60 protein-coding genes and 1 pseudogene (1 of these 61 cut by a window edge) are annotated in these 54,673 nt (G+C 62.5%); 25 read left to right on the top strand and 36 right to left on the bottom strand.

Translation table 11 applies throughout. The features are described 5' to 3' along the window. From ACEW8Q_RS06525 to ACEW8Q_RS06505, 5 genes and pseudogenes are all read right to left on the bottom strand, one after another. Positions 1 to 2,585 carry the 5' portion of a DEAD/DEAH box helicase gene (locus ACEW8Q_RS06525; protein WP_373503244.1) on the bottom strand. The gene continues 757 nt to the left of window position 1, outside the view, so only the first 2,585 of its 3,342 coding nucleotides appear in the window; it begins with the start codon at positions 2,583 to 2,585; the stop codon falls past the left edge of the window. A gap of 23 nt (positions 2,586 to 2,608) precedes the next feature. Further along, positions 2,609 to 4,966, bottom strand: a pseudogene (locus ACEW8Q_RS06520) (UvrD-helicase domain-containing protein); the annotation flags it as partial. 78 nt (positions 4,967 to 5,044) lie between these two features. Next, positions 5,045 to 5,914: a 3'-5' exonuclease gene (locus ACEW8Q_RS06515; RefSeq protein ID WP_373503243.1), complete on the bottom strand. Its 870-nt coding sequence runs from the start codon at positions 5,912 to 5,914 to the stop codon at positions 5,045 to 5,047. 41 nt (positions 5,915 to 5,955) lie between these two features. Next, entirely contained in the window at positions 5,956 to 6,399 is a 444-nt protein-coding gene (locus ACEW8Q_RS06510; protein ID WP_373503242.1) for a type II toxin-antitoxin system VapC family toxin, read from the bottom strand. After that, positions 6,399 to 6,698 (bottom strand): hypothetical protein, encoded by a 300-nt coding sequence (locus ACEW8Q_RS06505; protein WP_373503246.1) that lies wholly within the window; start codon positions 6,696 to 6,698, stop codon positions 6,399 to 6,401. Before ACEW8Q_RS06505 ends, ACEW8Q_RS06510 begins: the two co-directional genes overlap by 1 nt. A gap of 356 nt (positions 6,699 to 7,054) precedes the next feature. Between ACEW8Q_RS06505 and ACEW8Q_RS06500 the strand changes: the two genes are divergently transcribed. Then, positions 7,055 to 7,276, top strand: a complete 222-nt coding sequence (locus tag ACEW8Q_RS06500; protein ID WP_373503241.1) for a SlyX family protein — start codon at positions 7,055 to 7,057, stop codon at positions 7,274 to 7,276. A 166-nt stretch (positions 7,277 to 7,442) separates the two neighbouring features. After that, positions 7,443 to 8,012 (top strand): HD domain-containing protein, encoded by a 570-nt coding sequence (locus ACEW8Q_RS06495; RefSeq protein ID WP_373503240.1) that lies wholly within the window; start codon positions 7,443 to 7,445, stop codon positions 8,010 to 8,012. A gap of 39 nt (positions 8,013 to 8,051) precedes the next feature. Here the strand turns inward: ACEW8Q_RS06495 and ACEW8Q_RS06490 are convergent, their stop codons facing one another. The 3 genes from ACEW8Q_RS06490 to ACEW8Q_RS06480 are packed head-to-tail and all read right to left on the bottom strand — an operon-like array spanning position 8,052 to position 10,563. Continuing rightward, a complete protein-coding gene (locus ACEW8Q_RS06490) occupies positions 8,052 to 8,171 on the bottom strand; it encodes a DUF2474 family protein (protein WP_373503239.1) in 120 nt (39 codons plus the stop codon). After that, positions 8,171 to 9,175: a cytochrome d ubiquinol oxidase subunit II gene (gene cydB, locus ACEW8Q_RS06485; protein ID WP_373503238.1), complete on the bottom strand. Its 1,005-nt coding sequence runs from the start codon at positions 9,173 to 9,175 to the stop codon at positions 8,171 to 8,173. The genes ACEW8Q_RS06490 and cydB overlap by 1 nt, the downstream gene beginning before the upstream one ends. After that, entirely contained in the window at positions 9,172 to 10,563 is a 1,392-nt protein-coding gene (locus ACEW8Q_RS06480) for a cytochrome ubiquinol oxidase subunit I (RefSeq protein WP_373503237.1), read from the bottom strand. The genes cydB and ACEW8Q_RS06480 overlap by 4 nt, the downstream gene beginning before the upstream one ends. Positions 10,564 to 10,691: 128 nt before the next feature. Here ACEW8Q_RS06480 and ACEW8Q_RS06475 point away from each other — a divergent pair, with 128 nt between their 5' ends. The 5 genes from ACEW8Q_RS06475 to ACEW8Q_RS06455 are packed head-to-tail and all read left to right on the top strand — an operon-like array spanning position 10,692 to position 13,108. Continuing rightward, the gene (locus tag ACEW8Q_RS06475; protein ID WP_373503236.1) at positions 10,692 to 11,318 is read left to right on the top strand and encodes a TetR/AcrR family transcriptional regulator; all 627 of its coding nucleotides are present in this window, start codon (positions 10,692 to 10,694) and stop codon (positions 11,316 to 11,318) included. Then, entirely contained in the window at positions 11,315 to 11,776 is a 462-nt protein-coding gene (locus tag ACEW8Q_RS06470; protein WP_373503235.1) for an SRPBCC family protein, read from the top strand. Before ACEW8Q_RS06475 ends, ACEW8Q_RS06470 begins: the two co-directional genes overlap by 4 nt. Before the next feature lie 26 nt (positions 11,777 to 11,802). Continuing rightward, positions 11,803 to 12,258: a VOC family protein gene (locus tag ACEW8Q_RS06465; protein ID WP_373503234.1), complete on the top strand. Its 456-nt coding sequence runs from the start codon at positions 11,803 to 11,805 to the stop codon at positions 12,256 to 12,258. Further along, complete coding sequence (locus ACEW8Q_RS06460; protein WP_373503233.1) at positions 12,255 to 12,740, top strand: VOC family protein; 486 nt, start codon at positions 12,255 to 12,257, stop codon at positions 12,738 to 12,740. The genes ACEW8Q_RS06465 and ACEW8Q_RS06460 overlap by 4 nt, the downstream gene beginning before the upstream one ends. Before the next feature lie 14 nt (positions 12,741 to 12,754). Beyond that, positions 12,755 to 13,108 (top strand): DUF1428 domain-containing protein, encoded by a 354-nt coding sequence (locus ACEW8Q_RS06455; protein ID WP_373503232.1) that lies wholly within the window; start codon positions 12,755 to 12,757, stop codon positions 13,106 to 13,108. A gap of 4 nt (positions 13,109 to 13,112) precedes the next feature. On the opposite strand, the gene ACEW8Q_RS06450 is transcribed toward ACEW8Q_RS06455, so the two are convergent. From ACEW8Q_RS06450 to ACEW8Q_RS06430, 5 genes are all read right to left on the bottom strand, one after another. Continuing rightward, on the bottom strand, positions 13,113 to 13,523 hold the full coding sequence (locus tag ACEW8Q_RS06450; RefSeq protein WP_373503231.1) for a hypothetical protein: 411 nt from the start codon (positions 13,521 to 13,523) through the stop codon (positions 13,113 to 13,115). A gap of 44 nt (positions 13,524 to 13,567) precedes the next feature. Next, on the bottom strand, positions 13,568 to 14,254 hold the full coding sequence (locus ACEW8Q_RS06445) for a hypothetical protein (RefSeq protein WP_373503230.1): 687 nt from the start codon (positions 14,252 to 14,254) through the stop codon (positions 13,568 to 13,570). Positions 14,255 to 14,272: 18 nt separating this feature from the next. Beyond that, on the bottom strand, positions 14,273 to 15,040 hold the full coding sequence (locus ACEW8Q_RS06440) for a hypothetical protein (RefSeq protein WP_373503229.1): 768 nt from the start codon (positions 15,038 to 15,040) through the stop codon (positions 14,273 to 14,275). 78 nt (positions 15,041 to 15,118) lie between these two features. Then, entirely contained in the window at positions 15,119 to 15,919 is an 801-nt protein-coding gene (locus ACEW8Q_RS06435; protein ID WP_373503228.1) for a hypothetical protein, read from the bottom strand. Then, on the bottom strand, positions 15,916 to 16,344 hold the full coding sequence (locus tag ACEW8Q_RS06430) for an ABA4-like family protein (protein ID WP_373503227.1): 429 nt from the start codon (positions 16,342 to 16,344) through the stop codon (positions 15,916 to 15,918). The genes ACEW8Q_RS06435 and ACEW8Q_RS06430 overlap by 4 nt, the downstream gene beginning before the upstream one ends. 102 nt (positions 16,345 to 16,446) lie before the next feature. Here ACEW8Q_RS06430 and ACEW8Q_RS06425 point away from each other — a divergent pair, with 102 nt between their 5' ends. The 5 genes from ACEW8Q_RS06425 to panB are packed head-to-tail and all read left to right on the top strand — an operon-like array spanning position 16,447 to position 19,567. After that, complete coding sequence (locus tag ACEW8Q_RS06425; protein ID WP_373503226.1) at positions 16,447 to 17,058, top strand: TetR/AcrR family transcriptional regulator; 612 nt, start codon at positions 16,447 to 16,449, stop codon at positions 17,056 to 17,058. 37 nt (positions 17,059 to 17,095) lie between these two features. Then, positions 17,096 to 17,689 carry an NnrU family protein gene (locus ACEW8Q_RS06420; protein ID WP_373503225.1) on the top strand — a complete coding sequence of 198 codons (594 nt, stop codon included), beginning with the start codon at positions 17,096 to 17,098 and terminating at the stop codon, positions 17,687 to 17,689. Next, positions 17,686 to 18,246 (top strand): NnrU family protein, encoded by a 561-nt coding sequence (locus tag ACEW8Q_RS06415; protein ID WP_373503224.1) that lies wholly within the window; start codon positions 17,686 to 17,688, stop codon positions 18,244 to 18,246. The genes ACEW8Q_RS06420 and ACEW8Q_RS06415 overlap by 4 nt, the downstream gene beginning before the upstream one ends. Further along, positions 18,246 to 18,725 (top strand): MOSC domain-containing protein, encoded by a 480-nt coding sequence (locus tag ACEW8Q_RS06410; protein WP_373503223.1) that lies wholly within the window; start codon positions 18,246 to 18,248, stop codon positions 18,723 to 18,725. The genes ACEW8Q_RS06415 and ACEW8Q_RS06410 overlap by 1 nt, the downstream gene beginning before the upstream one ends. A gap of 23 nt (positions 18,726 to 18,748) precedes the next feature. After that, complete coding sequence (gene panB / locus ACEW8Q_RS06405; RefSeq protein ID WP_373503222.1) at positions 18,749 to 19,567, top strand: 3-methyl-2-oxobutanoate hydroxymethyltransferase; 819 nt, start codon at positions 18,749 to 18,751, stop codon at positions 19,565 to 19,567. On the opposite strand, the gene ACEW8Q_RS06400 is transcribed toward panB, so the two are convergent. Beyond that, positions 19,564 to 19,941, bottom strand: a complete 378-nt coding sequence (locus tag ACEW8Q_RS06400) for a nuclear transport factor 2 family protein (protein WP_373503221.1) — start codon at positions 19,939 to 19,941, stop codon at positions 19,564 to 19,566. The two genes, panB and ACEW8Q_RS06400, sit on opposite strands and share 4 nt — an antisense overlap. A 134-nt stretch (positions 19,942 to 20,075) precedes the next feature. Between ACEW8Q_RS06400 and ACEW8Q_RS06395 the strand changes: the two genes are divergently transcribed. From ACEW8Q_RS06395 to der, 5 genes are all read left to right on the top strand, one after another. Continuing rightward, a complete protein-coding gene (locus ACEW8Q_RS06395) occupies positions 20,076 to 21,458 on the top strand; it encodes a multicopper oxidase family protein (RefSeq protein WP_373503220.1) in 1,383 nt (460 codons plus the stop codon). A gap of 80 nt (positions 21,459 to 21,538) precedes the next feature. Continuing rightward, complete coding sequence (locus ACEW8Q_RS06390) at positions 21,539 to 21,697, top strand: hypothetical protein (protein WP_373503219.1); 159 nt, start codon at positions 21,539 to 21,541, stop codon at positions 21,695 to 21,697. A gap of 48 nt (positions 21,698 to 21,745) precedes the next feature. After that, complete coding sequence (locus tag ACEW8Q_RS06385) at positions 21,746 to 22,402, top strand: tetratricopeptide repeat protein (RefSeq protein ID WP_373503218.1); 657 nt, start codon at positions 21,746 to 21,748, stop codon at positions 22,400 to 22,402. A 5-nt stretch (positions 22,403 to 22,407) separates the two neighbouring features. Further along, on the top strand, positions 22,408 to 22,683 hold the full coding sequence (locus ACEW8Q_RS06380; RefSeq protein ID WP_373503217.1) for a hypothetical protein: 276 nt from the start codon (positions 22,408 to 22,410) through the stop codon (positions 22,681 to 22,683). Continuing rightward, positions 22,680 to 24,020 carry a ribosome biogenesis GTPase Der gene (gene der, locus ACEW8Q_RS06375; protein WP_373503216.1) on the top strand — a complete coding sequence of 447 codons (1,341 nt, stop codon included), beginning with the start codon at positions 22,680 to 22,682 and terminating at the stop codon, positions 24,018 to 24,020. The genes ACEW8Q_RS06380 and der overlap by 4 nt, the downstream gene beginning before the upstream one ends. A gap of 40 nt (positions 24,021 to 24,060) precedes the next feature. Here the strand turns inward: der and ACEW8Q_RS06370 are convergent, their stop codons facing one another. From ACEW8Q_RS06370 to ACEW8Q_RS06345, 6 genes are all read right to left on the bottom strand, one after another. Next, positions 24,061 to 24,828, bottom strand: a complete 768-nt coding sequence (locus tag ACEW8Q_RS06370; RefSeq protein WP_373503215.1) for a 2-keto-4-pentenoate hydratase — start codon at positions 24,826 to 24,828, stop codon at positions 24,061 to 24,063. Between the two features lie 14 nt (positions 24,829 to 24,842). Then, on the bottom strand, positions 24,843 to 25,574 hold the full coding sequence (locus tag ACEW8Q_RS06365; protein ID WP_373503214.1) for an SDR family NAD(P)-dependent oxidoreductase: 732 nt from the start codon (positions 25,572 to 25,574) through the stop codon (positions 24,843 to 24,845). A 5-nt stretch (positions 25,575 to 25,579) separates the two neighbouring features. Beyond that, on the bottom strand, positions 25,580 to 27,040 hold the full coding sequence (purF, locus tag ACEW8Q_RS06360; protein WP_373503213.1) for an amidophosphoribosyltransferase: 1,461 nt from the start codon (positions 27,038 to 27,040) through the stop codon (positions 25,580 to 25,582). After that, positions 27,037 to 27,714, bottom strand: coding sequence for a CvpA family protein (locus tag ACEW8Q_RS06355; RefSeq protein ID WP_373503212.1), 678 nt, complete (start codon positions 27,712 to 27,714; stop codon positions 27,037 to 27,039). Before ACEW8Q_RS06355 ends, purF begins: the two co-directional genes overlap by 4 nt. 64 nt (positions 27,715 to 27,778) lie before the next feature. Further along, positions 27,779 to 29,167, bottom strand: coding sequence for a DNA repair protein RadA (gene radA, locus ACEW8Q_RS06350; protein WP_373503211.1), 1,389 nt, complete (start codon positions 29,165 to 29,167; stop codon positions 27,779 to 27,781). A 39-nt stretch (positions 29,168 to 29,206) separates the two neighbouring features. After that, entirely contained in the window at positions 29,207 to 30,094 is an 888-nt protein-coding gene (locus ACEW8Q_RS06345; protein ID WP_373503210.1) for a DMT family transporter, read from the bottom strand. 132 nt (positions 30,095 to 30,226) lie between these two features. Here ACEW8Q_RS06345 and ACEW8Q_RS06340 point away from each other — a divergent pair, with 132 nt between their 5' ends. After that, positions 30,227 to 30,703 (top strand): Hsp20/alpha crystallin family protein, encoded by a 477-nt coding sequence (locus ACEW8Q_RS06340; protein WP_373503209.1) that lies wholly within the window; start codon positions 30,227 to 30,229, stop codon positions 30,701 to 30,703. A gap of 53 nt (positions 30,704 to 30,756) precedes the next feature. Here ACEW8Q_RS06340 and ACEW8Q_RS06335 read toward each other — a convergent pair whose 3' ends face one another. Continuing rightward, entirely contained in the window at positions 30,757 to 31,626 is an 870-nt protein-coding gene (locus ACEW8Q_RS06335) for a calcium-binding protein (RefSeq protein WP_373503208.1), read from the bottom strand. Positions 31,627 to 31,783: 157 nt separating this feature from the next. On the opposite strand from ACEW8Q_RS06335, the gene ACEW8Q_RS06330 reads away from it, so the two are divergent. Continuing rightward, on the top strand, positions 31,784 to 32,689 hold the full coding sequence (locus ACEW8Q_RS06330) for an endonuclease/exonuclease/phosphatase family protein (RefSeq protein ID WP_373503207.1): 906 nt from the start codon (positions 31,784 to 31,786) through the stop codon (positions 32,687 to 32,689). Here the strand turns inward: ACEW8Q_RS06330 and ACEW8Q_RS06325 are convergent. From ACEW8Q_RS06325 to alr, 4 genes are all read right to left on the bottom strand, one after another. After that, the gene (locus ACEW8Q_RS06325) at positions 32,686 to 34,344 is read right to left on the bottom strand and encodes an amidohydrolase (RefSeq protein ID WP_373503206.1); all 1,659 of its coding nucleotides are present in this window, start codon (positions 34,342 to 34,344) and stop codon (positions 32,686 to 32,688) included. The genes ACEW8Q_RS06330 and ACEW8Q_RS06325 overlap by 4 nt on opposite strands. A 246-nt stretch (positions 34,345 to 34,590) precedes the next feature. Beyond that, on the bottom strand, positions 34,591 to 35,364 hold the full coding sequence (locus tag ACEW8Q_RS06320; RefSeq protein WP_373503205.1) for an ABC transporter ATP-binding protein: 774 nt from the start codon (positions 35,362 to 35,364) through the stop codon (positions 34,591 to 34,593). Positions 35,365 to 35,368: 4 nt separating this feature from the next. Then, a complete protein-coding gene (locus ACEW8Q_RS06315) occupies positions 35,369 to 36,142 on the bottom strand; it encodes an MlaE family ABC transporter permease (RefSeq protein WP_373503204.1) in 774 nt (257 codons plus the stop codon). Further along, the gene (gene alr, locus ACEW8Q_RS06310) at positions 36,139 to 37,278 is read right to left on the bottom strand and encodes an alanine racemase (RefSeq protein ID WP_373503203.1); all 1,140 of its coding nucleotides are present in this window, start codon (positions 37,276 to 37,278) and stop codon (positions 36,139 to 36,141) included. Before alr ends, ACEW8Q_RS06315 begins: the two co-directional genes overlap by 4 nt. A gap of 265 nt (positions 37,279 to 37,543) precedes the next feature. Between alr and ACEW8Q_RS06305 the strand changes: the two genes are divergently transcribed. Beyond that, positions 37,544 to 37,921: a hypothetical protein gene (locus ACEW8Q_RS06305; RefSeq protein WP_373503202.1), complete on the top strand. Its 378-nt coding sequence runs from the start codon at positions 37,544 to 37,546 to the stop codon at positions 37,919 to 37,921. A gap of 74 nt (positions 37,922 to 37,995) precedes the next feature. Here ACEW8Q_RS06305 and ACEW8Q_RS06300 read toward each other — a convergent pair whose 3' ends face one another. The 6 genes from ACEW8Q_RS06300 to rpsF form a co-directional block, all read right to left on the bottom strand. Further along, on the bottom strand, positions 37,996 to 38,859 hold the full coding sequence (locus ACEW8Q_RS06300) for a helix-turn-helix domain-containing protein (RefSeq protein WP_373503201.1): 864 nt from the start codon (positions 38,857 to 38,859) through the stop codon (positions 37,996 to 37,998). Between the two features lie 251 nt (positions 38,860 to 39,110). Next, positions 39,111 to 40,610 (bottom strand): replicative DNA helicase, encoded by a 1,500-nt coding sequence (locus tag ACEW8Q_RS06295; RefSeq protein ID WP_373503200.1) that lies wholly within the window; start codon positions 40,608 to 40,610, stop codon positions 39,111 to 39,113. A gap of 87 nt (positions 40,611 to 40,697) precedes the next feature. Further along, positions 40,698 to 41,954, bottom strand: coding sequence for a class I SAM-dependent methyltransferase (locus ACEW8Q_RS06290; RefSeq protein WP_373503199.1), 1,257 nt, complete (start codon positions 41,952 to 41,954; stop codon positions 40,698 to 40,700). Positions 41,955 to 42,202: 248 nt separating this feature from the next. After that, positions 42,203 to 42,772 carry a 50S ribosomal protein L9 gene (gene rplI, locus ACEW8Q_RS06285; protein WP_373503198.1) on the bottom strand — a complete coding sequence of 190 codons (570 nt, stop codon included), beginning with the start codon at positions 42,770 to 42,772 and terminating at the stop codon, positions 42,203 to 42,205. A 13-nt stretch (positions 42,773 to 42,785) separates the two neighbouring features. Further along, positions 42,786 to 43,025 carry a 30S ribosomal protein S18 gene (rpsR, locus tag ACEW8Q_RS06280; RefSeq protein ID WP_373503197.1) on the bottom strand — a complete coding sequence of 80 codons (240 nt, stop codon included), beginning with the start codon at positions 43,023 to 43,025 and terminating at the stop codon, positions 42,786 to 42,788. Next, complete coding sequence (rpsF, locus tag ACEW8Q_RS06275; RefSeq protein ID WP_373503196.1) at positions 43,025 to 43,399, bottom strand: 30S ribosomal protein S6; 375 nt, start codon at positions 43,397 to 43,399, stop codon at positions 43,025 to 43,027. Before rpsF ends, rpsR begins: the two co-directional genes overlap by 1 nt. A 192-nt stretch (positions 43,400 to 43,591) precedes the next feature. On the opposite strand from rpsF, the gene ACEW8Q_RS06270 reads away from it, so the two are divergent. The 5 genes from ACEW8Q_RS06270 (at position 43,592) to ACEW8Q_RS06250 (ending at position 48,477) form a co-directional block, all read left to right on the top strand. Next, positions 43,592 to 44,155, top strand: a complete 564-nt coding sequence (locus ACEW8Q_RS06270) for a hypothetical protein (protein WP_373503195.1) — start codon at positions 43,592 to 43,594, stop codon at positions 44,153 to 44,155. 337 nt (positions 44,156 to 44,492) lie between these two features. Further along, entirely contained in the window at positions 44,493 to 45,518 is a 1,026-nt protein-coding gene (locus ACEW8Q_RS06265; protein ID WP_373503194.1) for an ABC transporter ATP-binding protein, read from the top strand. A gap of 30 nt (positions 45,519 to 45,548) precedes the next feature. After that, positions 45,549 to 46,700: a PotD/PotF family extracellular solute-binding protein gene (locus ACEW8Q_RS06260; protein ID WP_373503193.1), complete on the top strand. Its 1,152-nt coding sequence runs from the start codon at positions 45,549 to 45,551 to the stop codon at positions 46,698 to 46,700. A gap of 108 nt (positions 46,701 to 46,808) precedes the next feature. After that, a complete protein-coding gene (locus tag ACEW8Q_RS06255; protein WP_373503192.1) occupies positions 46,809 to 47,669 on the top strand; it encodes an ABC transporter permease in 861 nt (286 codons plus the stop codon). Between the two features lies 1 nt (position 47,670). Next, on the top strand, positions 47,671 to 48,477 hold the full coding sequence (locus tag ACEW8Q_RS06250; protein WP_373503191.1) for an ABC transporter permease: 807 nt from the start codon (positions 47,671 to 47,673) through the stop codon (positions 48,475 to 48,477). Here ACEW8Q_RS06250 and ACEW8Q_RS06245 read toward each other — a convergent pair. From ACEW8Q_RS06245 to ACEW8Q_RS06225, 5 genes are all read right to left on the bottom strand, one after another. Next, positions 48,474 to 49,970: a carboxypeptidase M32 gene (locus ACEW8Q_RS06245; RefSeq protein ID WP_373503190.1), complete on the bottom strand. Its 1,497-nt coding sequence runs from the start codon at positions 49,968 to 49,970 to the stop codon at positions 48,474 to 48,476. The genes ACEW8Q_RS06250 and ACEW8Q_RS06245 overlap by 4 nt on opposite strands. Before the next feature lie 53 nt (positions 49,971 to 50,023). After that, complete coding sequence (locus ACEW8Q_RS06240; protein ID WP_373503189.1) at positions 50,024 to 51,310, bottom strand: FGGY family carbohydrate kinase; 1,287 nt, start codon at positions 51,308 to 51,310, stop codon at positions 50,024 to 50,026. A 7-nt stretch (positions 51,311 to 51,317) separates the two neighbouring features. Next, complete coding sequence (locus ACEW8Q_RS06235) at positions 51,318 to 52,109, bottom strand: class I fructose-bisphosphate aldolase (protein WP_373503188.1); 792 nt, start codon at positions 52,107 to 52,109, stop codon at positions 51,318 to 51,320. 254 nt (positions 52,110 to 52,363) lie between these two features. Next, entirely contained in the window at positions 52,364 to 53,584 is a 1,221-nt protein-coding gene (carA, locus tag ACEW8Q_RS06230) for a glutamine-hydrolyzing carbamoyl-phosphate synthase small subunit (protein WP_373503187.1), read from the bottom strand. A gap of 49 nt (positions 53,585 to 53,633) precedes the next feature. Further along, the coding region (locus ACEW8Q_RS06225) for an RNA polymerase sigma factor (RefSeq protein ID WP_373503186.1) at positions 53,634 to 54,673 on the bottom strand (1,040 nt) is incomplete at its 5' end.

Below are 54,673 nucleotides of genomic sequence, written 5' to 3'. Positions count from 1 at the left end.
TAGCGCGCGCCCCCGTCCGTGAAGACAATCTCAAATTCGGCGGACTGGTCGTCGCTGCGCACTGCAAAGCGCAGCGGACCTGTCCGCGCATTGCCGAGCAGTTCGATGTCGCATTCCGTGAAGATGACGGGCTTGTCGCCGAAGGTGATCTCGATCCGGTCTTCGATCTGGGTCAGGAGTGATTCAGGCCAATGAATCGCCACGGGCGGGACGGCGGGGCGGTCACTGATCTGGCGCGGTCGCATCGCGCTCTTGAATACCCCGTCCGTGGTGATGCCCGGATCATTCACGGCGCGGCCGACATCCTGACACCAGTCGACCCAGTCGGTGAGATCCCGCACTTTGGAGATCGACCAGAACTTGCCCTTGGCCGAACAGCCTCGCGATGCCGGCGCGCCGTCGAGGAACCCTGTGGCGAAGACGTTGTTCTTGATCCGTGATTGCGATTTGGCGCTATCGAGTCCGTCGGCGACGTCGACGCCCATGTACATGGAGTAGCGAACACCGCGACCCTGATGGTGCGTGAGCCCGAGGTTGCGCAGGATCAGGCGCTTGAAACCGTGGAGGCTACGAAATACCTCCTCACCCTCGACCCGGCGGGCCGTTTCGCCGCAAACGGCCCTGGCCAGCCGATCGAAGGGCCCCTTGGCCGAGCTGCTGATGTAGAGCAGGCCGCTTGTCTGGTCCCAATGCAGCATGTGCAGGTCCCAGGTCACATTGACGGCCTGCTGCGCCGTCGTCCAGCGTGCCTGCTCCTCTGCCCGGGTCACGAAGATCGCCACGCGCTGATGCGGATTGAACTTCATACCGAGGTAGAAGCCCGGATCGTAAAGCTCCTCGGCCTGAAAGGGGTCCCAGCTCTCGCATGACGTCCGGTACACGACTGCGTTCATCTTCGGTTCGAGCGTCTGCAGCGGGATGTCGTTGAGGTCTCCGGTGAAACCCTTGAAGATCTCGGCGCGCCTGACCTGACGCTCGATCTTGGCCGAACTCAGCGCCTCGACCAGCGCGTTCCAATCGGCGTCTTCGGCATAGAGCTTGGCGAGCGAACGATCGATGTCGTCAATGCCGGTGTTGGCGATGACGGTCGCATCCCCCAAAGTCGGATCTTGGCGGGTGAAGCGGCCAACAAACTGGATCGTCACGGCGACACTCTTGTGGTGGTCGTGCAGCGCCGCGATTTTCAACTCGGGAAGGTCGAACCCTTCACCGAGCATATCGACACAGATGATGATCCGGCTTTCGAACCTTCGCAGCGTCGAAAGGTTTTCGCGCCGCTCCCTGAGCGCCTGCTGGCTATGGACGATGACCGGGCGATATTGCGGATAGGCTGTGGTGTAGAGACCATGCAGGTGTTTTGCGCGCTCGATCGTGCTGCAGCGGGCCATGGCCAAATGGTTGAGGCCGGCATCGAGATCGGCGGCGAGGACTTCTCCGAGCTTGTCGATGATCGCCAAGTCGGCATCCGGACGATCGAGGCCGAAGACCGCTTCGAACCGGATCGGTTTGAAATAGCCTTCTTCCTGCGCCTTCTTCAGCGGATAGGTGTAGATGAATTCACCATCCACGCGCCGCCCGTCCTCGCGAAAGGTGGTGGCGGTGAACTGGACGATGGGGATCGGCGGATTGCGATCAACGAAGAGGCTGCGAAATTCCGACCATGTCCGGGCGCCGATATGGTGGGCCTCGTCGATGAACAGCGCTGCGGCTCGCGCGGCCATCTGCTCCTGAACCTGCGGATCCGCGCGCCCGGCGATGTGCATGGTCGTGACGATGACGTTGGCCGTATCGAAGATCTGATCGACCTCGGCAACAGACGAGGGGATGTGCGCGAGACGGGTCACCACGGGATAGTCGGCTGATGCGTCGAGGCACGCTTGGCTCTTGAGGACGCCAAAGGTCTCGAATTTCCCGGCGATCTGTTCGCGAAGGGCGTCGGTTGGCACCACGACCAGCAATCGGTCAAACTGCTGGCGAGCGTTCAAGGCCAGCATCGTCTCTGTCTTGCCCGTTCCGGTCGGCATCACGATGGTCGCCGGCTCAGTGGAGCGCGTCGCGTGTGCGAGGGCCGCGTGGAGCGCGCCGATCTGGGGGCGCCTCAGCCCGGGAACGGCCGGCTTGCCGTCAGCGGCCGGTCGGCCTTCACGCAGGTGAAAGGCGTCTTCCCAGGACGCGGTAACGTTGGAGAGCCGGGTCGCCATCTCCGGTGCGCTCAACGCAGCGGGATTGAGTGGTATGGGCCGGATCCAGCGGCCCTCACCGCGCTCCAGAGCGTCCCTAATCTCGTTGGAGTGCTGGGCGTTGGGAACGAGCAGGACGAGGTCAGCGTCCAACTTCGTCGCCGTCTTCGCACTTAGGATTTTCAGCGTCTCGCCGCTTTTCAGTATTGTCTCAAATCCGCCGACACGCCGAACCGTAAAAGGCCTTAGCCGACAAAGAGTTTGAGCTGCCGGCACAGCCTGCTGCCGCGTCGCGCTGCCCAAGACCTTGCCTTCGACGGCCAGTCGGGCCGGGAGGACCAAGGATACCTCTTCGGTGAACAGGTCATCCTGTCCCGGTGCCTTGGTGGTTGTGCGTATCAGCATCGTCTTCCCCCCGGCGCCCGCGATTAGGCCGCGCCCGCAACGATCGGCGACGGCGTCACCGCGATGATCTCGCCTGTCGACACCAGCACGATCAGCCCTCGTTCTGTGCCGGTCATGTCCAGGTAGTTCCGCACCTGCGCGCGGTAGTGGTCGATGGTCTCCGGGGTCGGCTGGACGTCACTTTTCCAGTCGATGACAACCTGCGGCTTGCCATCGGGACCGAAGCTGGTGGCGTCCGTGATCCCGGCGGTCGCCTGTTCGACATCTTCCACTTCCGTCGAGGCATAGACCGGGAATTCGGGCGCCAGCGTTGGGCGCAGTTCGACGATTTCGGGCAAGACGAGGGTGCGGGTCACGCACCCCGCAAGTTCGCTCGGCGTAAGCCCCTTGGCAGGATCATCGGCCACGGGCTTGCCGATCGCGACGATCAGCATTCGCGCCCGATCGGTCAGAGAGGCAAGATCATCCGGTGTCTCACCGGTCAACACTTCCTCGAGTAGCTTGTGCAGGATCAGACCGCGTTCACGGCCGCCTTGAATGCTGGGCCGAGCCACCTCGTCATCGGGCTGGCTCCCATCGGTCGCGGCCCAGATCTCCACCGCCTCGGGGGTCAGGACGGGACCGCTGGTGCTTTCGTCGCGGCTCGGCGCCAGCCAGATCAGCCGGCGATGACGGTCGGCGATGGCAGCGGCCTCCGCCGCAAAGCTATCGCGGGTCTGGCTGTTGCCTTCTGTAGGCTCGGCGGCCCCCATCTCCGGCGGGAGATGCGAGAGGTCCAGCGCCGGAAGATCGGCGAGCGACAAGTCGAGAAGCGCGATCCAGGCGGCCTTCGAGGGCGCAGCGTCGAGTCGGGGCAGAACAAGAAGCTCGCGGGCGCGCGTCGCGGCGACATACCAGAGCCGAATGCGTTCGCGGTCGAGCTCCTCCTTTTCCGCATCGCGCGCCTCGTCGTAGCCCGCAGGTTTCACCCCGAAGACGGGACAATAGAAGGTGTCGCTGTCTCTATCGGTCACGGCGCTTTCGGGCGCCATGATCCCCGTCATCGTATTGACCGGCACGACGATTGGCCATTCGAGGCCCTTAGCGGCGTGCATCGTGTAAAGGGCGATGGCTTCTTCCTGGGCGTCGGGGCGGCCTTCGACGGCGCGCGCCTCATCCGTCCAGGCCGCGGTCATGGTTTCGGCAAACGCCCGAAGGCCTCGGACGGCGAACGCAGCCGTCAGGCTGAGATACAGGTCGACATTGGCCAGAGCTCGTTCGGCCTGCCCCCGATGGCGTTCAAGCAGGATCGGACGAACCCGCATCACATCAACCGCCTGGGAAAGGAGGTCGTGCGGCGTGGTGCTGTTGGTCCGGCGATATAGGGCCTGGAGCTTCTCGATCGTCGATCGCGCCAGCGGGTGGGTAATACCGCTGGCATCCACGCCGAGGTCGAGGCGCGGCAGCTTTTCGGGATCATCCTCGGCGCGCGGTAGCGCCCAGATGATGTCCAGCAAGTCTTCTTCCGTGAGCCCGACCAGCGGGCCGCGCAGGAGCGCGCCCAGGGCGAGCGTGTCGCGGCGATCGGCGAGCACGCGCGTCAGGGCGATCAGGTCTTGAATCTCCTGTCGGCGAAACAGACCTTTGCCGGCCTGAGTGGCCACAGGAATGCCGTGCCGCTCAAGCGCTTCTTCATAGCGCCACAGGTCGCTTCCCGTCGGAGCAAGCAAGGCGATGTCCCCCGGCCGACAGGCGCGACTGGCGCCCGAGCGGCGATCAAGGATCATCTCGCTGCCGATCAGGCGCGCGCACATCCCGGCGACGGCCTCCGCTTCGGCGTCGCGTTGTTGTTCGGCCGACGCCTTGCCGTTCTCGTCGGCGACCGCGACGTCCAGGGCCGCGACGCAGAGCGCCTCGCCACGATCGGGATGGAAGGCGTCAAGCGCGGTGAACCCGGGCTGCCCTTCGCTCGAGAGCAACGCCTCGAAGCGCTCATTCACATAGGTGAGAATCGGCGCGCAGGAGCGGAAGTTGGTCGAAATCGACAGGACGCTGTCGGCATCCTGGGCGATGAAAGCATCGCGCGCCCGAACGTAGGCGCTGACATCCGCGCCGCGAAAGCGATAGATCGCCTGCTTGGGATCACCGACCAGAAACAGCGCACCGGGTCGAATGTGGAAGGTGGACCAATCCTGCGTTGCGCCCTCGGCGGGCGGCTCTCCACAAAGGCGCCAGAAGATCTCGGTCTGTAGCGGATCGGTGTCCTGGAACTCGTCGACCAGAACTTGCGAAAAACGCGCCGCCAGAGCACGGCGAACATCGTCGTGATCGCGCAGCAGATCGCGCGCGGCAAAGATAAGATCGTCGAAATCGAGCAGCGCCGCCGAGCGCTTATCGGCCCGCGAAAAGTTGCGGTAGTTGACTATCTGGACCCTTGAAATGTGCATTATTGTCCCGCCCCCCGCGGTCGCCCACGGCGTCTAGTCGCGCCTGTCAGTAAATCGGTTGTAAGCTGTTAGCCGGTGGACGCGGAGATCAAGCTCTCGCTGATAAATTTCCGCCTTCAGGAAGGCCAGTTCGGGTTCGAGCTTGTCGTCTTCAAGCTCGATGTACCAGGCTTTCGGGCTGGGTTTCCCATCAGCGTTCCAGCGATAGCCGCGCGCTTTCAGCACTTCCTTCATATCGAACGGTGAGTTCTCAGCCCATACTCGCCAACTTGGCCGACGAGCACGTTCGAGCAATTGGGCCATAGCCGGAGCGCCGGAACGGGGGAGTGGAGCAGCGAGGAGTTCGATCGCCGCCACGCAATCGTTCGTTGCGCGATGACGGTCGTAAAAGAAACCTGCCGCTCCTGCGAGGTAGGCTAGCTTTGTTCCTTCATAGCCCTCAGCGGCCCAATCAATCTGGGTCATCGAGCAAGCCCAGGGCAGCGCTAAAAATGTGTCGCTCAGCCTTTCCAGGAAGCGGCGGTCAAACCCGGCATTGTGCGCAACGACCAGGGCAGAGTCTGTTGCGAATGCCGCGACCTCGGCGGGGTTGATCGACTTGCCCGCCAGCATTTCATTGGTGATCCCAGTTAGGGCCGTGATCTCCGCTGGGACGGGGACGGCTGGCTCTCGAAACCCGTGGAAGGGCGGTTGGATCTCGAAGATCCGTCCGTCGAGCCCATAAGTGAACGGCACCATGGCAAGTTCGATGATCTCGTCGCGCGCGGCATCAAGGCCGGTGGTCTCGACGTCGACAAATAAGCCCCTTCGAGTCGGGGACCCATCGGGCGGTCGAATGGTTGCTCGTGGTCTTAGCTTTCGCAGAACTTTGTATTCCCCACTGGCCTCAAGGGCGACCGCCATCGCGTGGAGCTCGGCCGGCGTTCGGATGGGTTGCAAGGCGCCTATCGAGGCCATGACGCACTGGATGTTCGCAAGGGGTTGATGGTTTTGACGTCTTCGAAATCCGTGTCGTTGTCAGTGACGATGACGCAGTCGTTCACTTCCGCGACAGCAGCGATGGTGGTGTCGAGCGCGCTTCTGGGGCGGCCCTTTGTCTTCCCGTCCGCCATCAGCCGAGCCCAGACAAGTCCGGCCTTTTCGTCGAACGGCAATACACGGCCGGCGAACAGCACCTGCGGTCCCTCCGGCCCGGAGAACCAGGCGTCAAGCTGATCGCGCCTCTTACCGGCCGACGTCTCAAGGACCCCTCTGCGGATCTCGGCGACCGTCAGCGAGGCAATGAAAAGGTCTTCGTCATTTTGCTCACTCATCCAGGCGAGCAGGGACTCCGAAGGGGCCGGCTTTGCGATGTTGCTGATGATGTTGGTGTCGAGCAGGTAGCGCATCAAATCTGAACTTTACGTCCTTCCTCGCGGGCGCGGGTCAGATCGAGATCCGCGCCGACCAATGGAGAGCGTCGGAGTGCAGCCAGGACGCCACCCTTCTTGGGTGGCTCACCGGCGATGGTTTGGCTAACAGCAGCGCGGAGGCGCGAGGCCTCTGGGCCGTCCTCTGCTAGGCGGCGCGCCAATGACCGGATGAGATCGCGGTCCGTCTCGCGACCAAGCACCTCGAAGCGCGCCAGACCGCGTTCGCTAAGGCGAGATCGATAGTTCTGGATGGCGCGCTTTTGCGAGCTGCCCACGGTAAACTCCAGCTTATTTCCAGTAATATATCCGGAAAATCGAGTTTCAGCAAGGCGCAGCAGCCGGTGCGGGGCATACCTGCTACCAGATGGCATCGACCCTTTGAGCGTGTTATGGTGCTCGTGACGGTACTTTTCGACGCGAGTCGAGTACGCCGCCGGGCGCCGCGAGGTGCAAAAATCGTCCGACTGGCTCCGATAGTTGGCGACACCTCAAAAATATTTTTCCGGCGATTTTTCCTTTAAAATCAACAGCGTAACTTTTTGACGGCCTCGGTGTCGGAATTTTCTCGCCGACAAAAGAAATTTACGAGTAATTTCAATTGGTTATATGTTGTTTAAACAATCGAGTGGGAATGAGCGGCATGTCAGGCGCGGAGCAGAGCGACCGCATTGCCGAACTGGAGCAGCGCATTGCCCAGCAGGACAGGGTGATCGCCGATCTCAACGAGATGGTGATCGCGCAATGGCAGAAGGTTGACGCTCTCGAGCGCCGCCTGGGCGAGTTGCGGGAGGAGTTCGATTCTGCGGGGCCCCTGCGAAGCGACGGATCCGAGCCGCCACCGCCGCACTATTGATGTGGTGGACGGTGGGGCCTGACGAACCAGTCTTGACCTCCTGACCACGCAAGTTCATATTGGTTTTCGCAAGGTCGCAATGACCTCGTATTCCCAAACATCGCCCGGCTGCTGCCGGGCCCCGTGCTCGGCAGACTTGGCGATCAAACGCAAAGGATGACGATGAATGCTGTTGAATGACATCTACGCCGATGCCGTGACCTATGCCGCCAAAGCCCATGCCGGGCAGGTGCGGAAAGGAACGGACATTCCCTATATCTCCCATCCGATCGCGGTCTCGGCGCTTGTCATCGAGAATGGCGGTTCCGAAATCCAGGCGACGGCGGCTTTGCTTCATGACGTGCTGGAAGATTGCGGGGCCCATCATGGGAGTGAAATTTCCAACCGCTTTGGTCCTGACGTGCTCCGCATCGTGGAAGGGCTAACCGATAGCGTGCCGGACCAGAACGGCGAAAAGCCGGAATGGCGTCCACGCAAGGAGGCCTACCTGGCGCATCTGGCGGAGGCACCGCGCGATGTGGTTCTCGTGTCGGCCTGCGACAAGGTTCACAACGCAACCGCCATTGCGGATGACTACGCGTCGGTTGGCGAGACGGTGTTTGACCGGTTCTCACAGTCCAGAACCAGCACCATCTGGTACTATGAAGAACTCGTCCGTGTGCTGTCGTCGCGGCTTGGTCCGGATCACCGTCTGGCTCGCAAACTCGATGCCGCCGTGAGGCGCTGGGCCGTCTGATCGCCAGGCCTGCGGACAGTGATTAAGAGTTCCAACCTGTCAGAGAATCGCGGACCTGATCAGCAGGGCGGCGGTGCCAACGGCGAGGACGCCGGCGAGCCAGAGGCCGGCGAACCACAGGAGGCGCTGCCAGAGCGGTTGCGTCTTGCCCTTCTCCATCAGTGATAGCCGCCGCCGCGGGTGACCTTTCCGCGGAACACCCAGTAGGCGTAGACCGTGTAGCCGAGGATCATGGGCAGCAGGACAATGGCGCCCGCCAGCAGGAAGCCGAGGCTGTTGTCGGGCGCGGCCGCCTGCCAGATGGTGACGCTGTGCGGCACGATATAGGGGTAGAAGCTGATGCCCAGTCCCGCAAAGCAAAGGACGAAGAGGCATTGAGCGGCAAAGAAGGGCAGGGCCTCCTGCCGCTTGCGCAAGCCGTTCATCAAGCCATAGGCCGCGAGCAGAGTGAGCAGCGGGACCGGCACGGCCAGCAGCATGGCCGGCCACGAGAACCAGCGCGCCATGTAGATTGCGTCGAGAAAGGGAGTCCACAGGCTCACGATGCCGATCATCACCAGTGTGACGGGCGCCAGGATGCGGGCCGCGGCCAGTGACCGCTCCTGAACTTCGCCCGTGGTCTTCCAGTTGAGCCATGTGGCACCGAGCAGTCCATAGCCCACCACCAGCGCCGCGCCGGTGAACAGGCTGAAGGGTGTCAGCCATATCCACCAGCCGCCGGCATAGGCCCGGCCCTCGACGGGAATGCCCTGGACAAGGGCACCCAGCGCAATGCCTTGCGCGAACGTGGCGAGAATGGAGCCACCCGCGAAGGCCCAGTCCCACAGGAACTGGCCGCGCCTGGTCTTCCAGCGGAACTCGAAGGCGACGCCCCGGAAGACAAGCGCGATCAGCATGGCGATGATCGGGGCATAGAGGGCCGGCATGACGATGGCGTAGGCCAGAGGGAAGACCGCGAACAAGCCGCCGCCGCCCAGCACCAGCCAGGTTTCGTTGCCATCCCATACGGGCGCCACCGAGTTCATCGCGTCATCGCGGTTCTCTTCGCCCTTGATGAAGGGAAACAGGATGCCGACGCCCAGGTCGAACCCGTCGAGAACGACATAGGCAAGAATGGCGAAGGCGATGAGCCCCGCCCAGATGAAGGGAAGGTCGAACATCATCGCATGGCCCCCGCAGCTGGAGTGATGCCGGCCGCGCGCACAGGTTCGTCATGCGGAATGCCTGGCTGATGTGGATAGGGCGGCAGCGCCATCAGCCGCAGCATGTAGAAGGTGCCCGCGCCGAACAGGATGAAGTAGACGACGACAAACACAATGAGCGAGGTGCCGACGGCGGGCGCATCGATGGGTGAGACGGACTCTGCCGTCGTCAGCAGTCCGTAGACCGTATAGGGCTGGCGGCCGACTTCGGTCGTCACCCAGCCGGCCAGCACGGCGACGAAGCCCATGGGCGACATGACAAGTGCGGCGCGCTGGAGCCATGGCGAATCGTGGAGCCCGCCACGCCATCTAAGCCACAGGCTCCACACTCCGAGGCCCAGCATCGCGAAGCCGAGCCCCACCATAATGCGGAAGCTCCAGAACAGCACGGCGACGGAGGGCTGCTTGTCCTCTGGCACGGTGTCGAGACCCGCCATCGGTGCGTCGAGATCATGCTTGAGGATGAGCGAGGAGAGCTTCGGGATCTCGATCGCGTAGTCGATCCGCTTTTCGGCGGGATTGGGGATGCCGAAGAGAATGAGCGGGGCGCCGTCCGGATGGCTCTGGTAGTGGCCTTCCATCGCCATGATCTTCACCGGTTGATGTTCCAGCGTGTTGAGGCCATGGAGGTCGCCCGCGAAGATCTGGACGGGTGCGGTGACAGCCAGCATCCACAGCGCCATGGAAAACATCACGCGGCTGCCCTCGGTCGCGCGGTCGCGGAGCATGTGCCAGGCCGCAACACCGCCGACCACGAGGGCTGTCGTCAGATAGGCGGCGAGCACCATGTGGACGAGCCTGTAGGGGAACGACGGGTTGAAGATGACGGCCCACCAGTCCACGACGATGAACTGGCCCGCCTCGTTGATGGCGTGGCCCGTGGGCGTCTGCATCCAGCTGTTGACGGCGAGGATCCAGAAGGCCGAGCCCAGCGTTCCGATGGCGACCATGAGCGTGGCCAGGAAGTGCAGCTTCGGGCCAACCCTGTCTCGCCCGAACAGCATCACGCCGAGGAAGCCCGCCTCGAGGAAGAAGGCGGACAGCACCTCATAACCCATCAGCGGGCCGATGACGGGGCCGGCCTTGTCGGAGAAGACGCTCCAGTTGGTGCCGAACTGGTAGCTCAGCACGATGCCGGAGACGACGCCCATGCCGAAGCCCACCGCGAAGATGCGCTTCCAGTAGTTGAAGATGTCCAGATAGACCTGGCGGCCTGTGGCGAGTGCTGCGCCGTTCAGCACCGCGAGATAGCTCGCGAGCCCGATCGAGAAGGCCGGAAAGATGATGTGGAAGCTGACCGTGAATGCAAACTGCATTCGCGCGAGCATCAAGGCGTCGAATCCGAACATGTCGCTCCCCATTCAACTTTGCAGAACGTCGTGCGTGGCAGGAAGAAACACAACAGCTTGTTGCAGGCGGATTGCCGCACCGCGAAGGCGTCTTGACACAATACCAACTGGTTGGTATTTAATTCTACATGAATGCCAGACCAAAGTCCGACGCCCGCGAACAGTTGCTTAAGGCCGGGCTCAGCGTCATCCGCGAGAAGGGATATTCCGCCATGAGGGTGGAGGACATCTGCGACCGGGCGAGCCTCACCAAGGGCGGTTTCTTCCATCATTTCAAGGGCAAGGAAGACTTCGCCGTAGCCTCCGCCAACTACTGGTCGGAGACGACGAGCCAGTTCTTCGCGTCCGCGCCCTATCACCAGCATGCCGACCCGCTCGACCGGGTGATGGGTTATCTCGATTTCCGCGAGGCGATCCTCAAGGGTTCAATTCCAGAGTTCACCTGCCTCGTCGGCACCATGGTGCAGGAGGCCTATGAGACCAGTCCCGCCATCCGCGACGCCTGCGATGCCTCGATTTCAGGCCATGCGGCAGAGGTCGCGAAGGACATTGCCGTGGCCAAGCTTCTTTACGCCCCAGATGCCGAGTGGACGCCCGAAAGCCTGGCTCTGCATACGCAAGCCGTGATCCAGGGCGCCTTCATCCTGGCCAAGGCGAAGCAGGGGCCGGAGATCGCGGCGGAAACCATTGATCACCTCAAGCGTTATTTCGAGTATCTCTTCAAACGCAACTGCACGGGGAGTGCCATCGCATGACTGACGAGATTCACGAGCTCACATTGACCCGCCTGATCGATGCGCCGCGCGAGGCGCTGTGGCGCTGCTGGACCGAGCCCGAGCTTCTGAAGCAGTGGTTCACGCCGAGGCCGTGGACGACGCCGGTCGTCGAGACGGACGTGAGGCCGGGAGGATCGAGCTACTTTTTGTTCCGCGGGCCCGAGGGCCAGGAATTTCACAATCGCGGCGTCTATCTCGAAGTCGTGCCCAACGAGAAGCTCGTGTTTACCGATGCCTACACGAAGGCCTGGGAGCCGTCAGCCAAGCCCTTCATGACCGGAACCATCACCTTCGCGGATGAAGGCGGCAAGACCCGCTACACCGCGAAGGTCCGCCACTGGACTGCGGAGGACAAGGCGAACCACGAGCAGGTGGGCTTCCACGATGGCTGGGGCAAGGCCACAGACCAGCTCGCCGCTGTTGCCGCAACGCTCTGATACCATCAGCATACGGAGGAATTGACATGACCGGACGTCCCGTTCACCCCGGAGTGATGCCACACCTGATCTGCCGCGGCGCGGCTGCCGCCATCGACTTTTACGTCAAGGCTTTCGGTGCAACCGAGATGATGCGCTTGCCCGACAGGAAGGGATTGCTCATGCACGCCTCGGTCATGGTCAACGGGTCGATGGTGATGCTGATGGACGAATATCTCGACTATGGCGCGCGCTCGCCCCAGTCGCTTGGCGGAACGCCCGTCGTGATGCACATGACGGTGCCGGACGTGGACAAGGCCTTCGCAACGGCCGTCGCTGCCGGCGCCACCGTGGTCATGCCCGTCGCCGACATGTTCTGGGGCGACCGCTATGGGCAGGTTGAAGACCCCTTCGGACACCGCTGGTCTCTGGCCACGACCGTCAAGCAACTGTCTCCGGATGAGATCATGGAGAACCTCCGCAAGATGGAGCAGGCGCCATGAGCAGCGCCGTCGCCGTCTCCACATGCCTGTGGTTCGACAGGCAGGCGGAAGAGGCCGCCACTTTCTACACGTCGCTCATTCCGAATTCGCGCATCACCGCTGTGAGCCGCTATGAAAAGGGCGGTCCAATGCCTGAAGGCGCGGCTCTGATCGTCAGCTTCGAACTGGCCGGCACACCCTACATGGCGCTCAACGGCGGCCCGCATTTCACCTTCACGGAAGCCGCCTCCATCGTGGTCACCTGCGAGAGCCAGGCAGAGATCGATCGGCTATGGCAGGCGCTGACGGCAGATGGCGGTTCAGAGTCGCAATGCTTCTGGCTGAGGGACCGCTACGGCCTGTCCTGGCAGATCGTGCCGTCGCAGATCCAGCGTTGGATGACGTCGGAGGACAAGGTCGCGGCGGCGCGCGTCATGTCCGTGGTGATGGCGTCGGTGAAGCCCGACATCGCAAGACTCGAAACCGCCTTCAACGGAACATGACAGGAGAGAGACCCATGACATACATTTTCGGATCGGTCGCCGCCGTGCAGAATGCCAAGCGCGAGGCCTACAAGGCTTATGCCGAGATGGCTGCCACCGTCTTCAGGGAGGCGGGTGCGATCTCGGTCATGGAATGCTGGGGCGATGACGTTCCAGAGGGAAAGCTCACGTCCTTTCCCATGGCAGTCAAGCTCCAGGAGGATGAAACGGTGGTGTTCTCGTGGATCGTGTGGCCATCGAAGCAGGTTGCCGACCAAGGCATGAAATCCGTGATGTCCGATCCGCGTTTCGAACCGGCGACCAATCCCATGCCCTTCGATGGCCAACGGATGATCTATGGTGGCTTCGTGCCGCTGGTCGAGGCGTGACGGCTCAGTAGATGTAGAGCCTCAGCGCGCCGTTCGAGCCGACCTGCACGCCCCACACGCGGCCGATCGCAATATTGCGGCGGTCGAGTGCTTCACGGGTCACGGGATTGGCGGCCAGCGACCTTTGCAGTCTTGCAATTCCACCGGTATATTTCCGGGCTAGAATCTTGAAGTCCTCCGGCGTGAGCATGTGGGTTTCGGCCCCACGCATGCCCCGGACGCTCAGGCGGATGACGCCGACCGACGGGACATGCGTCACATTGGCGACGAGTGACGCACGCGTTCCCGCGGACATGATGGCTGACACGGCCATCTGGCCGTCGATTTCGCTCACCTGTGCGGAGCCATGAATCGCCATGGCCACGGGGCTTGCCACCAGAAGGGCTGCCGTCAGCAGGATTCTCAAAGCCTTCATGTCAAAACTCCCTGAGCGAAACCGACCAAGATTGTCTTACTCGCTCATTCACGCAGTTTCAAAAGGCTTATTGCGGGCTCGAAGTCGCGGAAGCCGCCCATCAGGCCTTGCAGGAAATCCTTGAGGTTGGGGCGGAGCCGAAGCGGCACGCCTGATTCATCGCCCAGAAGGAAATTGCGGAACGAGAATCGCCTGTTGGTGATGATGGCATGGAGATCGGGGTCGAGGCGTTCAAGCGTCAAGACAGGCCCCGGCACGCCATCGGGCAGGGCCGAGCCGACAAAGCGGTTGGCGGCCGGCACGAAAAGATCGGGATTGAGTATCTCTTCCACAGCAGCGGCGGTCTTGAGCGAATCCTCCTCGGTATCGACGATGAAGATGACCGCGGTGCGGAAACCCTTCTCGATGGCGGCGGCGCGGAAGTCGAGGTCCGTCACCAGTTCGCAGAACTTCGGCAGGGCATGGGCAGGGACGTCGATCACGTAGTCGCGGCCGGGTCCCGCCAGAATCGTGTCGAACACCTTCATCTGGCCCGCGATCTGCGCGAAGTCGACCAGCGCCGTTCGGCCCGGAAAGAAGGCGCGCAGCGCTCCTTCGGGGTGGCTCAGGTCGAGGCAATAGGGGTCGCGCCCCTCCATCAACAGGAAATCGACCAGCACGCGCGCCAGCAATGTCTTGCCATTGCGGTGCCGGTCGGCGCAGACGATGGCGATCAGCGGAGGCAAGGCCATCGGGCCTGACCTCTCAGGCTACTTGTGGGAGCGCTTTTCGGATGCGGGTGCTGGCGCACGGCCACCGGTGACGATGTCCTGGAGCAGCTTCAGTTTCGAGAATTCCTCGTCGATCTCGGAGCACCACTTGCGCACATAGCCGCGCAGCACGAAGGAGAACTTGCCCGGCTCGCCTTCCGCCGTGCGGTTGTCGATGAAGTCCTTGAAGGTGACGCGGGCGACGTCGACCTGCTCGTAGGCCATTTCGTTGAGCTTGGGGATGTCGACTTCCTGCGCCTTCGGGATCGCCGAGAAATACTTGCGGGTCGTCTCCTCGTCCCACTCGAAGAAGTTGGTCTCGTTGATGAAGTTGCGAGCCACGATGTAGTCGACGCCGTTCAGGTACTTGGCGATTTCGCCGATCTCGTCGAGGGATGCGATGGAGGGGCCGACGATGTGGAACAGGCCAAGCGTGAACTGGCCGGCACGTGCGGCTTCGAGCACGCCGATGCGCTCGAAGATGTCGAGCGCGTAGGAGAGGCCGCCGGCCTTGAGGTCGACCAGGGTCACCGGCACGTTGGCGGTTTCCAGCGTGTCCAGCACCTTCATCTGGTGGGCGACGTTCTCGAGGTCGATGACCTCGGCGGTGGCGGGATAGAAGCGCTTCAGGGAACCACGGGGATTTTCCGTGTCGAAGGCGCGGGTCAGCACGTTCTTGCGCGCGAAATAATCGAGCAGGATGCGCGATACTGTGGTCTTGCCGACGCCGCCCTTGTCGGCGCCGACGAGAATGAGAGTTGGCTTCATGGCAAATCCCCTGATGTGGCTCGGAAACGTAGCGCGGTGTAACACGGCTTTCGGCCTGAGTACATCAGGGGATTGAAGTCAGAACGAAATCAGGGGGATGCCGGAGAGGGCCAAGGCATAGGCTGCAATCGTTGCCAGCAGGAATGCCACGCCCGTGATCGCCACCAGCGCCCGGCTGCCGGTCAATGCCACCAGCGGCATGGCCTGCATGATGTGCAAGCCCATGAAGTGCGCGGGCCGAAGGTCTCCACCCGTCGTGGACCAGCCAACGAGCGGCAGTCCCGTGGCATCGGTCTGGTCGCCGCCGATCCAGTGCGAGCCCATGCCGCCCAAGGTGAGGCCGACCCATACCGTCAGCATCGCGGCGAGGATGAAGCTCACGCCAAAGCTGCGGGCAAGCGGGGTGCGGGGGCCGCTGCGGAGGATCTGCAATCCGATGATGGCCGTCGACACCATGATGAGGACGGCGCCGATTCCCATGGCGGCGTAGATCATCTGGGCCATCACGGAACTCGAGTTGAAATGCGAGGCCTCGCCGCGCGCGGCCTGCAGGGCGATGTAAGTCATCTCGAAAATTGCCATGGCCACGAGCACACCGATGGCGGCCCGCGAAACGGGCCCCGCGCGCACTGTGTCTGGCAGCAGCGTCAGTGCCCATGAGACGGTGAGCATGTGGATGGCGAGCGAGAGGAAGAATTTTGACGGCTTGATCCAGACGCTGATGCCGTTGAACAGCCGCAGATCGATCTGGCTCAGAATGGCGGCAAGCGCGAAGAGCGCGAGAAAGGCGATGCTGGTGCGCCAGAGGAGGGGCGAGGCCTGCCGCAAGGTGTCGAGCGAAATGCCGGCGCGCGATGGCTGAAGCGTGATGCTGGTCATGATGCGTCTCCTATGCGGGTGAGAAGCAGGCCTTGCGCGAGCAGAAAGCCGATGGGGCCGAATAGGAAGGTCAGCGGCAGGATGGGGACGAGGAACAGGCGCGAGAGTTTGCGTTCCATGATCTGGCGCGACACAAACGCGCCGATGAAAAGGTCATAGGCGAGGTAGTGAACCCATCCGGCGAGCGCCACCCAGCCCTGGGTGAACAGCGTCTGGACTTCCGCGAGCGAACCAAAGCCGCCATCGGCCGTCCACCAGAAGATGAGGATGAGGACCGTGTAAGCTGCGGAGAGAAGCAGCGGGATCAGAAGCCCGGCAACGCGGTCTCTCAGAAACGGGCGGTCGAACACGATGCCGGCTGCGAGGGCCAGCCAGCCTGCAAGCGCAATCGGGCCGCTGACGGCGAACAGACTGTCGGGCGTCATCACTTCCTCCTATATTGACGATGTAAACTTTGAATGCGGCAATATGTTTCTGCTGTCAATATCAATTTTGACACTGTCAATTTTTTGTGAGAAACGGTGACCATGCCAAAGAAGACGAAACAGAAGCCTTATCACCATGGCGATCTCTACGAGACACTGGTGAAGGCCGGCACCGACATCCTGAAGGATGACGGCCTCGAAAAATTCACGCTGCGGGAATGCGCGCGGCGTGCCGGTGTCTCACATGCAGCGCCGAAGAATCATTTCGCGTCTGTCGAGGACCTGCTGTCCGAAATCGCTGCGCGCGGCTTCGACCAGTTTGTGGCGGAACTCGATGCGGCAGCGGATGCCGCTCCATCGCAGTCGCCCGACGACCGGCTCATCGCCATGGGCCGCGCCTATGTTGCCTTCGCGCGCGCCAATCCGGCGATCTACCTGATGATGTTCCGCCATGCCCAGCCCTTCGACAAGTCCGAACATCTGCAGAAGGCGTCGCATGGCGCCTGGGTGCAGCTGGAGCAGGCGGTCGCGGCGGTGCTGGGGCCGGGACGGCCTGACGTGAACACGCGCGCCGCCCATGTGTGGGCCCTGGTGCATGGGATCGCCAGCCTTATCATCGACCGGAGGCTGCACCCCTCGATCGATCCCGGAATCGTGATTGCAACGAGCCTGTCGTCATTGCCCGCGGCCATCCGCGGGCTTGGACCGCAATAGATTATCTGGCACAAGCTGCCACGGGAGAACCAGATACATGTCAATCGGCGTCACACTTGCCATCCTCTACGGAGGCGTTCTGCTTTTCGGCGGCAGCCATCTGCTGTCGATCCTGTTTCCGGGCCTGCGCGACAGCTTCAAGGCCCAGATGGGCGGGGCGTCCTGGAAGAAGCTCTATGCCATCGTGTCGCTCATCGGCCTCGTGATGATCGCGGTCGGCTACTGGGGCACGCGGGGCGGGCCTCTCGCAGCGGACCAGCTTTACCAGCCGCCGGAATGGGGCAGGCATGCCGCCATGCTGTTCGTGCTGCTCGGTTTCATCTTGATCGGTGCCTCGCACGGCAAGGGCTACCTGAAGAAATGGCTGCACAATCCGATGTCGATCGGCGTCGGCCTGTGGGCGGCGGGTCATCTCCTCGCCAACGGCAAGCGCACCGACGTGTGGATCTTCGGAACGTTTCTCGTGGTGTCGCTCGCGGACATCGTGATGTCGGAGTTCCGCGGCAAGCGCCCCATCCATGAACCTCGGCTCCGGTCCGACATCATCGCCGTCATCGTGGGCATGGTGCTCTATGTGATCTTCCTGTTCGGCTTTCACCCTTACGTTCTCAATTTCCCGATCGTGCAATGATCCTCCTCGCATTCGGCGTCCTCTTTACCGCGATTCTCCACCTTGTGGCGGCGGTTCCCACGCTCAAGGCCCGCCTCAAGGCGGCCGTGGGCGACAAGGCCTATGGCCCCGTCTTCGGCTTCGCGTCGCTCCTCGGCATCGTCATCGTCGTGCTGGGCTGGCGCGCGTCGGACTTCGTTTTCGTTTACGATCCGCCGGAATGGGGCAGGCACGCCAATTTCCTGCTGACGCTCATCGCCTTCATCTGCCTCGGCATCTTCATCTTCCGTGGTTCGCTCCGGCAGAAGCTGCGGTTTCCCATGGCCATCGCCGCCATCTTCTGGGCCGTGGGGCATCTGCTGGCGAATGGTGATCTGGCGAGCATCATCCTGTTCGGCGGCTTCCTCGCCTATGCCGTGGCGCATATCGTGATCGGAACCATCAATAAAGTGCGGCCTTCGCCCGAAGTGCGGAAGGGCCACGATCTGGTGTCGGTTCTCATCGGCATCGCGCTCTATGGTGTCATGGCACAGCTTCACGGCGCCCTCATCGGCGTTCCGGTGTTCCAGATCGGCTGATGGCGGGGCGGCTCATCGGCATTGCGCGGCGTGAGAAACCCCGCGCGCCGATGGAAGAACTGGAAAGTGCCATCATCACGCGAGAGGCAGGGCTTGAGGGCGACTCCAAGGGCGTGAAATTTCCGAAGCGCCAGATCACGCTTCTGGAGCGCGAATTGTGGGAAGCAGCACTGTTCGTGCTGGGCAATCCCGATCTCGCATGGACGGCGCGGCGGGCCAATCTTCTGGTCGAGGGCGTTCACCTGCCGCGTGGGGCCGGCTCGGAATTGCTGGTCGGTGCCGTTCGCCTCGAAGTCACCGCCCAGACAAGCCCATGCGCCAGGATGGACGAGATCTGGCCGGGCCTCCGCCGGGCGCTGGCGCCTGACTGGCGCGGCGGCGTCACCTGCCGCGTTGTCAAAGGCGGCATCATCAGGCTTGGTGATGTCGTCGAAGTCCTGCGAGAGATCACACCTCCCAAGGTCCACTTGCCGGGGTGAGGCTCCGGGACTAGGCTCCGGTCATGTCACAGCATGTCGCAACGAAGCGCTTGACCGCGCCCGAGATCACCGCCCGCAAGGGCAAGGACCCGATCGTCTCGCTCACCTCCTACCATGCGCATACGGCGGCGATTGCCGACAAGTATGTCGACTTCCTACTGGTGGGCGACTCGCTCGGCATGGTGATGCACGGATTCGAGTCCACGTTGCCCGTGCCGCTCGACCTGATGATCCTGCATGGCCGCGCTGTGATGCGGGGTGCGAAGAAATCGTTGGTCGTGGTCGACATGCCCTTCGGTTCCTATGAGGAAAGCCCGCAGCAGGCCTTCCGCAACGCCGCGATGGTGGTGAAGGAAACCCAGTGCGGCGCCATCAAGCTCGAAGGCGGCAAGCGCATGGCCGAGACGATCCGCTTTCTCTCCGAGCGCGGCATTCCGGTGATGGCGCATATCGGCCTCACGCCGCAGTCGATCAACATCCTCGGCGGCTTCAAGACGCAAGGCCGAACGCGCGACCAGTGGGCCATCATCGAGGAAGATGCCCAGGCCGTGACCGAGGCCGGCGCCTTCGCAGTGGTACTTGAAGCCATTGCCGAACCGCTGGCCGCAAAGATCACCAAGGACATTCCGATCCCGACCATCGGCATCGGCGCGTCACCTGCCTGCGACGGTCAGATCCTCGTCATGGAGGACATGCTGGGCTTGAGCCCGCGCGTGCCGAAGTTCGTCAAGGAGTTCGGCAAGGTGGGCGCGGCCATCGAGAATGCCATCAGGATGTATGCCGACGATGTGCGCAGCCGCAGCTTCCCGATGCCGGAAAACACCTACGACGTGAAGGACTAGTCCTTCGCCGCGTTGGCGTGGTCGAAGAACGCCTTCATCACGATCTGCCACTTGCCATCATGTTTGATGAGGGTCAGGTAGTCCGTAAAGGATGTTCCAAAGCAGTCGTCGGTGACTTTCGCTACCGCCACGTCTCCCGTGATGTCGATCGTCACGATCTGGGCCTTGTAGGGTGTTCCGGGCGCTTCCATCACTGCGGACTGGAGCGACTCGATGAAGGCATATCGGTTGCAGAATTCGTACTGTCCCCCGAAGTGCCCCGCCTGCATGCACAGGGGGTGCATGGCCCGGTTCAGCCTGTCAGTCTGGCCGTAGATCATGCCTTCCAGATAGTCGGTGATTAGAGTGCCGATGGATTCCCGTTCGCTACTCATCAGATCCCTCGCTGCCGGCAGAACTCCCTAGCAAGTGATATGCATCTTAATCCCCGGAGACAAGCCGGTGGACTCACATCATCTTGCCGCCACAGAACCAACCTAGACTTGTGTCGAATCAAGAGAGTGCGACAATGGCTATTACTCGTCGGCAATTTCTCGCAGCCTCGGCCGCACTGGCTGTGTCATCGCAGCTGTCATTTGCCGAAGTGCTCACGGCCGATGGTTTCATCGAGGTTCGCGCCCAGCAGAAGGTGCTGGGGCTGCTCGAAGACGGCGCCGGGCAAACTGCAGCCTGGGTGCTCGGGCCCGGTCCCCAGCCTGCGGTGATCCGTGGGCGGCAAGGCGAGGAGTTGAAGCTGCGGTTCATCAACGATCTGCCGCACGAGATCTGGCTGCATTTCTTTGGCGTGCGCGGGCCTTCCGACCTGATGACCATAAACGTGCCGCCCGGTGCCGACGACGCGGTAGATTGCGTCTTCACGCCGCCCGATGCTGGCACGTTCTGGATCGGACCCATCGCCGACCAGTCGCGGGCACGTGACATGGGACTTTATGCCGTGCTGATCATAGACGAAGCAGACGCACTCACTGATCTTGCCGAACTTGTTCTCGTTCTCGATGACTGGAAGCTTGACGAAGGTGGCGCCGTCGAAGGCAATTTTGGCGATGTGGAAACCATGGTAGGCGAGGGGCGCCTCGGCAACTGGTTCACCGGCAACAACGCATACCGCCCGCGGCTGCCGCTGAAGAGGGGCGTATTCACCAGGCTAAGACTCCTCAACTCGGCCAATGTGCGGGTAATGAATTTGCTGTTCAAGGGCGACGATCCCTTGCTCATCGCGCGCGACGGGCAGCCCATGAAACCCGCGTCGCTCGACAGCAAGGCGCTTGTCCTTGCGCCCGGCCAGCGTGCCGACCTGCTGATCAATCCTGATGGAGGCGATATCCGCGTGGCGCTGGACCTCTTCGAGGACGTCGTCGAAATCGCCTATCTCATTCCCGAGGGGGCCTCCGCCGCCCCGCCCGCCATTGCCGACAACTTTGCGCTGCCTCCCAATCCCGTCTCGCCGCTTGGCAACCTGGCCGAGGCTCGCACTATTAGTGTCGTACTGGAAGGCGGCATCAAGGGCGGCCTCACGACGGCGCGATGGAACGGCGCCGAGAGAGACCTGCGCGCCTTGCTGGAGGCGGGCAAGGGCTGGGCGATGAGTGGTGTCGCCGGGCCGGACCCGGAGCCGCTCTTCTCCGCAACGAAGGGCGAGACGATCCTGCTCGACATCGACAACCGCACGGCTTTCGCCCAGCCGCTCCATCTTCATGGCCATGTCTGGCAAGTGATCGAGGAGGAGCCCTCGGGCCTCTGGATGGATACGGTGGTGGTGCCTGCGGGCGAGAAGGTGTCTCTCGCCCTCACCGCAGACAATCTCGGTTTGTGGGCTTTGCACGCGCTGGTGGCGGAGCGCGCCGATGGTGGCATGATGAGATCGTTTTCGGTAATCGATTCCGTGCCTTAGCCCAGCCCGATCCTTCATGGTGCGTTAACCATTTGGGCGCGTAATCCGTCGGGTAAAGGATTCTGACCGGGGTGGCGGGCATGTTCTTCGAGATCGCAGGTTTCCTGTCGGGCGTAGCCGGCATCGCCGTCGCGTTCGGACTGCTGCTCCGGCATCAGCGCGAGCGGGTGATCAGCGGCTTCTATCGCGATCGCCGCAAGGCGCGGGGCGGAAATGCCTTGATTTGGCCAAGCCGCTGATTTAGGCCGCTCCTTACGCCTTTTCCGGCAATTGAGGAGCCTGCAGCTTTGAGTGACGAATCCCTGTTTCGCGAGGTGGATGAAGAAGTCCGCCAGGAACAGTTCAAGAAACTGTGGGCCCGCTATGGCAATCTCATCATGGGCCTTTGCTTCCTCGTCATCGCGGGGGTCGCAGGTTTCCAGGGCTGGACCTATTGGAAGCTCAAGCAGGCGCAGGCTGCGGGAGAGACGTTCTTCTCGGCTGTCAAACTCCAGGATGCTGGAAAGAGCGACGAAGCCCTCACGCAATTCGCATCCATCGGCCATGCCGGATATGCCGTTCTGGCGCGCCTGCGCGAGGCGGGAACGCTGCTGGACCAGGGCAAGACGGCTGATGCCGTCAATATCTATGACGCAATTGCCGCTGAGGCCTCCACCGACGGCACGCTTCGCGATCTTGCCCGCATCCGCGCCGCAGCGGCACTGGTCGACACTGTTTCGCCTGCCGATCTTGAAGCGCGGGTGAAGACGTTCGACGTCGCCGGAAACCCCTGGCGCCATACGGCGCGCGAGATCATGGCCTCGTCGCATTGGCGGGCCAGGGATTATACCGCCGCCGACAAGGCCGTGCAGGCGATCCTCGGCGACCCGGAAGCGCCCGCGAGCCTTCGGCAGCGCGCCCAGATGCTCTCCGAACTTCTTCTCCCGCTGCTTGCCCAGAAATGACAGCCTTGCGCAAAATCATTATTCTTGGCGCCGTCATGGCGGCACTCGGCGGCTGCAGCACCATCAACAGCCTGACGGGGCAAACCGACAACACGGTGCTTCCCGGCCAGCGCGAGGATGCGATTCCCGGCCGCGCGCAATTCCCCGAGCGTGCCGACGTGCCGCAGGAAGCGGCATCGGGCCAGTCCTCGCCCGGCGACACGACGGCGTCCACCTGTACGGCGGGCGACCCATCCTGCGCGCCGCCCACGGGTGACGATACCTTCAGTGATCCGCAATGACAGCAACTGTCGCCATTCTCGGGCGGCCTAACGTCGGCAAGTCAACTTTGTTCAACCGGCTGGTCGGCCGCAAGATCGCGCTGGTCGATGACCAGCCTGGTGTGACCCGCGACCGGCGCGAGGGTGAGGCGAAGCTGGGAGACCTGCGCTTCCGCCTGTTCGACACGGCGGGCCTCGATGACATCAAGGGCGACTCGCTCGAAGCGCGCATGAGCGCGCAGGCCGAGACCGCTGTCGACGATGCCGATGTCGTGCTCTTCGTGATCGATTCCCGCGCGGGCGTGACCCCCACCGACCGTGAATTCGCCGAGCGAGTCCGCCGCCGCGGCAAGCCTGTCATCCTCGTTGCCAACAAGGCCGAGGGCAGCGGCCAGAATGCGGGTGTCCTCGAAGGCTACGAGCTGGGCTTCGGCGAACCGCTGCCGATTTCCGCCGAACACGGCGAAGGCCTCGACTATCTCTACGAGGCGCTTCTTCCGTATACGGAAGAGAAGGTCGATGAGGAAGGCGAGGAGCGCGGCGACGGACCCTTGCGGCTCGCCATCATCGGGCAGCCCAACGCCGGCAAGTCCACATTGGTCAATACCATCCTCGGTGAAGAGCGCATGCTCACCGGCCCCGAAGCCGGCATCACACGCGATGCGATTTCATCCGACTTCGAGTGGCGCGGGCAGAAGATCAGGCTGTGGGACACGGCCGGAATCCGCCGCAAGTCACGCGTGACCGGCAAGATCGAGAAGCTTGCGGTGTCGGATGCGCTGCGCGCCATCCGCTTCGCCGAATGCGTGGTCGTGCTGGTTGATGCATCGCTCCCGATCGAGCGGCAGGATCTGACACTTTGCGATCTGGTCGCACAGGAGGGCCGCGCGGTTGTGCTGGCGCTCTCCAAGTGGGATCTGGTCGAGGAAAAGCAGAAGAAACTCAAAGAAGTACAAAGCGACCTCGAGGATGTTCTGCCGGAAATTCGCGGCGTACCGGTCGTGACGCTTTCATCGAAGCAGGAACGCGGCATCGACAAGATGCTGGAAGCGGTGATGGGCGCCATGGAGCGCTGGAACATGCGTATTCCGACGGCGCAACTCAACCGCTGGCTCGAAAGCGCCATTGAACGCAATCCACCGCCAGCGCCGTCGGGCCGCCGCATCAAGATCCGCTATGCGACTCAAGCCAATGCCCGCCCCCCAACCTTTGCCATCTTCGGCAACCAGTTGTCCAAGATGCCGGAGAGCTACAAGCGCTATCTGATGAACGGGTTGCGCAAGGATTTCGAACTCGCGGGCGTTCCCATCCGCTTCAGCCTGCGCGGCGGCAAGAACCCGTTCGACAAGGACAAGTAGTCCTCTCGCTCTTCGAGCCTAGTGGTGCGAGGGTGGCCGTTCAGAACCGAACGGTCACCTTGCCCAGATGTTCGAAGTCGACTTCGATGACATCACCAAGTGCCGCGGAGAAGAACTCCGTGATGACGCCGGTGCTGATGATGTCGCCTTCCTTGAGGCCCACGCCATACCCGTTCAGGTGATTGACGAGCCAGGCCAGCGCAAGGTCGCCGCCGCCCAGGGCATTGGAACCGATGCCGCCCTGCATCGCGCGGCCGTTCCACATGACCTCGCCTTTGAGCGAGGCATATTGATCGCGGGTCAGGGGTTTCTTCGCCTCGCCCAGCACGATGCCTTCGTTCAATCCGCCATCGACGATGAACCACGGCACGGCATCACCGAAGCCGCGCGGCGTGCGCGGATGCACCACTTCGATTGCGACCTGCACCGCCGCGACCGCCGCCATCACTTCGTCCAGCCCGTAGGGCGTGCCACGCGGCGGAAGCGGCCTTGCCATGGTGAAGGCCACTTCCGGCTCCGCCACGCGCTTGTTCTCGGCGATGGTCGGGAAGTGATCGCCGGACGTGTAGACGCGGTGCGAGAACATGGTGCCGGGGAAGGGGCCTGTCGCCTTCAACGCGATCTGTGCGCGCTCCGACGTGCAGCCGATCTTCCAGCCCGCTTGCGTCCAGCCCAGTTCCCTCGTCACCCCGCATTGCAGTTCGAACGCACGTTCGAGACCGGGCGGCACGTCCTCCGGCAGATGATCGAGCGGCGATTGGGACTTTCGGGCCGCGGCGAAGGCTGCGATGACGGTTGCGTCGCTCATGAGTTCACCTCGCTTCAGAACTGCTTGAACAGGCCCTTGGGATCGTATTTCCACACGCCGCCATTGTCGGTGAAGTCCGGCAGGCACATGGGGATGATCTGCTCGGCCACTTCGTCAGGGTGCGGCAGCGTTTCGGGGTCTTCGCCCGGCATCGCCACGGCGCGGAGCTTGGTGCGCGTGGGGCCGGGGCTGAAGCAGTTGGCGCGCACGGAGGTGGTGGCGACTTCGTTGGCGTAAGTCCTCACGATGGCTTCCAGGGCAGCCTTTGAAATCGAATAGGGGCCCCAATAGGCCCAGCACTTGAAGGCAAGACCGGATGTGACGAAGATTGCGCGGCCTGCATCGGAGGCACGCAGCAGCGGGTCGAGCGAACGGATGAGGCGGTAATTGGCGGTGACGTTCACGGCCATGACGTCGTCCCACATCTTCGGCTCCACATGGGCGAGCGGCGTGAGCTTGCCGAGGGCGCCGGCATTGCCGATCAGGATGTCGAGCTTTTTCCAGCGCTCGAAGATCGCGGCGCCCAGACGGTCGATGGCGTCGAAATCCTTGATGTCGAGGGGCACCAGCGTGGCGGAGCCGCCGACGGCCTTGATCTGGTCGTCAAGCTCGGTCAAACCGCCTTCGGTGCGGGCGGTGGCGATGATATGCGCGCCTTCCCTGGCAAGCGCCACGGCAGCCGATGCGCCAAGCCCCCGCGATGCGCCGGTCACCAGAGCGACACGGCCCTCCAAACGTCCAGTCATGAAATTCAGCCTGCTTCTGCGAGCAGCGAAAGCTGCTGCTTCTTCGATTCACCGATAAGGTCGGTGAGGTGGGTGGGATAATCACCGGTGAAACAGTGATCGGTGAATTGCGGGCGGAGATTGTCGCGGCCCGGAAGACCCATGGCGCGATAGATGCCGTCGACCGAGATGAAGGCGAGCGAGGTGACGCCGATGTATTCGCGCATCTCTTCGAGGCTGTGGGTGGCGGCCAGCAGCGACTTCTGCTCGGGCGTGTCGATCCCGTAGAAATCCGGATGCTTGATGGGCGGGCTGGAAATCCGCATGTGGACTTCCTTTGCACCCGCCTCGTACATCATGCGAACGATCTTCACCGACGTAGTGCCGCGCACGATCGAATCGTCCACCAGCACCACGCGCTTGTCCTTGACGACGGCGCGGTTGGCATTGTGCTTCAGCTTCACGCCGAGCGAACGGATGGTCTGCGTCGGCTCGATGAAGGTTCGGCCCACATAGTGATTGCGGATGATCCCAAGCTCGAAGGGGATGCCGGTTTCGGAACTGTAGCCAAGAGCCGCGGGAACGCCCGAATCCGGGATCGGAACGATCACGTCGGCATCGACCGCCGACTCGCGGGCCAGTTCGCGGCCCATGGATTTCCGTACCTCGTAGATCGAGCGGCCGCCGAGCATGGAATCAGGCCGCGAGAAATAGATGTATTCGAAGATGCAGGGCCGCGCCGGCTGCTTCGGGAAGGGGTGGAGGCTTTCGACGCCGTCATCCGAGATGACCACGACCTCGCCGTTCTCGATCTCGCGGATGAACTTGGCGCCGATGATGTCGAGCGCGCAGGTCTCGGAGCAGAGGATATAGGCGCCGTTCAACTCGCCGAGGATCAGCGGGCGGATGCCGAAGGGATCACGTGCGCCAATGAGCTTCTTGTTGGTCAGCGCGACCAGGGCATAGGCGCCTTCGATGGCGCGCAGCGCGTCGATGTAGCGCTCGACGATACGGGACTTCTGCGAGCGTGCAACGAGGTGCAGGATCACTTCGGTGTCGGACGTGGACTGGCAGATGCAGCCCTGCTGGATCAATTCGCGGCGGAGCGTGAGGCCGTTGGTGAGATTGCCGTTGTGCGCGACGGCGAGGCCGCCGGCGGCAAGTTCGGCGAACAGCGGCTGCACGTTGCGGATGATGGTTTCGCCGGTCGTCGAATAGCGCACATGGCCGAGGGCGGAGGACCCCTGCAGCCGGTCGATGACCTTGGCGGAGGAGAAGTGATCGCCGACAAGCCCAAGCCGCCGTTCGGTCTGGAAGCGCTCGCCGTCGAAGGAGACGATGCCCGCCGCCTCCTGGCCGCGATGCTGGAGCGCGTGGAGGCCGAGTGCCGTCAGCGCCGCGGCATCGGGATGGCCATAGATGCCGAAGACGCCGCACTCCTCGCGAAGCCGGTCGGCGTTCAGTTCAAGATCGATGTCGATGCTCATTGGCTGTTGCTCTGTCCGAATGCCGGTTGCTGCGTGTTGCTGCCCGTTCCCTCAAGGAGGTTTTCCAGCCCCTGATTGTCATTGCTCTTGTAGCCGCTTTCGGGAGGCTGTCCCGGCTGCGGCTCTCCGTCCGGCTGGTCCGGATTTTTCAGGAGCGCGGTGTTCGACAGCGTCTCCGCGATCTCTGGCGGCATGAATGCCAGAAGGGTCTCGCCGGTCGACTTGATCATCGGCAGGCTGAAGGCAGTCCTGACCCACGGCTCCTGCTTGTCGAAGGGCAGGAGCCAGCCATAGAACAGATAGGCGATGGCCACGAAAACGAAACCCCGGGCCAGGCCGAAAACGAAGCCCAGCGAGCGGTCGAAGGCGCCGGCCGCCGAATCCACCACGGCGTCCGAAATCTTCACGCTGATGATCGAGACGATGATGAGCACCACCAGGAATGCGGCGGCCCCGACGCCGATCTGCGCCAGCATCTCCTTGTCGAGATATGGGATGTTGGTCTGGGCAAAGGCGATCAGCGAGGGCTGTTTTATGGCGAAGTAGGCGGCGACCGCGGCCGCGCCCCATGCCACCAGTGAGAGCACCTCGCGGGTGAAGCCGCGCATGAGGGCGAGCAGCCCCGACAGCAGCATGATGCCTATGAGGATGAAATCGAGGAGCGTCAGCGGCATGCGATATCCTGTAGGGTGCGCCACCCGGTTGAAGGCACCTTATAGAAAGGTTTTCGGCAACCGACTAGGCTATTCTCCGTTGTCCACGATCCTGCGCGGCAGACCAGGCCACGAGGTCCATGATCGTCTCCATCGGCCTGACCTTGAGCCCCTTGATCTCCTGCGGCTCGGCCTGGGCGGCAATCACCGCCTCCTTCAACCCCAGCTTCTGGGCTTCCTTGAGGCGGGCCTCGGTCTGGCCGACCGGGCGGATCGAGCCGGAAAGCGCGATTTCGCCGAAAACCGCGGTGCCGGGCGGAATGACTGTGCCTGTTAGGGATGATAGCAGGGCGGCGGCAACGGCCAGATCCGCTGCGGGCTCCCTCACTTTCAGGCCGCCCGCGACGTTGAGATAGACGTCGTTCGGGCCGATCTGCACCCCGGCGCGAGCTTCCAGCACGGCGAGAATCATGGCCAGCCGGTTCGAATCCCAGCCAACGGTGGTCCGGCGCGGCGTGCCGAGCGGGGAGGGCGAGACGAGGGCCTGGACCTCGATCAGCAGCGGCCTGGTGCCCTCCATTCCGGCGAAGACCGCCGTTCCGGGCGTGGGGCGCTCGTTCGATCCCATGAAGAGGCGGGATGGATTGGTCACTTCCGCCAGCCCGCCGTCGGACATTTCGAAAACGCCGATCTCATCAGTGGGGCCGAAGCGGTTCTTCACCGCGCGGAGGATGCGGAACTGATGGCCGCGGTCACCTTCGAAATAGAGCACCGCATCGACCATGTGTTCGACGACCTTGGGGCCCGCGATCTGGCCGTCCTTGGTGACGTGGCCCACGAGCAGAACCGCCGTGCCCCGCTGCTTGGCGAAGCGGATCAGCGCTTCCGATCCCGCCTTCAACTGCGAGACGGTGCCGGGCGCGGCTTCGATCGAGGGTGCCCACAGCGTCTGGATCGAATCGATGACGGCAATGGAGGGCGGCTTGTCCTCGGAGAGGGTCGCGACGATGTCAGAGACATTGGTTTCGGTGGCGAGCAGCACGGGCGCGTCGTCGAGGCCCAGTCTTTGAGCCCGAAGGCGCACCTGCGCGATGGCTTCCTCGCCCGAGATATAGACGACGCGCTCGCCTTTCCGCGCCAGCGCGGCCAGCGCCTGAAGCAGAAGCGTGGACTTGCCGATGCCGGGGTCGCCGCCGATCAATACGCCCGAACCCGGCACGAAGCCGCCGCCCGCCACGCGATCCAGTTCACCGATGCCGGTGATGATGCGCGGCGGCGCCGGGCTTTCGCCGCGCAAGCCTACGAGCCGCGTCGCGCGGCCCTTGGGCAGGCTTGCGCCCTTGGCACCGGACAGGGGTGCGGTGGCCTGTTCTTCAACGATGGTATTCCACGCGCCGCAGCCATCGCAACGGCCGGACCATTTCGAGGAGGTGGAACCGCAACTCTGGCAGACGAAGTGAGACGCTTTGGCCATGGCCCTCTTTAGCGGAACATTTATGGAACGGAAAGGGGGTCAGGCCCGCGCCCTGGCCCGCCACAGGTTGGGGATCAGTCCCAGCACCAGCGCGCAGCCGGTGACGATGATGGCGGCGCCTGCGAATTGAAGCGGCGACAGGTTTTCTCCGAGGATGAGCGTGCCTGCCAGCACGGCCACCACCGTCACCGCGAACTCGACGCTGATTGCCCGGGTCGGGCCGATCGAGGCGACGAGGTTGAAATAGACGACATACATGGCAGCACTCGTGACCAGTCCCATGCCGACGAGCCAGAGATAGTCGATGACGCCTGGCACCGCCGGCACAGGAACGAGAAGCACCAACGGCATCAGCATCAGGCCCCCTGCGATGAAGGAGCCGATGGTCATTTCCCATGATCCGACCCCGCGCAGGCGTTCACTGGCGAAGATGCTGCCCAGCGCCGCACAGAGCGATCCGAGAATGGAGACCGCGCAGCCGATGAGAAACGCCGAGGTGAACGGAACGGCGGGAAATCCAACCAGCATGACGATGCCGACAATTCCCATGGCAACGCCCAGCAATCCGGCGCGTCCGATATGCTCGATGCCGAGCAGGCGGCCGATGATCATCGAAAACAGCGGAATGGCGGAGACGAGGATCGCGGTCATGGCGGTTCCGATGATGGGAGCCGCGAAGGCGATGCCGGCGAGTTGGCAGGTGACCGACAGGAACCCGAGCACCGCCAATTTTCCCCAGCCGCAGGAAAAATCCAGTTGCTTGCCGCCGAGCCGCGCAATGAAGAACAGCGCTCCCCCCGCCACGATGGACCGGAAACTCACCGCACCCGCCCAGCCGAAAGCGGCCACGACCTTCACCACCACCATGAAGGAGAAGCCCCATACCAGCGCGAGCGTGGCGTAGGCGGCAATGTCGCGCGGCTTCAAGATGAACGGTCCTGCAATGATGGTGTCCGAAGCCCGCGCTTATAGGTCCGGATTTGATCTGCGTCATATGGAAAACGGGCTGGGCACTCCTACTTATCGGTCTTGGGGAACGGACAAATACAGGAGGTTCAAATGACGAGACATTTCCTTCCCGATCTGTTCGGCCGTGGTTCCGGACAGGACATGTTTACAAGCCTACAGCGCGAGGTCGATCGTGTGTTCCAGGATTTTGGGCGCGGCGTACCAGCACTTGGCGACTTCGGCAGGAATGCCGTGGCGATGAAAGTCAATGTCGCCGAGCAGGATGGCACCATCGAGGTGACTGCGGAAATGCCCGGATGCGCGCCCGAGGACATTGACGTGCAACTGAAGGATGGCATCCTCACCATCAAGGGCGAGAAGAAGGTGGAGAAGGACGACCAGCAGAAGGACTATCACGTCATGGAGCGGTCCTACGGAATGTTCGAGCGCAGCTTCACGCTCCCCGCCGAGGTTGACGGTTCCAAGGTCGAGGCGGCGTTTGACAAGGGCGTCCTGAAGGTTACATTGCCCAAGCTGCCTCAGGAGCAATCCAGGACGCAGAAGATCGCCGTGAAACCCACGGCCTGATCGAGTGAGGGAAGCGGAGCGCGGGACGGCCTCCGCTTCCCTTGTTTTTGGGATTAGCCGAAAATGAAGTCGTCGGCCGCGAGCTGCGAGATGCCGACGTTCTCGAGCGTCAGCGTGCCGTGAACACCAATGCTGATGACCGTCGTTCCTGCAACTTCGAAGGCATTGGCAAGAACATCACCGAAATCGGCCATGCCGGTGCCCTGCAGCCAGACGCGGTCGGTGCGGCCCGCACCGGCTTCGAAGTCCGAAATGATGTCGTTGCCGAACCCTGCCTCGATGACGAAAACGTCGTCTCCGCTGCCGCCCATCATCAAGTCGCCGCCTGCGCCGCCGAGGATGTAGTCGTTGCCGCCTGCGCCATCGATCACGTCATTCCCGGCATTGCCGATCAGACGGTTGATGGAGTCATTGCCACCAATCACATCGGCAAAGCCTGTGCCGTAGACGTATTCGATGTCGAGATAGACATCGCCCTCGGCGTCACCCGCCCAGCCGCCCGTATCGAGGCTCAATTCCACGCCCGCCTTTGAGCGCGAGAAGTCCATGACATCGCGGGCGCCGCTGCCGCCGGAGTTCACATCCGCGCCGGCGCCGCCGACGAAACTGTCATTTCCTGCGCCGCCCTGGAGGATGTCGTCGCCAGCACCACCGTTCAGCCGGTCGCGGCCATCGCCGCCCTGAAGCTGGTTGTTCAGCGCGTCGCCCGTCAGGTAGTCGTCGAGTGTTGAACCTTGGAGGTTCAGGATGCCACTGTAGGTATCACCCTCTGCGTAACCGCCGGTGCCCGTGCCCTTCAGCAGGGACGCATTCACCCCGGCGGTTGAGGCCAGATAGCTGACCTTGGTGATGGTGCCACCGACAATCGCTTCTGCCAGTTCGGTTGCCGTGTGGATCGTCACGATTGATTGCTGGATTGCCATGTGCCGTCTTATTCCTGTTCAGGACTCATTCCCTGCACCTCCATACAACTTCAAGTATTTTGGCTCGGGTAACAGAAACACTCAAATTTGAGCGGTCGTAGGGGAAGCCGAATTTCTCCACATTCGATGGCGAGACTGCGGGCCGATCGGGGGTAGCATGAGATTTATACGGTGGCTGGTTCAGGCCGGAGTGCTGGGCGTGTCGGCGGTCCAGTTGGCGGGGTTCGGGCAGGCAGTCCATCCGCTCTTCGACTCGGTTGCGCATTTTCGGCTGCATCTGGCCGTGCTGCTGGCGTTGGGAATCGTGCTGCTGCTCTTGGTGCGAAGCTGGCGGCTTGCAGCAGCGGGCAGCGCGATGCTCGCTGCATCCGTCTTCCTGATGAGTCCGGCCCTGGTGCGGCAGAAGCCCGTCACTATGGTGAATCTCTCGCTTCTGCAGTTCAACACGCTGTTCAAGAACCCCACGCCCACGGCGATCGTCGCGCAGGTGTCACGGGTGAGGCCCGACGTCATCACGCTGCAGGAGGTGTCAAAAACCACCTCCATCATCATGGAGCAATTACGGGCGGACTATCCGCATCAGGTCTTCTGCCCCTTCACGGCCGTGGGCGGGGTCGCGGTGCTGTCGCGGCACGAGACGGTCGGCGAGGGGTGCGAGGAGGGGCGTGGCTTCGCGTGGATGCGGATTGATATCAGGGGCCGTCAGGTGACAGTGGCGAGTGTTCACCTTCATTGGCCATATCCCTTTGCACAAGCCGATCAAATCAGCTCGCTCACACCAGACTTAAGCTCTTTGACACAGCCGGTTGTTATCGCAGGAGATTTCAACGCCGCACCATGGAGCCATCAGGTCAACCGCATTGCGCAGGCTTCGCACACGCATGTGGCGCCGGGGCTTCGCCTCAGCCTGAAGATGGCGCCATTGGGAGTTGGTCCATGGCCGATGCTGCCCATCGACCATGTTCTTGTACCGGACAGCGCGGTGGCCTCCGTGCGGATCCTTCCGGGCGCAGGCTCCGATCACCTGCCGCTTCTGGCGAGAGTGTCGATCCCCAGTCCCTAACGTTCGAACGTCACCCGCCCGTCGCAGATGGTGGTGACGGGGCGAACCGTGGAGATGGCTTCCGCGGGCGTGCGTTCCATGTCGGCGTCGAGCACCACGACGTCGGCTAGGTAACCCTCCTTCAATGTGCCCTTCCTGTCCTCCATGAACTCCATGTAGGCGCCAGCCGCCGTGAAGCCGTGGAGCGTATCCATCAAGCTCTGGGCCTGGCTCGTGCAGTCGCGGCGGAGCGGCTTTGCGGTCATCGCTGCCTGCATGCCGAGGAAGGGGCTCAACGGGGCCACCGGCCAGTCTGACGAGAAGGCGATGACGGCGCCCGAGTCGCGCAGCATCTTCCAGGCATAGGCATAGGGCAGCTTGTCACCCACGCGGCTGAGGATCGGCTCGTGCGGGCTACCCGGCACGCCGACGCCCGCGATGGGCTGCAGCGAGGCGACGACGCCCAGTTGCTTGAGGCGGGGAATGTCCGTGGGGTCGATCAATTCGATGTGCTCGATCCGGTGGCGCGAGTCGCGCTTGCCGTTGGCCTTTGCCGCCGCCTCGTAGCCATCGAGCGTGCGGCGGACCGCGCCGTCGGCGATGGCATGGGTGGAGACCTGCAGCCCGTGCCGGTCGGCGCGCGTCACCACCTCGTTGAACTCTTCCGCCGTGAACAGCGGAGCGCCCTTGTTGCCGGTGGTGCCGGGATAATCGTCCAGCATCAGGGCGGTGAAGGTTTCCAGCACGCCGTCGATGAAGAGCTTCACGCGGTCGCAATGGAGCATGTCGCCCTGGTATTTCGCCCGCATCTCGGCGGCTTCGTCAACGCGCGAGGGCTCGAAGTAATTCTTGTGATGGAAGGGGATTTCCACGCGGGCATTCATCTCGCCCCGGTCGAGCAGGGCCTGCAGGAGTTCGAGCTGGTACCAGTTGCCGTCCATGTTGTGCATCGACGTGATGCCCAGCGAGGCGGCGTGCGCGATGCCCTTCTTGAAGAACGACATGTCGAGTTCGCGCTGGGCGGGCGTTGCGGGCGGATTGGGGTTCTCGCCCGTGGTCATGCCCAGCCACTCGCGCCCGCCTGTGGGGGTCAAGGCCTGCGCCAGCATGTAGGCCGCGGGCTCCAGCAACTCGCCGGTGGCGATGCCGTTGGCGTCGAGCACGATCTCGTTGCCGACGGGGAGCTTGCGGCCCTTCATGATGCCGGCGGCTTCAAGCGCCTTTGTGTTGGCCCACATGGTGTGGTGGTCGAAACAGAAGACCATGAAGGGAATGTCGGAGACGATGCGGTCGAGGATCTGCCGCGTGATCGGCTCGCCGAAGCTTTCATGCGCGATGCCTGTGGCGAGCAGCACTGGGTCATTCGGGCGGGCCTTGCGGTATTGAGAAACTGATTCCGCGATGGCCTGGAAGCCATTGATTCCATTGAGCATCAGCGTTTCGAGTTCAACCGCTCCGCCGAACAGGTGAACGTGGCCCTCGATGATGCCGGGCATCACCGTCTTCATCTGCGCGTCGATCACGCGGGTATGCTTGTCCTTGAGGCCCGCCACATCGTCCATCGACCCGACGCGAAGGATGCGGTTGCCCTTGATGGCCACGGCGCTGGCGCGGGGGCGGGCAGGGTCCATGGTGAGGACGCGGGCGTTGGTGATGAGGATGTCGGCGGTGGTCATGGGCAATCCCTCTGCAAGCGAACCCTGTAAATGCCCGCTTGACGAAGGACGGGCAAGGCCCCACCTTGGCACAGTCTTCAACAACGAAAGGAGGTGATCCGATGTCGAGTGAGTTCACTGTGTCTGGAGTTCTCTTCGTGCGGATCGTCGCCTCTGCGGGAACGCAGGGCTGACGCTACGGATATCGAGGTGCCCAGACGCATCTCACGGAAAGGCCGCTCATGAGGGCGGCCTTTCTTTTTTGGGCTAGGGCTTCAGCACGTCCATCTGGATCGGGCCTTCTGCCCTTCCGTGGATGAATTGCTCGACGTAAGGGTTGCCGCTCGTGTCGATGGTACTGGCCGGGCCCTGCCAGAGGATCTGGCCCTTGTAGATCATGGCGATGTCGTCGGCGATCTTGCGCGCGCTCGCCATGTCGTGGGTGATCGAGATCGTCGTGGCACCCAACCGCTTCACGCAGTCGACGATAAGGTTGTTGATGACGTCGGCCATGATCGGGTCGAGGCCGGTCGTCGGCTCGTCGAAGAAGATGATCTCGGGATCGGCCGCGATGGCGCGGGCAAGGCCGACGCGCTTCTGCATGCCGCCGGAGAGTTCCGCCGGATAGAGCATCGCGACTTCCGGGCCGAGGCCCACCTGGCCCAGTTTCTCGACGGCGATGTCGCGTGCCTTGGCCCGGGCCATGTGGCGGCCCTGGATGAGGCCGAAGGCGACATTCTCCCACACGGGAAGCGAGTCAAACAGTGCCGCGCCCTGGAACAGCATGCCGAAGCGCTGGAGGTAGTCATCGCGGGACTTGCCCGTGAGGCCCAGCACGTTTTCTCCAGCGACCCGGATTGCGCCATCGTCGGCCTGCAGGATGCCGAGGATGCATTTCAGCATCACCGACTTGCCGGTGCCCGAACCGCCGATGACGACCAGCGAGTGCCCCTTTTGAACAGAGAGATTGACGCCGTTCAGCACATGCTTCGGCCCGAAGCTCTTCCTCACGTTCTCGAGTACGATGTGACCCTCTGCCATCGGTTCAGTCCGCGAACAGGAGAGAGGTGAGGGCGAAGTTCGCGGCGAGGATCAGGATTGCGGCGGAGACGACCGCATTGGTGGTGGCGCGGCCCACGCCTGCGGCACCACCCTTCGAGTTGAAGCCGTGGTAGCAGCCCATGACCGCGATGATGAAGCCAAAGACTGCTGCCTTGATCAGCCCGGAGGTAACATCGCTCAGTTCGAGGAAGTCGGCGGTGTTCTTGATATAGGCGTAGCCATTGAGGTTCAGCGAGCGGGTGCCCACCACATAGCCCCCCATGATACCGATGATGTCGCCGATGCCGACGAGGATGGGAAGCGTCAGCACGGCGGCGATGATGCGGGGGCCCACGAGGTATTTGAACGGGTTGGTGGCGAGCGTCACCAGCGCGTCGATCTGCTCGGTGACGCGCATGGTGCCGAGTTCGGCTGCGATCGAGGCACCAACGCGGCCAGCGACCATGAGGCCCGCCAGAACCGGCCCCAGTTCACGCGTGATGCCCAGCGCCACAATCGAGGCGACAAGGCTTTCGGCGTTGAAGCGCGAAGAGCCCAGATAGATCTGCAAGGCCAATGCGCCGCCGGTGAAGAAAGCCGTGAGGCCGACGACGGGGAGCGAGAAATAGCCGATCTTCAGCATCTGATCGAGAATCTGGCGCAAGAAGATCTTTGGCGTCAGCCCCTGGACCAGGCTGTCCTTCAGGAACAGGCTCACGCGGCCGATTTCCTCGAACAGCGAAAGTGCCGCGCGGCCGATGTGAGCGAGAATGTTCAAGCGGTGCCGTCCGATTCGAGGCCTGTGTAGAGTCTTGCATAGCGGCTGCCGAGGCGCGTGAGCAACTCATAGGAGATGGTGCCCGTCCAGGCCGCCGCTTCGTCGATCAGGATGTGGGAGCCGAGGATTTCAGCCCGCGTGCCGCGCACCACCGAATGCGGCATGAGTTCGGTAATGTCGACCGCCATCATGTCCATGGAGATGCGGCCGATGATGGGGCAGCGGCGGCCATTGAGGAAAACCTGCGCTGGGCCGGTGTCCTCCCTGGAAGACAAGGCTCGCGGCACACCGTCCTTGTAGCCCGCGCCGAGGACGGCGATGCGAGTGGGCCGTTTTGCCTCCCAGGTGCCGCCATAGCCAACGGTCTCGCCGGACTTCACGTGCCGCACCTGCATGACCGTGCCTTCGAGATGGGCCACGGCGCGCATGGGGTTGGGAAGTCCGGGTGTGGGGTTGCCGCCATAGAGTGCTATGCCGGGGCGGACGAGATCATGCGTGAAGCCGCCGCCCAGAAAGATGCCGCTGGAATTGGCGAGGCTCGCCGGAACGCCGGGCATGTGGGCCCTGATCGAGGCGAAGGCGTCGCGCTGCTTCTCGTTCAGGGCATGGGGCGCGTCGTCGGCGCAGGCGAGGTGGCTCATCAGGAGCGAGACGTTCAGTCCCTCCATCAGGAAGTTGTCGGCCAACAGCGCCTCGAACTCCGACATGGAGAAGCCCAGCCGGTTTATGCCGGTGTCGACATGGAGCGCGCAGGGCAGCTTGCGGCCATAAACCCGTCCGAAGCCAGCCCATTCGCGGGCTTCCTCGATCGAGATCAGGGCAGGGCAGAGGTTGAGCTTGGCGTAGAACTCGGCCTGACCGGCAAAAAGTCCGTCCAGCACATAAATCGTGGCTTGCGGGAGAATTGCGCGAAGTTCCTCGCCTTCCTTGGGGCGCGCCACGAAGTAAGAGCGGCACCCTGCCTCCCACAAGGCCTTGGCCACGGGAGCGATACCCAGGCCATATCCATTGCCCTTCACAGCCGCACCGCATTCCGCCTCACCGGCGCGCTGGGACAGAAGGCGCCAATTGTCTTTCAGCGCCACCAGATCGATGGTCAGCACGGCTCCGGCAAGGTCTTCGGGCGTGTGTGTCATGCGGTCTCACTCTCGCGCGTGGCTTACGGTGAGACAAAGGCCGGATCAAGTCGATTGCCGGCCGGGAAGCTTGTGGTTTGGTTATTCTCGTTCGCTTTGCTCAATTGAAAAGCGAAATTCCAAACATTCCTTCACTTTTCCGTGAGGAGCGAAATGGGAGCGAAATTGCGCTTCATCCCAATGCTGCATACGTTTTCACGAAGAGGTTGTTAGAATTGTGCGCGATGACCGCGGTTCGATACCCTCGATTTTTTGGGAGGTTTACTTGGGTCACGCTCGAACAGACATTCTTGCCGAGGCGAAGATAGAGTCCATTGCTGGCGACGAACATGTTTCGTCTCCGGTCGATACCTATTTTGAAGTACCTCCGCCCGACGCGGTCGAACTCCGCCGGGTGTTGCGGGCCGTGAAGACTCTGAGGCGCAGTGATGTATCCGCCTGGAAGGCCAGGGAGTTGTGGCAGCCTGTCTACGACGGAGGCCCCATGCTCTTCGACCAGTACCAGGCCCTGTTGCTGACGGCTCTCAAGGGGCAGGTGCCGGGGTCCATCCGCCGCGTCCGCGCGTCGAAGCCGGTTGCCTACCGGACCCGGAAGATCGTCGAAGCGCTTCTTGCCTTGGAAAGCCTCAAGCGTCCTGCCTGAAGCCCGGTCACGCAAGTCGCCAGCGCCCGCATTGTGCAGTCAGGGAGTCACCCTTTCAATTCTTGGGGGGTGGCTCACCTTGGCAAGCGGTCGACCAGTTTGTAGGTCGGCAAATGAGGTGACGTAATCTGCGGCACGTCCGAAATGGCCTCGCGCACCTGATCGTCGATGCTCGGGTCCGACAGGGGCAGAATGCCTGCTTCGGAAATGGTCTTGCGCAGAATATCGTGTGAGCCGCGGTACTGGAGAATCGCCCTCAGTGCCATCGGATTGGCAGATGGGCCCATGACCAGAGCCAGACCACTGAGGAAATCGCTGTTCAGGACGTCTTCCACACCGAAGGTGACGAGGCTCAGTTCACCGAAGCCCTTCTTGTTGATGGCCAGCAGGAATTTTGCTCCATCCGCTTCCAGCACGACGCCGTCGTGGCGGCCGCGGAGGTAGTAGTTCTGCCGCTCCCCCAGCACCCGGAACTTGGTGAAGCGGGTGAAGAGGGTGTAGCCGTCCCTGCGGGTCACGATCATGGCCGAGCGCGCGCACATCGTGGGATTTCGCGGCCACGGATAATAGAACAGATAGCAACCGGTCCGCAGCGATGTCTCGCGCATCGTGGAGAGAGATTGCGTCATACCCAGCAGGACCGCGGAGGGAACCTGGCTGAGGATGTCCATGGGGTCTGGCCGGGGTTCGGGGCGATTGCCCCTGAAGCCCCTGGGATCATGGAACATCGCCTCAGGATCAACGTCGAAGAAAGAACAGATCTTCTCCATCGTCGCGGGACTGGGAAGTGCTGAACCCGAGAGATACTTGTTGAACTGCTGCCGGTTCATGTTGATCCCGCGGCAGACGGATGCGATCGATCCATGGCGCATGCACAGCGCCATCAGGTTCTCGGCGAAGTTCTGGTGCGGTGAAAATGAACCCTGTTCGCTCATCATGCCACCTCGCTGGTCAGACGTGTTCGGTAGACGGCGACACTTGAAAACAACACGATGACTTACCTCTATAATTCTCGTTTCGTCAATTCTGTCTTATGGATGCACTCTTCAAGGCCTCAGAAAAATATTTCCGAAAGAACTGTAACCTTGAAGGTTCACAAATACGCAGAATTTTAGCGGATATTGACCTTGAGTCCCCTCTCTTCAAGGAGGACTCCATAAAGTTACGGTCACTTAACGTGTAACGGCAGCTACTCGAAGCGTTCCGGCAGGTAGTCGGCGCGGACCAGATTCTGGAACTTGGTCAGTGAAGCCTCGAACTGCAGTTCCACAATGCCGGTTGGGCCGTGGCGCTGCTTGCCGATGATGACCTCGGCGATTCCGCTGACCCGGTTCATCTGCTCCTGCCAGTCGAAGTGTTCCTGCGTGTTGGGCCGTGGCTCCTTGCGGGCCAGGTAATACTCTTCGCGGTAGACGAAGAGCACGACGTCGGCGTCCTGTTCGATCGATCCTGACTCGCGGAGATCGGCCAGTTGCGGGCGCTTGTCGTCGCGGTTTTCGACCTGGCGCGACAGCTGCGAGAGGGCAACGATGGGAACGCTCAGTTCCTTTGCCAGCGCCTTGAGCCCCACCGTGATCTCAGAGACTTCCTGCACGCGGCCTTCTGCGGCGCGGCGGGACGAGCCGGTGAGAAGCTGGAGGTAGTCGACCACGATGAGCCCCAAACCGCGCTGGCGCTTCAGGCGGCGGGCACGGGCTGCAAGTTGTGCGATGGTGAGGCCGCCAGTGGCATCGATGTAAAGCGGCAGGGACTGGAGCTCGCGGGTGACTTCGACGATCTTCGCAAATTCGTCTTCGGTGATCTTGCCGCGGCGGATGCGTTCCGACGGGATGGTCGATTGCTCGGAGATGATGCGCGTGGCGAGCTGTTCGGCCGACATTTCGAGAGAGAAAAAGGCAACGACGCCGCCATCCTTCACCTCGACAGAGCCATCCGCCTTGTGCTCGGCATTGTAGGCGCGGGCAATGTTGTAGGCGACGTTGGTCGCAAGCGACGTCTTGCCCATGGCCGGGCGGCCGGCGAGAATGATGAGGTCGGACTTCTGCAATCCGCCCATCTTCTCATCGAGGTCCTTCAGCCCCGTCGAAATGCCCGAAAGTCCGCCGTCCCTCTGATAGGCGCCGGCCGCCATGTCGACGGCATCGGTGAGGGCGCGGGTGAAGGGCTGGAAGCCCTGGCCGTACTTGCCCGTCTCGGCCATTGAATAGAGCGTCTGCTCGGCGCGCTCGATCAGGTCCTTGGCATTGTCCTCGATGTCAGGGTCGAAGGCCTCGTTGACGAGATCGGTGCCGATGCCGATGAGCTTGCGGCGCTGGGCCAGTTCATAGATGCTGCGGCCATATTCCTCGGCGTTGATGATGGTCGTGGCATTTGCCGCAAGCCTTGCCAGATAGGCCGTGCCGCCGATCTCCTTCAGCGTGGCGTCGTTCTCGAAATAGCTCTTGAGCGTTACGGGGCTGGCGAGCTTGCCGATCTTGATGAGGGTCGTGGCGGCTTCGTAGATTCGCGCGTGAAGCGGCTCGAAGAAATGCTCTGGCAGGAGAAAGGCCGACACCTTGTCGCTGGCTTCATTGTTGACGAGGATCGCGCCAAGCAAAGCCTGCTCCGCCTCCAGGTTGTGGGGCGGGGTGCGAAAGGTGTCGTCGGCGGCATCATTGTCGATGGCGCGCAGGCTGGGTTGCGGGTTCATGACCTCATTCTAGCGGAACAAGGCGAGTCTGGGTCGACTTTTCGCGCCTGTGCCCGTTATTCACAAGCACAACGAAACCGACAAAGTTTACTCTGCGGGAACCGACATGAAGCGCGGGCGCCGGGAATCGATATTCCGCAGCCTTTCCTCTTCTTCGAACATGTAGTTCCGCGTCAGCGGAAGGGCATGCTGGTTCTTCCCGAACTGGATCTGGAAATTGTTCATGCCGCCGAAGCGGAATGCGCATTCGGAGGCCGCCAGATAAAACTCCCACATGCGGCAGAAACGTTCGTCGTAGAGTTCGCTGGCACGCGCGCGGCTGCTGGCGAAGCGGACGGCCCATTCGCGCAGAGTCCTGGCGTAGTGCAATCTCAGGATCTCGATGTCGGTGACATAGAGCCCCGCCTTCTCGATATGCGGCAGCACCTCGGATAGGGCAGGAATGTAACCGCCGGGAAAGATGTACTTCTTGATCCATGCACTCGTGGCGCCGGGACCATCGGAGCGGTTGATCGAATGCAGCACGGCGACGCCGTCGTCCTTCAGCAGGCTGTTCACCTTGGTGAAGAACTCGTTGAAGTGCCCGATGCCGACATGTTCGAACATGCCGACCGAGACGATGCGGTCGAACTGCTGATCCAGGTGGCGGTAGTCCTGCAGCTTGAAGGAGACATGATCTGCCACACCGCGCTGGAGTGCGCGTTCGTTTGACAGCTTGTGCTGTTCTTCCGACAGCGTGACGCCGGTGACCTCTGCGCCGCAGATCTCGGCAAGATAAAGCCCGAGGCCGCCCCATCCGGATCCAATGTCGAGAACCTTCATGCCCGGCCTGATGCCGAGCTTGGCGGCCAGGTGGCGCTTCTTGGCAAGCTGGGCCTCTTCGAGGGAGCCATCATCGGTCTCGAAATAGGCGCAGGAATACTGCCGGTCGCGGTCAAGGAAGAGATCGTAAAGCTGGCCCGAGAGATCGTAGTGATGGGCGACGTTGTTCTTGGCTTTCCCGACCGGGTTGTACTGGTCGACCCGCTTCAGCATCTTGCGAACGCCATAGGCCGCCTTGGCGACTTTCGGCAAGGTTTGCGGCTGGGCATTCTGCATCAGGACCGCAAGCAGATCGTAGATGGTGCCCTGCGTCAGCTCAAGACTGCCGTCCATGTAGCATTCGCCAAAGTAGAGGTCGGCATCGGCCGCGATCTTGGCCGCGGCCGCTGGCGTGGCAACGCGCATGCCCACCGGAGTTCCGGTCCCGTCGCCATACTCCCTGATCCTTCCATCGGGATCGGTGACGCGGAGTGTTCCCGTCTTCATGATATTCTTCAGTGCGCGATCGAGAAGTGCGTACATGTTGTACTCCCTCGCTTGGCTATCGCCCTCTCGGCGGGAAAGCCTCACCCCTGGAACCATCTTCGAATTGTTAACTAAAGTTTAATATCACGATTCGCCTGTGCGCAAGGGGGGCGGACAGCAAAAGGTTAACATTGTCAAGGAGAATTGACACGTCAGGTTGCGCAGAGCCCATTTCCTCACCCCATGACAAACGAAAAGGGCCGCCCTGAAGGCGGCCCTTTCGTATTCTGCATGGTGCGAGAAGACTACTCTTCGTCGCGGGCGTCGGCCTGGGCTTCCTCGAAGAGGGCTTCGGCAGCGGCGCGGATTTCGGCGCGGTCGGAGACGGGACCGGAAAGATCCTCGCCGCGCGCCTGGGCTGCGGCTTCCTCGGGGCTGCGGGCGACGTTCACCGTCACCGTGACCTCGACTTCCGGATGCGGCGACACCGTCACCTGATAGACGCCGATGGTCTTGATCGGGGCCATCATCTGGATGTGGCCACGATCGACCGTGACGCCCATGGCCGCAGCGGCATCGGCGATGTCGCGCGGCGAGACGGAGCCGTAGAGCTGGCCCGATTCACCGGCCTGACGGATGAGCGTGAAGCTCTTGCCGTCGAGCGATTTCGCTTCCTCGCCGGCGGCGGCGCGGCGCTCGGCGTTGCGGGCTTCGAGGGCCGCGCGATCACGCTCGAACTTGACCTTGTTGGCGTCGGTGGCGCGCAGAGCCTTGCCCTGCCGGAGCAGGAAGTTGCGGCCATAACCGTCGCGAACCTTTACCACGTCGCCCATGGCGCCAAGCTTGGGAACGCGCTCGAGAAGAATGAGATCCATCTGTGCGTTCTCCTTACTTCAACACGTAGGGCAGCAGACCAAGGAAACGCGAGCGCTTGATGGCCTGGGCCAGTTCGCGCTGCTTCTTGGCGCAGACCGCGGTAATGCGGCTCGGCACGATCTTGCCGCGCTCGGAGACATAGCGCTGCAGAAGGCGCACGTCCTTGTAGTCGATCTTCGGCGCATTATCGCCGGTGAAGGGGCAGCTCTTCTTGCGGCGGAAGAACGGCCGGCGGGCCTGGGGAGCTGACATCAGTTGGCCTCCTCGGTCGTCTCGTTGCGGTCATCGCGGCGCTCGCGATCTTCGCGGCGGCGCATCTGGGCGGACGGACCGTCCTCAAGCGCTTCGACCTTGACGGTCATGAAGCGGATGACGTCTTCGGAAATCGACATCTGGCGTTCCATCTCGACCACGGCGGCAGAGGGAGAGTCGATGTTGAAGAGCGTGTAATGCGCCTTCCGGTTCTTCTTGATCCGGTAGGTGAGGGACTTGAGACCCCAGTATTCAGTCTTGGTGACCTTGCCGCCGCCAGCGGCGATCAGGGCCTTGTACTGCTCCGTCAGGGCTTCGACCTGAGTCGGCGCAGCGTCCTGACGGGTCAGGAACACGTGCTCGTAGAGAGCCATATGGATTAGCCTTTCTTCATTACGTTTCGAGCCTTCAGCATCCGGCGCAGAGCCTCTTTCGAACCCGTATGAAAGGCTCGAAAGACCGGTCAACGAAAGAGCGGAGACACAGGAAGCCGGGGTTCAACCCCTGATCGCCAAGGCGATCCTTCCGTTCAGCCACCAGCCGGGTGCCTATCGGCAGCCGGGCTTATGACGGAAAAGATTGGGGAATGCAAGCATGGGGCAAACGCGGCCAACCTGCCACCCCGGGCTGTTTGCCATGGACCTGCGCAGCCAAGGCGTAAAAATGCCCAAAAATACAGCACTTTTTGTGCGTCTGCGGGCGTCTGCTTTCTTGCGGATCAGTCAATGATGAGTCATCATACCAGCATGCGAGTCAAGCTGACCATCAGAATGGTTCTGCTCCGCCTGAGGCGGATCCTCGCCGTTTGCCTGACGCTGCTCCTGTTTGCGAGCCTTTTCCTGCCGGGATTCAATGCGGTATCCTTGTCCAGCACAGCTCAGGCAGAATCCATGGCCGAAGACTGCCCGTTCCACCAGGGCGGCGGGCAGCAACCCGAGCGGCCGGGGCTGCATGACTGCGGTTGCATCCTGTGCTTTGCACCAGGCACGCCTTCAACCTCTTTTGAACCTGACGTTTATGTTCCGGCTCCGCTTTTGCGAGACGCCGGCTTGAGTTTTGCGACTGGGGTATCTGCAACACATGGTCGTCGCGAGACCACAAACCTGTCGACCGGCCCACCTATGCTCTGAATCGTCAAACGATGTACCGGAACGGGCTCCATGCGGGGCCCGTTTTCCTTTACGGCCTGCGGATGACCGGAACGTGAAACAACGCTGGACTTGTGCCCAACAAGGAGACCAAGTGTTGCGCGCTCAATTCTCCTCCCTGCTGACTGGATTGATTGCGTCCGCCATGCCCGTGCAGGCCGAAGACCAATCTTCCACGGCGCCCTAGGTTCAGACGACCTGTATTTCCGGCTCGATACAAACACCGAAACGGAATGCAGCCTGAAGTGACGTTGCGTCGATGATTGACAAGCCTCGGCGCGTGATGGAACGTGCGGAATAATACTTTCATGGCAATACATTGAGCGGCTCACAGAGCGTCATCGAATTTCGCAAGGTCAGCAAGCGTTTCGGCGATGTCACCGCCGTCGCCGACAATGACCTGTCGGTCAAGTCAGGCGAGTTTCTCTCAATTCTCGGACCGTCCGGGTGCGGCAAGACCACCAGCCTCCGCATGATGGCGGGGTTCGAGCAACCCTCATCCGGTGACGTGTTCATCCGCGGTGAGAACGTCACCGGCATTCCGGCCTACAAGCGCCCGGTCAACATGGTGTTCCAGCACTATGCGCTGTTTCCCCATCTGTCGGTTGCGGACAACGTTTCCTATGGCATTCGCCAGCGCTCGCCGAAACCGTCGAAACCGGAGATCGCCAAGGCCGTAGACGAGGCGCTCGCCATGGTGCGGCTTGACGGCTACGGCAAACGGCGGACCTACGAGCTATCGGGCGGCCAGCAGCAGCGCGTGGCGCTCGCCCGCGCGCTGATCAATCGCCCCGCCGTCCTTCTTCTGGATGAACCTCTCGCGGCACTTGACCGCAAGCTGCGCCGCGACATGCAGATCGAACTGCAATCCTTGCAACGCGACGTGGGGATCACCTTCCTTCTCGTCACCCATGACCAGGAAGAAGCGCTATCCATGTCCGACCGCGTCTGCGTGATGCGTGAGGGCCGCATCGTTCAGACCGGGAGCCCGCGCGAGCTCTATGACCGGCCGGTCAACCGCTATGTCGCGGACTTCGTGGGCAAGACCAATTTCTTCAAGGGCGCATCGGCGACCGGGATCCTCAGCGTGCGCCCCGAGATGATCGAGATTGCGCAGAGCGTGAAGCATCTGCCCGACGGGCTTTCGGCCCGCGTGCCCGTCAAGGTGCTGAACCGGATCTTTCTGGGCGAGCACACTGAATATGTCGTGGCCAACGATGTGCTGGGCCAATTCGTGGTGATGGCGCCGCGCAAGTCCGAGCGCGAGGCGGGGGTCTATGACATCGGCGATAGCATCGCTGCAGGCTGGCGTCCTGAGTCCGAACGCATCCTGCCGGACAATTGAAGTGAAGAAGACCAAAACAGGGAGAAGACAATGAGCAAGACACCGGATCATATCTCGCCGCAGAAGTTCCTCGAGGAATTGCGCCGCTTCCAGAAGGGCAGCGTCACGCGCCGCCACTTCCTGGGCGTCACCGGCCTTGGACTGGCGACCGCGGCACTGAGCAGCGCCGTGCCCGGCTTCAAGCCGCGCAAGGCCCATGCCGCGCTCTCGGGCACACTGAACGTCACGACCTGGCCCAACTATTTCTCGCAGGAGAATTACGACAACTTCACCAAGCAGACGGGCGTCACCATTAACGTCAATGTCTTCGGTTCCAACGAGGAAATGCTCGCAAAGCTGCAGGCAGGTTCAACCGGCTGGGACGTGCTGGTGCCGACGAACTACACGATTTCTACCTACAAGCAGCTTGATCTCATCGAGCCGCTCGATCTCAAGCTGATGCCCAACTATGACGAGAAATCCCAGGACCCGCGCTTCCTCGGGCCGGGCACCATTGACGGCACCGCCTATGCCGTGCCGAAGGACTGGGGCACCACGGGCTTCATCGTCAACACCAAGACCGCGACGCAGAACCCGACGAGCTGGAAGGAATTCTTCGACCTCACGCAGGGCCCGCTTTCCGGCAAGACCACGGTGCACGACTATCAGCTGACCACCATCGGCAGTGCGGCGAAGGCGCTGGGCTATGGCTTCAACACACTGGCGGAAAACGAGCTGGCGGAAATCGAGAAGCTGCTGATCGCGGTCAAGCCGCATCTCTTCGGCATCACGTCGGACTACCAACCGCCCATGCGGAACGGCGACGCGGCAATGGCTATGTGCTGGACCAATGATGCCGCTCAGCTCCATCGCGACATGCCGGAGATGCAATATGTTCTGGGCAAGGACGGCGGCGAGATCTGGGTCGACCATTATGCGGTGATCAAGGGCGCGCCCAACCGCGATGCGGCCTATGCCTTCATCGATTACATCCTCACGCCGGAGATCAACGCCAAGGAGATCGTGGCGCACGGCGCACCATCGACGGATGCACGCTGCAACGCGCTGCTGCCCAAGGAGATGCTGGCAAACCCCATCCTCTATCCGGCGGCCGAACTTCTATCTTCGCTTGAATATGGTGCGGCCGAGACGCTGACCAGCCCGGCCCGTGCTGAACTCATGGCCCGCTTCAAGTCGGCCTGATCTGTTGCCACGACGCGCTCTGACAACCTCCGTCATGCCCGCGCCAGACGCGGGCATGACTCTTCGTCTCGATGGAGATGGCGGGGTCATGCCTCGCCATGACGGCACATGAAGGAGGCGGCTCGTTCCCGCGCCGTCACGGCACTGCTGCTTGCACCCGCGGCGGTGTTCTTCGTGTTCATGCTGCTGGTGCCGCTGGCCGTCGTGCTCATCTATTCATTTGGCGAGCGCGCGCCCGCGGGCGGGTATTCGCCGGCCTTCACGTTCGAGAACTACGCGAATATTCCAGCGCGCGGGAAGGCCTTCTACAACACGCTCACGCTCGCACCGCTGGGCACCTTGCTTACGGCCGTCTTCGCGTTTCCCATGGCATACTTCCTCGCGGTGAAAACCAGCCCGCGCTGGCGCGTCACTATGCTTGTTCTGGTCATGGCGCCGTTCTGGACGAGCCAGCTCTTGCGTTACTATGCGTGGATGATGCTGCTCGGTGCAAAGGGCATTCCATCGTGGTTGGCGTGGATCGGCATCACGGATGTGAGACTCATCAACACGCCCTGGGCCGTTCTCATCGGCGCGGTCTATGGCTTCCTGCCGCTGATGGTGCCGCCCATCTATGTATCCCTCGAAAAGCTGGACAAGCGGCTGCTCGAGGCTTCGGCCGATCTTGGTGCCACGCCCGTGCGCACGTTCCTGCAGGTGACATTGCCGCTGGCGCTTCCCGGTGTCGCCACCGGGTCGATGCTTGTCTTCATCCTGCTGATGGGCGACTACATCCTTCCGCAGTTCCTTGGCGGCGGAAAGGTCTTCTTCATCGGCAACGCGCTCGTTGACCTCTTCCTCCAGTCGCGCAACTGGCCCTTTGGCGCGGCGGTGTCGGTGGCGCTTGTTGTCATCATGTTCGTGACGATCTATTTCTACATGCGGTTCGTGCTGTCGAAGTCCGACACGCGGCGCGCGGCCCTAGTGTAGCATGCTCAGGGTCTACGCCATCTTCATCTACATCTTCCTCTATGCGCCCATTGCCTTGATCGTCGGCTTCTCCTTCAACTCGGGAAGCTACGCGATGGACTGGCAGGGCTTCTCGCTGGCGTGGTATGCCAAGGCCTTCAACAACAAGCTGATCGTGGAAGCATTGGGCAACAGCGTTTTCATTGCGCTGTCGACCGCCTTTCTTTCAGCCATCTTCGGAACCTTCGCGGCTCTGGGGCTGGAGCGCGTGACGGGGTGGTTGAGACACACATTCGATGCGCTGATCTATGTCGCCATCATGGTGCCGGGCATCGTCATCGGCATCTCGACCTTGATCGCCTTCGTATCATTCTTCGATCTCGTCAATCCCTGGGTGACGGCGGCTCTCAGCTTCAAGCTTCAGATGGGCACCTGGGCGGTGATCGCCGCACATGTCCTGTTCAATATCGCGGTCGTGGCGCTCCTCGTGCGGGCGAGATTGCAAGGCATGGACCGCAGCTTGGTCGAGGCGTCAGAAGATTTGTATGCCACACCGCTCGGCACATTCCGGCAGGTGGTTCTGCCGCTTCTGGCGCCGTCGATCCTCGCGGGCTTCCTGCTAGCCTTCACCTTCTCGTTCGAGGATTTCATTATCGCCTATTTCGTGGCGGGACCGGATACGACACTGCCGATCTATGTGTTCTCCTCGATCCGAAGAGGCGTTACGCCAGAGATCAACGCGGTTGGCACCGTTGTGCTGCTCACATCCTTCGCGCTGCTTGTGCTGGCGCAACTGATCCTGCAGCGCGGGCACAAGACGGCACGCTAGCCGAGATAGCGCGCCTTGAGATGCGCTTCAAAGTATCTGGCATGAAGCGGTTCGCCCGTCGCCTGCCGCATGATCTCGGGGGTGGACAGCGTTGAAGCCTTCGACCATATGTTGGCGCGCCGCCAGTCGTTGATGGCGGAGAAGTCACCTCGCGCGATCTGCGCGCCTGCATCTGGAATGGCGCGCTCGACGGCCGCCCATTGCTGTGCCGCCATCATGGCGCCCAGGGTGTAGCTTGGGAAATATCCGAAGGCGCCTGACGGCCAGTGCACGTCCTGCATCGGCCCGTCCTTGTAGTTTCCGGCGGTCGACAGGCCGAGACACTCCTGCATCTTGGCGTTCCACACTTCGGGAACGTCTTTCGCTGCAAGCTTGCCGGTGACAAGATCCTGCTCGATCTCGAAGCGCAGGATCACATGCAAGGGATATGTGGCCTCATCTGCATCGACGCGGATGTAGCCGCGTTCCACATGATGCACATGTGCGAGCATGTCCTCGACTTCGACGCCGGCGAAATGCTCCGCACCCAGAATATCGCGCGCCAGCGGCAGGACGAAAGCCCAGAACTCCGGGCGCCGCGACAGTTGCATCTCCTGGAACAGGCTCTGGCTTTCATGTGCCGCCATGCCGCGCGCACTGGTGCTTGGCCAGTGGCCGAGGTCATGCGGAAGGTTCTGCTCATAGAGCCCATGGCCGGTCTCATGGAGGATGCCCATGAGGGAGGAAAGGAATTCATCGGTGCGATAGCGCGTCGTCATGCGGACGTCCGAGGGCACGCCGCCGCAGAACGGGTGATGCGAAATATCGAGACGGCCGTGGTCGAAATCGAAGCCCACGGCCTTCATCAGCGTGAGGCCCAGCGCCTTCTGCTTCTCGATCGGGAAGGGCCCAGCGAATTCCTTCAACGGACGCTTCGCGTGCCGCCGGGCCTGTGCGTCCAACGCCTCAGGAATGAAGCCCTTGAGAAAGCGCTTCAAGTCGGTGAAGACGGCCGCAATGTCCGCCGAGCGGCTGCCTGGGTCATATTGCTCGATCATCGCGTCATAAGGCGACAGCTTCAGCACCTCGGCCCGGCGGGCTGCTTCTTCCTTCGCCAGTTCCACGATGTTCTCGAAGGAAGGCAGGAAGTCGTTCCAGTCGTTCTTCGCGCGCAGCTGCCGCCAGAGCTGCTCGCAGCGCAGCCGGGCATTCACCTGCCTTGCCACAAAGTCCGACGAGAGGCAGGTGCGATTGATGTAGCTGCGCCTGAACTCCGCCAGCGCCGCCGTCTGATCGGCATCGAGGTCTTCGGCAGCGGCCGCTTCGATCCAGTCGGCGATGTGCGGGGCAGATGCCATCTCGTGCGCCATGGAGGCCAGAACCGACATGGCCTCGGCGCGTTTCTCTCCGCCGCCTTCCGGCATGTTCACAGCCTCGTCCACGCCCAGCATGGCCTGGGCATGGTCAAGGGCTTCAAGCCTGCGGCAGAGTGCGTCGAGTTGGGCAAAGGACATCAGAGCAACTTTCTCAAAGGCGGGACGCCTGATTTATGGCGCGGACGCCGCTCTCACAAGCCCGAATAGGCTTCCGCCCAGCGGCCCAGCGGGTCCACCGTGTGAACGCCCCTGGCTGGCGTGAAGGAGCAGTCTCGGCCCATTGCGGCTTCGAGGCCGAGGAGGGCGGCGCCCAGCCCCACGAGTTCGGGCTCGTCCACGACGGTGATCGGCTCGCGGAACATGCTGGCGCGAAGTTCCATCAGTGCTGTCGAGCGTGCCCAGCCGCCGGTCGCATAGAGTTGGCCTCGCAAAACGCCGGCGCGGTCGAAGCACGACAGGAAGTTCCGTCCACGAAGCGCCATCTCTTCCAGCGTGCGGCGGATGCAGGACGCCTCGTCATCGCCGGAGCCGTTTGGTTCGCCCGGAAGACGCGGCAATTGCAGGAGCGCCTTGGGAGCCGACTTCCCGTATTTCGCGTCGAGCGTCGCGGTGAACTCCGTTACGCCAACGAGGGCAAGGCCATCGCCGCACATCGCCGGAACCGTGGCCTCGAGGCTGTCGTCGATGTTGGGTGAGGCCACGCGCGTCTCGCCATAGAGGGCGTTGGCGGTGCCGAGTGAATCGATCCGCGCTTCCGCATTGAGACGCAGGATGGCGGAAGACGCGATCGGGTGATCATGCCCTCCCGCCACGATGAGGGTGGACGATGAGACTGCACCCGCCTCGCGCAATCGGCCGGGTCCCGCCGTGCCCGCGATCTCGCCGGTCTTCAAAAGGCGAGGCAGGGGCGGGGCTCCGGCGAAGGCGAGAGCGTCATTACTCCAGCGTCGGTTGACGAGATCATAGCAGCCGGTGCGTGCGGCGAGCGTCTCGCTCATGAAGGGCGCGCCGAACCAGAGCGAGGAGGCATAGTCGGTCAGCGTGATCCAGGTTTGGGCGCCGCCGATTTCGCTGGGCCGGTGCTTCCGCATCCACATCCATTTTGCGGCCGTTGAGTGAAAGTCGACGCGGGTGAAGTGCCACGCGGCACGGAACGCTTCCACCTCGCGCATCGCCCTCTTGTCGAACCATGGGATGACGAGGCCCAAAGGCTGCAGCGCTGTATCGGCGCACACGCCATCCTCGCCAACGCCAGCGGAAGATATGGCGGAGAGGGGCTTGCCCTTCGCCACCGCCCGCCAGCCCTCGATGATCATGTCCTCGATCAGCAGCACGAGGGCTGTCGCATCGGTTGCGATGCCGATGCCGTCGTCCAGCCGGGGTGAGGGGACCGACTTCACCCAGATGCTGCGGCCATCGCCATCGGCCAGCACCACCTTGACGTTCGTGCTTCCGATGTCGAGGCCGCAGCAGATCACGGCGTGATTACCAGCGGCGGGTGAAGACGGAGCGCGTGGCCTTCGCCATCTCGGAGATGAGCCAGCTGGTTTCTTCCGGAGGCCGCTGCCACACCTTGCGGCCCACGACCACGCCTTGCGCTCCAGCCTCGATGGCCTCGGTCACGTCCTTCAGCGTCGACTTCGCGTCGCCGGTCAAGGGACCGCCCGCGACCACGATGGGAATGTCGAGTTCAGCGCAGAGCTTCGCTGTCGCATCGGGGCCGGGGAAGGTGATCTTGATGATGTCGGCGCCGAGGTCATAGGCGACGCGCGCCACTTCAAGTTCCGCCTCGATGATTTCAGGGCTGCGCGGGGTGTTGAGGAAGACGGGCTCGACCATTACCGGCATGTGCCACTTGGAAGCCTCCGAGACGACCGTGCCGATGCGCTGGCAATAGAGCACCTTCTCGGCGTCGTTCACATTCCACGGCAGCAGCAGCTTCACGCAGTCGACGCCGAGGCGGGCAGCATCCTCGACACTCGCCACCAGCGAGCCGGTGCCCTTGTCGGCCGCACTCGTCGGCCAGAAGGCATCGATCGCCAGGATGCGGGCGAACTGCGGATTGGCCGCCATGTCGACCTCCGAGTTTTTCACGATCCCAGTCGAAACCATGAAGCCGGTCACGTCTTCCTTCAGAAAGCGGCGCATGACTGTCACTGGCGCTTCAAGCTGCGGCACGCGGCCCCAGACGAGCCCATGATCGATCGGAACCACAAGTGCGGCCCTGTCCGGACGAAGTACCCGGTTCATGCGATAGTTCGTGCTGTAGCGGCCCAAGGCTCAAGTCTCCGGTTGCAATGAAAGTTGCTGCGGAGACTAGACGGCAATACCGAGAAGCGCCAATGCGAAATTGCTGTCCTCGCCCCTCGCCGGAGGGGAGAGGAAGGGGACCTAACGAAGTTGGGGTAGGAGAGGGGCAATCGGGCCATGCAACACGCAAAGTCCGATTGCCCCTCATCTATCCCACCGCTCCGCGGCGGGCCCCTTTCTTCTCCCCGCCTGCGCGGGGCGAAGACTTCATCGAATGGATTTCAGCCCTTCGCCTTTTCCATCAGCCCGACGAAACGCCTGAACAGATAGTGGCTGTCCTGCGGGCCGGGAGAGGCTTCCGGGTGATGCTGCACGGAGAACACGGGCTTGCCTTCGAGCGCGATCCCCGCATTCGATCCATCGAAGAGCGAGACATGGGTTTCGACCACGCCCTGGGGTAGCGATTCACGGTCGACCGCGAATCCGTGGTTCATCGACACGATTTCCACCTTGTTGGTGGTGAAGTCCTTCACCGGGTGGTTGGCGCCGTGATGGCCCTGATGCATCTTCATGGTCTTCGCGCCGAGCGCGATGCCCAGCATCTGGTGGCCGAGGCAGATACCGAAAAGGGGCTTGCCTGAATCCACCAGCTTGCGGATTTCGGGAACAGCGTATTCACCGGTGGCGGCAGGGTCGCCGGGGCCGTTCGAGAGGAACACGCCGTCCGGGTTCATGGCGAGGATGTCCTCGGCCTTTGTCGTGGCTGGAACCACCGTGACATCGCAACCAGCGCTCGTCAGGCAGCGGAGAATGTTGCGCTTCAGGCCATAGTCGACGGCGACGACCTTCCACGGCCCGTCCTCGGCGCAGGTGTAGCCGTCCTTCCAGTCCCACAGCTTTTCGTCCCACTCCATGCGCTGGGTGAGGGACACGTCCTTCGCGAGGTCCATGCCGACGAGGCCCGGCCAGGCGGCGGCCATCTTCTTCAACTTGGCGATGTCGAACCTGCCCTTGGCATTGTGCGCGATGACGCCGTTGGGCATGCCTTGTTCGCGGATGCGGGCGGTGAGCGCGCGGGTGTCGATGCCGGACAGTCCGATGATATTGCGGGACTTCAGCCACTTGTCGAAGTGCTTGGCGGAGCGGTAGTTGGCGGGTTCGGTGATCGGCTCCTTGACGATGGCACCGACGACGCCCGCAGACGCCGCAAGGTTGGTCGTCTCGATGTCCTCGTCATTGGTGCCGACGTTGCCCACATGCGGGAAGGTGAAGGTGACGATCTGACCGGCATAGGAGGGGTCGGTGAGGACTTCCTGATAGCCCGTCATGGCCGTGTTGAAGCACACTTCGCCCACTGCCTCGCCCTCGGCACCGATGCCATAGCCCTCGATGACCGTGCCGTCGGCCAGCACCAGCAGGGCTGTCACGCGCGGTGCGTCCCAGTCACCGAACTGGGGGCGTGCGGCTTTCTTCGCCTTGGCAGGCTTCTTGACGGCGGGCATGGCGGACTCTCCGGAATTTGAGGCTGGTTAAGGGACCGGGGGCGGTCCGTCAAGTTTCCGCGGACATGCAGGTCCACAGGAAACGCCGCACCGCTTCGTCGGGCGAGAGCTCGATGGCGCGGGCGTAGGCCGCCGTGGCCTCCACTTCGCGGCCCAGACGCTTCAGCAGATCGGCCTTCACCGCATGGAAAGGCTGGTAGGCGGCGACCACCTTCTCTGGCAGCTGGGCGAGCAGGCCCAGCCCCTGTTCCGGCTCGGCAACGGCAGCCTGTCCCACCCGCGCGCCGAGCGTGGGCGAAAGCCGGACCAGTGCCGCATAGAGCATCGTCAAGGCAGCCCCGTCGGTCCTGCCGGTAAAGCGCCGCGCGGCATGGACCGACTGGATCGCTGCCTCGCACTGGAAGCGGCCAAAGCGCTCTATTTGCCCCGCCGCCCGCAGCAGCGCGTCGGCCTCCGCCATCATCGCCTCGTCCCACAGGCTGACGTCCTGGCGGTCGAGCGGCACGAAGCCGCCCTTGCGCCGCGCTGCTTTCCGCGCCTCGCAATGGAGCATGAGCGACAGGAGTCCCATCGCCTCGGGCTCGTCCGGCATCAGCGCCAGCACGGTGCGGCCGAGCCAGATCGCCTCGCCCGAGAGTGGTCCGCCGTCTTCCCAGCCCGCAGTGAAACCGGCGTAGATCGCCTGCAGCACGGCATCGAGCCGCTCCGGCAGCTCATGGGTGTCGGGAACGGCGAAGCGAATGCGCAATTCCTTGATGCGCGCCTTGGCCCGCACCAGCCGCTGGCCCATGGTGGCGGGCTGCTCGAGGAACACGGCGGCAATGCGCACGGCATCGAGGCCCAGTACGGCTTGCAGCATCATTGGCGTCTGGGCTGCCGGGTCGATCGCCGGATGGGCGCAGACGAACAGCAGCTTCAACCGCTCGTCGGCAAAATCGCCGCGTCCCGCTTCCATCATGTCGATGGCCTCCTCGATCTGGTTCACGAGATCGGGCTCGGCGGCTTGCGCCACCTTCTGATGCCGCACCGACTTCATGAGCGTGCGCCGCGCCGCGGTCAGCAGCCAGGCTTCGGGCGCTTGCGGCACGC

It is taken from the genome of Aestuariivirga sp. (assembly GCF_041738905.1).
GTDB lineage: Bacteria > Pseudomonadota > Alphaproteobacteria > Rhizobiales > Aestuariivirgaceae > Aestuariivirga.
Note: the sequence above shows the minus strand (reverse complement) of the source record. Positions and strands in the feature narration are given on the sequence as shown.

Coding starts and splice junctions, on each gene's coding strand:
- ACEW8Q_RS06245 (WP_373503190.1), bottom strand. CDS start 49,970: ATGTCCTTTGCCCAACTCGACGCACTCTGCCGCAGGCTTGAAGCCCTT.
- ACEW8Q_RS06515 (WP_373503243.1), bottom strand. CDS start 5,914: ATGGCGGTCGCCCTTGAGGCCAGTGGGGAATACAAAGTTCTGCGAAAG.
- ACEW8Q_RS06480 (WP_373503237.1), bottom strand. CDS start 10,563: ATGTTCGGATTCGACGCCTTGATGCTCGCGCGAATGCAGTTTGCATTC.
- ACEW8Q_RS06260 (WP_373503193.1), top strand. CDS start 45,549: ATGAGCAAGACACCGGATCATATCTCGCCGCAGAAGTTCCTCGAGGAA.
- ACEW8Q_RS06250 (WP_373503191.1), top strand. CDS start 47,671: ATGCTCAGGGTCTACGCCATCTTCATCTACATCTTCCTCTATGCGCCC.
- ACEW8Q_RS06460 (WP_373503233.1), top strand. CDS start 12,255: ATGAGCAGCGCCGTCGCCGTCTCCACATGCCTGTGGTTCGACAGGCAG.
- ACEW8Q_RS06395 (WP_373503220.1), top strand. CDS start 20,076: ATGGCTATTACTCGTCGGCAATTTCTCGCAGCCTCGGCCGCACTGGCT.
- ACEW8Q_RS06320 (WP_373503205.1), bottom strand. CDS start 35,364: ATGGCAGAGGGTCACATCGTACTCGAGAACGTGAGGAAGAGCTTCGGG.
- ACEW8Q_RS06340 (WP_373503209.1), top strand. CDS start 30,227: ATGACGAGACATTTCCTTCCCGATCTGTTCGGCCGTGGTTCCGGACAG.
- ACEW8Q_RS06270 (WP_373503195.1), top strand. CDS start 43,592: ATGACGGAAAAGATTGGGGAATGCAAGCATGGGGCAAACGCGGCCAAC.
- ACEW8Q_RS06255 (WP_373503192.1), top strand. CDS start 46,809: ATGAAGGAGGCGGCTCGTTCCCGCGCCGTCACGGCACTGCTGCTTGCA.
- ACEW8Q_RS06490 (WP_373503239.1), bottom strand. CDS start 8,171: ATGGAGAAGGGCAAGACGCAACCGCTCTGGCAGCGCCTCCTGTGGTTC.
- ACEW8Q_RS06430 (WP_373503227.1), bottom strand. CDS start 16,344: ATGACGCCCGACAGTCTGTTCGCCGTCAGCGGCCCGATTGCGCTTGCA.
- ACEW8Q_RS06390 (WP_373503219.1), top strand. CDS start 21,539: ATGTTCTTCGAGATCGCAGGTTTCCTGTCGGGCGTAGCCGGCATCGCC.
- ACEW8Q_RS06325 (WP_373503206.1), bottom strand. CDS start 34,344: ATGACCACCGCCGACATCCTCATCACCAACGCCCGCGTCCTCACCATG.
- ACEW8Q_RS06295 (WP_373503200.1), bottom strand. CDS start 40,610: ATGAACCCGCAACCCAGCCTGCGCGCCATCGACAATGATGCCGCCGAC.
- ACEW8Q_RS06455 (WP_373503232.1), top strand. CDS start 12,755: ATGACATACATTTTCGGATCGGTCGCCGCCGTGCAGAATGCCAAGCGC.
- ACEW8Q_RS06355 (WP_373503212.1), bottom strand. CDS start 27,714: ATGCCGCTGACGCTCCTCGATTTCATCCTCATAGGCATCATGCTGCTG.
- ACEW8Q_RS06410 (WP_373503223.1), top strand. CDS start 18,246: ATGGCGGGGCGGCTCATCGGCATTGCGCGGCGTGAGAAACCCCGCGCG.
- rplI (WP_373503198.1), bottom strand. CDS start 42,772: ATGGATCTCATTCTTCTCGAGCGCGTTCCCAAGCTTGGCGCCATGGGC.
- cydB (WP_373503238.1), bottom strand. CDS start 9,175: ATGATGTTCGACCTTCCCTTCATCTGGGCGGGGCTCATCGCCTTCGCC.
- ACEW8Q_RS06435 (WP_373503228.1), bottom strand. CDS start 15,919: ATGACCAGCATCACGCTTCAGCCATCGCGCGCCGGCATTTCGCTCGAC.
- ACEW8Q_RS06300 (WP_373503201.1), bottom strand. CDS start 38,859: ATGATGAGCGAACAGGGTTCATTTTCACCGCACCAGAACTTCGCCGAG.
- rpsR (WP_373503197.1), bottom strand. CDS start 43,025: ATGTCAGCTCCCCAGGCCCGCCGGCCGTTCTTCCGCCGCAAGAAGAGC.
- purF (WP_373503213.1), bottom strand. CDS start 27,040: ATGAGCATCGACATCGATCTTGAACTGAACGCCGACCGGCTTCGCGAG.
- ACEW8Q_RS06290 (WP_373503199.1), bottom strand. CDS start 41,954: ATGTACGCACTTCTCGATCGCGCACTGAAGAATATCATGAAGACGGGA.
- alr (WP_373503203.1), bottom strand. CDS start 37,278: ATGACACACACGCCCGAAGACCTTGCCGGAGCCGTGCTGACCATCGAT.
- radA (WP_373503211.1), bottom strand. CDS start 29,167: ATGGCCAAAGCGTCTCACTTCGTCTGCCAGAGTTGCGGTTCCACCTCC.
- ACEW8Q_RS06495 (WP_373503240.1), top strand. CDS start 7,443: ATGCTGTTGAATGACATCTACGCCGATGCCGTGACCTATGCCGCCAAA.
- ACEW8Q_RS06400 (WP_373503221.1), bottom strand. CDS start 19,941: ATGAGTAGCGAACGGGAATCCATCGGCACTCTAATCACCGACTATCTG.
- carA (WP_373503187.1), bottom strand. CDS start 53,584: ATGCCCGCCGTCAAGAAGCCTGCCAAGGCGAAGAAAGCCGCACGCCCC.
- ACEW8Q_RS06370 (WP_373503215.1), bottom strand. CDS start 24,828: ATGAGCGACGCAACCGTCATCGCAGCCTTCGCCGCGGCCCGAAAGTCC.
- ACEW8Q_RS06330 (WP_373503207.1), top strand. CDS start 31,784: ATGAGATTTATACGGTGGCTGGTTCAGGCCGGAGTGCTGGGCGTGTCG.
- ACEW8Q_RS06420 (WP_373503225.1), top strand. CDS start 17,096: ATGTCAATCGGCGTCACACTTGCCATCCTCTACGGAGGCGTTCTGCTT.
- panB (WP_373503222.1), top strand. CDS start 18,749: ATGTCACAGCATGTCGCAACGAAGCGCTTGACCGCGCCCGAGATCACC.
- ACEW8Q_RS06365 (WP_373503214.1), bottom strand. CDS start 25,574: ATGACTGGACGTTTGGAGGGCCGTGTCGCTCTGGTGACCGGCGCATCG.
- ACEW8Q_RS06425 (WP_373503226.1), top strand. CDS start 16,447: ATGCCAAAGAAGACGAAACAGAAGCCTTATCACCATGGCGATCTCTAC.
- der (WP_373503216.1), top strand. CDS start 22,680: ATGACAGCAACTGTCGCCATTCTCGGGCGGCCTAACGTCGGCAAGTCA.
- ACEW8Q_RS06415 (WP_373503224.1), top strand. CDS start 17,686: ATGATCCTCCTCGCATTCGGCGTCCTCTTTACCGCGATTCTCCACCTT.
- ACEW8Q_RS06470 (WP_373503235.1), top strand. CDS start 11,315: ATGACTGACGAGATTCACGAGCTCACATTGACCCGCCTGATCGATGCG.
- ACEW8Q_RS06440 (WP_373503229.1), bottom strand. CDS start 15,040: ATGAAGCCAACTCTCATTCTCGTCGGCGCCGACAAGGGCGGCGTCGGC.
- ACEW8Q_RS06510 (WP_373503242.1), bottom strand. CDS start 6,399: ATGCGCTACCTGCTCGACACCAACATCATCAGCAACATCGCAAAGCCG.
- ACEW8Q_RS06475 (WP_373503236.1), top strand. CDS start 10,692: ATGAATGCCAGACCAAAGTCCGACGCCCGCGAACAGTTGCTTAAGGCC.
- ACEW8Q_RS06450 (WP_373503231.1), bottom strand. CDS start 13,523: ATGAAGGCTTTGAGAATCCTGCTGACGGCAGCCCTTCTGGTGGCAAGC.
- ACEW8Q_RS06445 (WP_373503230.1), bottom strand. CDS start 14,254: ATGGCCTTGCCTCCGCTGATCGCCATCGTCTGCGCCGACCGGCACCGC.
- ACEW8Q_RS06335 (WP_373503208.1), bottom strand. CDS start 31,626: ATGGCAATCCAGCAATCAATCGTGACGATCCACACGGCAACCGAACTG.
- rpsF (WP_373503196.1), bottom strand. CDS start 43,399: ATGGCTCTCTACGAGCACGTGTTCCTGACCCGTCAGGACGCTGCGCCG.
- ACEW8Q_RS06500 (WP_373503241.1), top strand. CDS start 7,055: ATGAGCGGCATGTCAGGCGCGGAGCAGAGCGACCGCATTGCCGAACTG.
- ACEW8Q_RS06465 (WP_373503234.1), top strand. CDS start 11,803: ATGACCGGACGTCCCGTTCACCCCGGAGTGATGCCACACCTGATCTGC.